Below are 57,671 nucleotides of genomic sequence, written 5' to 3' on the forward strand. Positions count from 1 at the left end.
AACGAACCAGGGAGTCCGACATGACACAGCCCATCACCGTGATTGCTCAAAGTCTCGTGCGTGAACGCACGCGCGCCGGGTTATCGCTGGCCGAAGTGGCCCGCCGCGCGGGGATCGCGAAATCCACGCTGTCCCAGCTCGAAGCCGGGAACGGTAATCCGAGCCTGGAGACGCTCTGGGCGTTATGCGTGGCGCTCGATATTCCTTTCGCCCGCCTGATGGAGCCGCAGGCCAATAAAACGCAGGTGATCCGCCGCGGCGAAGGGCCAAAAGTCGTGGCGGAACTCGCCAATTATCAGGCGATTTTGCTGGCGACCTGTCCGCCTGGCGCGCGTCGCGATATCTACCTGTTACTGACGCAGCCGGAAGGCGAGCGCCTGTCGCAGCCGCATCCAACGGGTTCGGTGGAACATATCATCGTGACGCAGGGACGCGCGCTGGTCGGGCTGGTGGAAGCGCCGGAGGAGTTGCACGCCGGGGATTACATCTGTTACCCGGCCGATCGGGCACATATTTTTCGCGCGCTGGAGCCGGATACTCAGGCAATTCTGGTGGCGGAACAGAATTAAGCCCTACAGAATCTGTGGACGCCTGCGACGCCCCCAGGCGACACTTTTACGCATCATGCAATCAGGCACTTAACTTATGTCGCTTAAAGCAATCGCCGCACAACTTGGCCTCTCCGTCACCACCGTCAGCCGCGCGCTGAACGGTTACGATGACGTTTCTCAGGAGACCCGCGCGCGGGTGGAGGCCGAAGCGGCGCGACGCGGCTACCGGCCTAACACGTTCGCGCGTCGCCTGAAAATGGGCAAAATCGACGCCGTCGGGCTGGTCTTTCCCGTGCATCCCGTGCCGCTCAATAACAGCGTCTTTATGGAGATGGTGGGCGAGATAAGCCGCGAACTGGCCCAACATGAGGTCGATTTGCTGCTGATTGCCGATGACGATCTGGCGGACAGCCACAGCTATATGCGTCTGGTGCAAAGCCGCCGCGTGGACGCGCTGATCGTGGCGCATACGCTCGATAACGACCCACGTTTGCAGCAGCTCCAGACGGTGAATTTTCCTTTCCTGGCGCTCGGGCGCAGCCGGTTGCCGCAACCCTACGCCTGGTTTGATTTCGATAACTACGCCGGTACGCATCAGGCCACCGAGCGGTTAATTCGTCTCGGCCACCGGCGCATCGCGATGCTTGGCGAGCACAACAGCCAGGCGTTTATCACCCAGCGCCGCGAGGGCTGGCGAGACGCGCTGAAAGCGCATCAGCTTGATGACAGCGGCCTGCGGATGCTGCCGCCTACCCGCCGCGCGGGCTACAAAGCGGTGCTGGAACTGATGGCGCTGCCCGCGCCGCCGACGGCCATTGTGACCGACTGCAACTCGCTTGGCGACGGGGCCGCGATGGCGCTGCAAACCCTCAATCGCTTACAGGGCGAAGGGGCCGTTTCGCTGGTGGTCTATGACGGTCTGCCGCCCGACAGCATCGTGGAGATGGACGTGGCGGCGGTCATTCAGTCCACGCGCGAAGGCGTGGGCCGGCAAATCGCCGGCATGGTGCAGCGTCTCATCGCGGGCGAGCCCGCAGAACAGCTCCAGGTGCTGTGGCAGCCCGATTTTCTGGAGGGCGACACGCTGCACCCCGCTGACTAAACCCTTCCCCTTCTCTTAAACAAAATCCTGTGCAGATCACACATCCGAAACGTTTTGGTTGGCATCCGAAACGTTTCGGATCAACAGTAAAAGCATTCCTTATTCCGGAGATGCTTTTATGGAAATCTGCATTCATCGACTCACCAGCCCTGCAACCGATGTTGTTATCAAAACGTACCCCTTCGCCGAAATTGTCTACTGGGGGCCGCATCTTGCGCGCTTTTCGGAGCAGGATTGCGCGAGCCTTTTACGCCCGGTGGCTAATGGCCGTCTGGATACCGACTCACCCGTTACGTTAATGGCGGAGAACGGCCACGGGCTGTTTGGCGCGCCGGGGCTGGAAGGGCACCGCAACGGGCTGGACGCCTCGCCGGTGTTTATCACGCAGGACGTCAACCAGAACGGGCAGACGCTGGTGATCACCAGTGAAGACGCCACTGCCGGGCTGCGGCTCGTGAGCGAGCTTTCGCTCAGCGACAGCGGCGTGCTAAAGGTGCGCCACGGCCTGACCAATCTGCGCGACGGGGCCTGGCAGGTGGATCGTTTCGCGGTCACGCTGCCGGTGGCGGAGCGGGCGTTTGAAGTGATGGCGTTTCATGGTCGCTGGACGCGCGAGTTCCAGCCGCACCGCGTGACGTTAAGCCACGACGGCTTTGTGCTGGAGAACCGCCGCGGGCGCACCTCGCACGAGCATTTTCCGGCGCTTATCGCCGGTACGCCGGGGTTTGGCGAGCAGCACGGCGACGTCTGGGGCGTGCACCTTGGCTGGAGCGGCAACCACCGGCTGAAGTGCGAAGCGAAAACCGACGGGCGGCGCTATCTCCAGGCCGAGGCGCTTTATCTGTCGGGTGAAATGGCGCTGGCGATCGGCGAGACGCTGCACACGCCGTGGCTCTATGCGAGCCACTCCACGCGCGGCCTGAACGGCATGAGCCAGCAGTTCCACCGCTTTCTGCGTGAGGAAATTATTCGTTTTCCCGGCAACAAACCGCGCCCGGTGCACCTCAACACCTGGGAGGGGATCTACTTCGACCACCAGCCGGAGTACATCATGCAGATGGCGACCAGCGCCGCGGCGCTTGGCGTGGAGCGCTTTATCATCGACGACGGCTGGTTCAAGGGCCGCAACGACGACCACGCGGCGCTCGGCGACTGGTATCTCGATGAGCAGAAATACCCGAACGGCCTGATGCCGGTGATTAACCATGTGAAAAATCTCGGCATGGAGTTCGGCATCTGGGTGGAGCCGGAGATGATCAACCCTGATTCCGATCTTTACCGCGCGCACCCGGACTGGGTGCTGGCGCTGCCGGGCTATCCGAAAACCACCGGACGCCACCAGTGGGTGCTTAATCTCAACATTCCTGAGGCCTTCGAGTACCTGCTGGAACGCATGAGCTGGCTTCTGGGCGAGCACCCGGTCGATTACGTGAAGTGGGACATGAACCGCGAACTGGTGCAGCCGGGCCACGCGGGCAAAGCGGCGGCGGACGCCCAGACGCGCCAGTTCTATCGTCTGCTGGATGTGCTGCGCGCGCGCTTCCCGCACGTTGAGTTTGAGTCCTGCGCGTCCGGCGGCGGGCGTATCGATTTCGAAGTGCTGACACGCACGCACCGCTTCTGGGCCTCCGACAACAACGACGCGCTGGAGCGCAACACCATCCAGCGCGGTATGAGCTACTTCTTCCCGCCGGAAGTCATGGGCGCGCATATCGGCAACCCGCGCTGCCACGCGACTTTCCGCCAGCACAGTATTGAATTTCGCGGCCTGACGGCGCTGTTCGGTCATATGGGGCTGGAGCTGGACCCGGTCAGCGCCGGCGAGCAGGAGGCGGCGGGCTATCGGCGCTATGCCGCGCTCTATAAAGAGTGGCGCGAGCTGATCCACACCGGAAACCTGTGGCGCGTGGAGATGCCGGACGCCGCCACGCAGGTGCAGGGCGTCGTCAGTCAGGATAAGTCGCAGGGGCTGTTCCTGATAAGCCAGCTGGCGATGCCGGACTACACGCTGCCGGGCGCGCTGCGCGTGCCGGGGCTCGATCCGCAGGCCCGTTACCAGGTGCGTCTCGTGGATCATCCGAATATTCAGCTGACCGGCGAAGGCGGCCACACCATGCGCAGGCTGCCCGGCTGGATGAACGAGCCTGTCAGCGCCAGCGGCGAATGGCTGGCGCAGGCGGGGCTACAACTGCCGGTGCTCGACCCGGAAACCGCGATGCTTATCGCGTTTGAGCGCGTGTAACAGGCGGGCGCCGCGAAGGCGGCGCCTCAATGGTCTGGTCTTCTAAGGGCGACAATAATGAAAAATACCGTCTGTACCCCAAAACATAACCCGAACTTCTGGATCTTTGGTCTCTTCTTCTTTTTCTACTTCTTCATCATGGCCACCTGCTTTCCGTTTCTGCCTATCTGGCTGTCGGATGTGATTGGCCTGAACAAAACCGATACCGGCATTGTATTCTCCTGTATGTCGTTGTTCGCCATCGCGTTTCAGCCGGTGCTGGGCGTGATTTCCGATAAGCTGGGCTTAAAAAAACATCTGCTGTGGATTATCACCACCTTGCTGGTGCTGTTCGCGCCGTTCTTCCTGTGGGTCTTCGGGCCGCTGCTGAAGGTGAATATCTGGCTCGGCGCGCTGATGGGCGGACTGTATATCGGCTTTTGCTTCTCCTCCGGTGCCGGGGCGATTGAGGCATACATTGAGCGCGTGAGCCGCAGCAGCGGTTTTGAATATGGCAAGGCGCGCATGTTTGGCTGCCTCGGCTGGGGGCTGTGCGCCTCGACGGCGGGGATGCTGTTTAACGTCAACCCGGCCATCGTGTTCTGGATGGGCTCCTGCGCCGCGCTGGTGCTGATGGGGCTGCTGCTGGTGGCGCGCCCTCGCGCGAATCAGACGGCGCAGGTGATGAACGCGCTCGGCGCCAACCAGCCGCAGGTAACGGCGAAAATGGCGCTGGGCCTGTTCCGCCTGCCGAAGCTGTGGATGTTTATTTTGTATGTGGTGGGCGTGGCGTGCGTGTATGACGTGTTTGATCAGCAGTTCGCGACGTTTTTTAAATCGTTCTTCCCGACGCCGCAGGCGGGCACGCAGGCGTTTGGTTTCGCCACCACGGCGGGGGAGTTGTGCAACGCCATCATTATGTTCTGCTCGCCGTGGATCATTAACCGCATCGGCGCGAAAAACACGCTGCTGATTGCGGGCACGATTATGGCCACGCGCATTATCGGCTCGGCGTTCGCCACGAACGTTTATGAAATCGTGGCGCTGAAAATGCTGCACGCGCTGGAAGTGCCGTTCCTGCTGGTGGGCGCGTTTAAATACATTACCGGCGTGTTTGATACGCGTTTGTCGGCGACCATTTATCTGATTGGTTTTCAGTTTGCCAAGCAGATGGCGGCGATTTTTCTCTCCGCCTTCGCCGGTACGATGTATGACCGGATAGGGTTTCAGGATACCTATCTCATCCTCGGCAGTTTTGTGCTGGCGATAACGGTGGTGTCGGCGTTTACGCTCTCAGGCACGCGGCAGGGCGTGGGGTTAAAAGAGACGGTGAAGGCGTAGTAATGGCGGGTGTCTAATCACGGCGGGTGCGCTGCGCTTACCCGCCCTACGGTTAATGGAAGGCTTTGTGTTATCCAGGGCGGGTAAGCGCCAGCGCACCCGCCAGTCCCAGAATTGAACCTCTCGTAGGGCGGGTAAGCGCCAGCGCACCCGCCATTCATCCACTCCCGCGCTCACTCCAGATAAAACACGTTTTTCAACTCCTGGCTCACCGGGCTATTGTCCGGGTTGGACGGCATAATCTCGCGCATATGCTTCCACCAGCGCTGGCATACCTCGGTGCGCGCCACGGCGTTCCAGCGCGCCTCGCTTTCAATCTCAACCGTCGCGAAGAGCAAATGACGCTGCGCATCAAGCCAGATGGCGTAATGGTGCGCGCCATGCTGTTTCAGCACCGCCGCAAGCTCCGGCCAGATGGGAGAGTGGCGGCGCTGATACTCCTCGTGCGCGTCCGGGTTGACCTGCATTACAAACGCTTTGCGGATCATCATGCCTCCTGACAATATTTACGGAGGGCCAATATCGCGTTCATGCGGCTCTCCCTGGTTTTGCGGTAATGGTGGGTGCGCTTCGCTTACCCGCCCTACCAGTCATCTCATCAATGTAGGGTGGGTAAGCGCAGCGCACCCACCGTCTACCTCCACGACGCCCGCCCGCTTACAGCGCGATAGCGCCCGCGTGCGGCGTCACGCCAAAACGCTCGCCGAGCGCAATCAACTCCTCGCGCGTGATGGTCTGCTTCATGCCGCCCATCGACAGCACCTTGACCAGGATCTCGGCGGATTTCTCGGCGGTATCGATAAGCCCGAACGCCTCATCAAGCGTCGGCCCGGTGCCGAAAATACCGTGATGCGGCCACAGCACCAGCGTGTGGGTTTTCATCTGCTCCGACGTGGCGCTGCCGATGCCATCGGTGCCCGGCACCATCCACGGCACAATGCCGATGCCGTCCGGGAACACCACCAGGCATTCGGTGCTGCCTTCCCACAGCAGGCGCGTAAAGCGCGCTTCATCAAGCTCCAGCACAAAACTTAGCGCAATCAGGTTCGTGGCGTGGCAGTGCATGATCACGCGATCCTGGCCGCCGGAGACGGCTTTGCGCACCGCGTGCGACTGAAAATGCGACGCCAGCTCCGACGTCGGCAGGCCGCCGTTACTGAGCCCCCAGTGAATGTGGTACGCCATGCCGTCGTCGGTGATTTGCAGCAGCACCAGCGTGTCTGCCGGATCGAGCTGCACGTTGCGGAAAAACTTCCCGGAGCCGGTCACGAGGAACCAGCAGCCCGCGAGCTCCGTGCGCGGCTGGCTCAGCTCCACGCAGCGCGGCGCGGGGTAAAACTCATCGCGGTAAGGCTCCACGTCGGCCGCGTCAAGGCGCAGGCTTACATTGCCGCCGTTACGTTCGTCCCAGCCTTTCAGCCACATATCGCTGGTGGCTTTAACCATCCCCTGAACAAACCAGGAAGAGAGAATACGTTGCATGAGTGCTCCTTAGCGCGTGCTTAATACGTGTTGTTCATAGTGGCGGACGGCGGAGAGCCACGCGGCGTCGGCTGGCGTGTCGTGGCGCTCGCAATACATCTCCCAGACGGCCTGCCACGGCAGCGATTTCTGCTCTTCGAGCAGCGCCAGACGCGCGGTGTAATCGCCGTCAAGCTCCAGCTGACGCAGTTGCGCGGTCGGCTCCAGCAGCGCGCGCAGCAGCGCTTTTTTCATGTTGCGGGTGCCAATCACCCACGCCGCGATGCGGTTGATGGAGGCGTCGAAGAAATCGAGGCCGATATGCACGCGGTCAAACAGGTCATGACGAATAATTTCGCCGGCGATGGCCTGGGTTTCGTCATCCAGCAGCACGACATGATCGCTGTCCCAGCGCACCGGACGGCTCACATGCAGCAGCAGACGCGGTACATAAAGTATCGCGGCGGAGATTTTGTCGGAGATCACTTCCGTCGGGTGGAAATGGCCGGCGTCGAGGCACAGCGCGGTCTGGCGGCTGGCGGCATAGCCCAGGTAAAACTCGTTCGAGCCGACGGTGTAGCTCTCCGCACCGATGCCGAACAGCTTGCTCTCTACGGCGTCGATGTGGTGCGCCGGATTGAGTTTTTCGCGGATAACGTCATCCAGCGCGGCGAGCAGACGGCGTCGCGGCGCCAGGCGATCCACCGGCGTATCTTTCATGCCGTCCGGGATCCAGATGTTCATCACCGACGGCGTGCCGAGCTGTTCGCCGAACGACGCCGACACGCGGCGGCTCGCCTGGCAGTGCTCAATCCAGAACTGACGAATTTCCGGGTTGGGGTGCGAGAGCGTAAAGCCGTCGGCGCTCAGCGGGTGCGAGAAGCACGACGGGTTGAAATCCAGCCCCAGCCGGCGTTCGCGCGCCCACGCCACCCAGTTCGCGAAGTGTGCCGGTTTGATCTCATTGCGGGCGACCGGCGTGTCGGATTCCAGATAGATGGCGTGCAGGTTCAGGCGTTTGGGGCCGGGGATCAGGCGCAGCGCCTGGTCGAGATCGGCGCGCAGTTCTTCGGCGTTGCGCGCCTTGCCCGGATAGTTGCCGGTCGCCTGAATGCCGCCGGTGAGCTGTCCCTGCGGGTTTTCAAAACCGGCCACGTCGTCGCCCTGCCAGCAGTGCATGGAGACCGGCAGGCGGTCGAGCTGGTTTAGCGCGGCTTCGGCATCGACGCCGACGGCGGCGAAGCGCTGCTTCGCCAGTTCCCAGGCCTGCTGAATGTGAGTGGTCATGCGTAAAGCTCCTTCCTGATTTGACGGGACGGCGATACCCGCGCCGCGTGGCGCGCTATTTCGCTGTCCGTCTGAGGGTGAAAAGGGGTCAGCGTCTGGCTGGCGGTGACAACGCGGCGAAACGCGTCGACATCGGCGATGTCGTCCAGCGCCATCAGCTGACAGCCGATATTGCCGAGCGTGGAGGCTTCCACCGGGCCGGCCTGCACCGGAATACCGCAGGCATCGGCGCAAAGCTGATTCAGCAGCGGGTTCTGGCTGCCGCCGCCGACAATGTGCAGCACTGTGAACGGCCGCCCGCGCAGGGCGGTGAGTTCATCCAGCACGCGGGCGTACAGCAGCGCCAGGCTGTCAAAAACGCAGCGCGCCAGCTCTGCCGCGCTTTGCGGCGCAGGCTCGCCGCGCTCAAGGCAGGCGGCCTGAATTTCGCGGCTCATGCTTTGCGGGTTGATAAAGCGGTCGTCATTGGGGTTCACCACAAAGCGGCAGGGCGCAAGCGCGCGCGCCTCGTCGATAAGGGCGGGCAGGTCGGTAATCTGCTGCTCCTGGCAGACGCGCTGCAACAGCCACAGCCCCATGATGTTTTTCAGCACCCGGTAGCGCCCTTCGGCGCCGCCTTCATTGGTGATATTGGCCGCGAGCGCGCGGTCATCGGTGTACGGCGTTTTGCTCTCAAAACCCATCAGCGACCAGGTGCCGGAAGAGAGATACGCCGCGTCCGGCGTCGCCAGCGGCGCGGCGATCACCGCGCTGGCGGTGTCGTGCGTCGCCACGGAAACCACCGGCACTCCCACGCCCTGCGCGCTGCGCCAGTGGCCGATCACGTTGCCCGGATGCGTCGGCGCGCCGAGCCAGTGGCGCGGCACGCCCGCCCAGTCGAGCAGCGTCTCGTCCCAGTTATCGGTATTGATGTTAATGAGCTGGGTGGTGGTGGCATTGGTGTAATCCCAGTTCAGCGCGCCGGTCAGCCGGTAGCAGAGGTAATCCGGGATGAGCAGCGCATGCGCCACGCGCGCGACCAGCTCCGGCTGCTGCTCCACCAGCGCGCGAAACTGATACAGCGTGTTAAACGGCAGAAACTGAATGCCGGTGCGGCGGTAAATCGCCTCGCGGCCCATTTGCTGCTCGGCGCGGGCCATAATGCCGTCGGTGCGGCTGTCGCGATACGACACCGGCAGGCCGACGCGCTCGCCGCGCGCGTCCAGCAACACATAGTCGACGCCCCAGGTGTCGATGCCGATGCTGTCGATAGCGACGCCGCGCGCGCAGGCTTTCTCCAGACCCGCGCGCACTTCGCGCTCCAGCGCGTCCACATCCCAGGTGTCGAAGCCGTCCACGCGGCGCAGGCCGTTGGCGAAACGGTGTATTTCTTCAAGCGTCAGGCGCTGTCCGTGGCTGTCGTAGCGAGCCAGCATCACGCGGCCGCTGGAGGCGCCCAGATCGACCGCGACGCTATGGCGAATAGTCATGGTTGGGGTCCTTGTTGGAATCTCTGACGCCAGTCTAGGGAGCGGCGCGGCGGCGCACCTTCACTCCACGGACAGCGTGTTAAGCGCGCTGGCAAGGAAGCAAAGATGAACGTGAGGGAGTTCACAAAATGGCGTCTGGCCGCCGGGCCGGCAGCGGTGTGAGCCGCGCCGCATTTCCAGAAATTTCACGGTGTTTCTTAAAAATCCGACGGGCTTTGCGCGTTTTGGCGTCGAAAATTTAAGGTGTAAGTGAGAACCGTTATCTACTATCAGGCAGGTTTCACAGAACGCGGGGGCGATGATGACGGTACTACAGAGCGTTGATTTTTTCCCATCCGGCGCGGCGTCGGTCACCATTGAACCGCGTCTGCCGCAGGCGGCTTTTCCTGAACATCATCATGATTTTTATGAGATTGTTATCGTCGAGCACGGCACCGGCACGCATGTGTTTAATGGTCAGCCGTATACGCTCAGCGGCGGCTCCGTCTGCTTTGTGCGCGACCACGATCGCCATCTCTATGAGCACACCGAAAATCTCTGTCTGACCAATGTGCTGTATCGCTCGCCGCAGGCGTTCAGTTTCCTGTCGGGGCTTGAAAAGCTTTTGCCGCAGGAGCAGGACGGCCACTATCCGTCGCACTGGCGCATCAGCCAGCAGACGCTGCATCAGGCCCGTCCGCTGGTGGAGCGGCTCGAAGCGCTGCGCGAAAGCAGCGACGTGCATGCCATCGCCAGCATGGAGATGCTCTTTATGCAGCTGCTAATTTTACTGCGAAGCGGCGCGCATGCGCAGGGCGGCGGCCACGCCGATGAACGGCTGAATCAGCTTATCGCCTGGCTTGAGGAGCATTACGCGGAAGAGGTCTGCTGGGAGCGGCTGGCCGATAGCCACATGCTGTCGCTGCGCACGCTTCACCGCCAGCTTAAGCAGCGCACCGGCCTGACGCCGCAGCGCTACCTTAATCGTCTGCGCCTGATGAAAGCGCGCTATCTGCTGCGCCACAGCGAAGAGAGCGTTACGGATATCGCCTACCAGTGCGGTTTTGGCGACAGCAATCACTTCTCCACGCTGTTCCGGCGCGAGTTTTCGTGGTCGCCGCGCGATATTCGCCAGGGGCGCGACGGGCAAATCCAGTAACGCGAAGGGAATCACCGTTTTCTGCGGCGAAAAAGCGCATACTTTGCAGCCATTTGCCCCGGAGATACGCTGTGGCCTCTCAGTTAGTGCTCAGGAAAGCGGATTTCTTCGCGACACCCACCCAGCCGGTCGTCGTGGCGGATCGCTACCCGCAAAATGTTTTTGCCGAGCATACCCACGAGTTCTGCGAACTGGTGCTGGTGTGGCGCGGCAACGGGCTGCATGTGCTGAACGACAGGCCTTACCGCATTACCTGCGGCGATCTCTTTTATATCCGCGCCGAAGACCGCCACAGCTACCAGTCGGTTAACGACCTGGTGCTGCATAACATCATCTACTGCCCCGAACGGCTAAAACTTAACGTCAACTGGCGCGATCTGCTGGAAAACCCGCGTGGCGCGAGCGGCGACCCGCGCTGGCGGCTCAGCAGCCAGGGCATGGTGCAGGCGCGCCAGGTCATTGACCAGCTGGAGCATGAAAGCCCGAAGCAAGACGCGCTTTCGCACTGCCTGGCCGAAAGCCTCTTTTTACAGCTGGCGATTACGCTGCGCCGTCATCGTTATCAGCCGTCGGGCGGCGCGGGGCCGGGCGACGGCGAAACGCTCGATCTGCTGATGGCCGCGCTGGGCAACAGCCTGGAAGTGCCGTTCGATTTGCAACATTTTTGCAGCCATTACCAGATTGCCGAACGCCCGCTGCGCCAGCTGTTCCGCCAGCAGACGGGCATGAGCATCAGCCAGTATCTGCGCCAGCTGCGCATCTGCCAGGCGCAGTACCTGCTGCGCCACTCCTCGTTGCTGATTAGCGATATCGCCGCGCGCTGCGGCTTTGAAGACAGTAACTATTTCTCGGTGGTGTTTACCCGTGAAACGGGCGTGACGCCACGGGTGTGGCGTCAGCAGTGGGGCGCTCTGGCCGGTTAGTTGGTCGCCATGCCCAGCCCGACGATATTCGCCGCCACGATAATCACCACGCAGCCCAGACTCAGCACGCTGACCGGACGACGCCCGGCGGCTTTCCACTCGCGCAGCACCAGTCCGACGATCCCGCCGCACAGCACGTAGAAGCTCATGTGCAGCATCCAGCTGATGTAGTCATACTGCGCCGGGATGCGCGCATGGCCCCAGGCGTAGAAAAAGAACTGCAAATACCACATCAGCCCGCCCAGCGCCGAGAGCAGCACGTTGCTGATAAGCAGCGGTTTCGCCAGCGAGAAATCGGCTTTAATCGACAGATTTTTCACCTTCGCGAGGCGAATAAAACAGAAGCCGAGGTTAATCAGCGCGCCGCCGCCCATAATAACGACATAGCTTGGCAGCGCGACGTAGAGCGGATCGACGCCCAGCGCCGCGGCGGCTTCATGCATCGGCTTCGCGGCGTCCATCGCAAACGACATGCCTGCGGAGAACACGCCGCACAGCACCGCCAGCACCAGCCCTTTCTTCAGGTTAAACTCTTCGGCTTTGATGCCCATCTGGCGCTCTTTCAGCTGGCCTGCGCGGGTGACGATGGCGACGCCAATGAGCGCGACGAACACGCCAAGCAGCGTCATCTGCCCACCGGGCGTGCCGATGAGCAGCCCGAATTTACCGTTCAGCAGCGGCGTCATCAGCGTGCCGACAATCAGCGTAATGCCAATCGCGATGCCGATGCCCATCGACATGCCGAGATAGCGCATGGTCAGGCCGTAGTTAATGTTGCCGATGCCCCACATCGCGCCGAATAAAAACACCGGCAGCAGCGTGGCGGCGCTGAACGAGCGGTAATAGGCCCAGAAGTCGGGCAGCAGCAGGGCACTGACTGCCCAGGGTAAAATCAGCCACGACACCACGCCGCCCACCGACCACATGGTTTCCCAGGACCAGTGCCGCACCTTCTTAAACGGCGCATAAAAGCAGGCGGCGCTCGCCGCGCCAATCAAATGCCACAGTATGCCCATGGTTATTGCGTTACTCATGCTGTCGTCCTCGTTTCCGTCACAGAGCCAACGGGAGCGAAAGCCGCCCCCTAACCGAATCGAGTCTATTGAGGCGCTCAAATTTTCACCTTTGGGGCGCTGCCGCGAAGCGTTAACGGGTGGCAAAAAACAGGGGGTAAGCCGAACGGGGATCACACTTTGCAGCTAATTCAGACGATACCTAACGCATGGAAATCTGTGTAAAAATCGGCGCGAGGTGTCCATTTTCAGCCATTATTGCGTTAAGTTATAACCATATAAAAACTGCGGCATTGATAAACATTTTCAATATCATTTAATTAACTATAATGAACCCACTGCTTACGCGGCGTTAACACCTCTGCCGCCCGACAATAATGGAGATGATGAATATGAGTTACACACTGCCATCCCTGCCGTACGCATACGACGCCCTGGAACCGCATTTCGACAAGCAGACGATGGAAATCCATCACACCAAACACCACCAGACCTACGTCAACAACGCTAACGCGGCGCTGGAAAGCCTGCCGGAACTGGCGAATCTGCCGGTTGAAGAACTGATCACCAAACTGGATCAGGTTCCGGCTGATAAAAAAACCGTTCTGCGTAACAACGCGGGCGGCCACGCGAACCACAGCCTGTTCTGGAAAGGCCTGAAAAAAGGCACCACCCTGCAGGGCGACCTGAAAGCGGCTATCGAGCGCGATTTCGGCTCCGTTGAGAAATTCAAAGAAGAGTTCGAGAAAGCGGCTGCGACCCGTTTCGGCTCCGGCTGGGCGTGGCTGGTGCTGAAAGGCGACAAACTGGCTGTCGTTTCCACCGCAAACCAGGATTCCCCGCTGATGGGCGAAGCTATCTCCGGCGCTTCCGGCTACCCGATCCTGGGCCTGGACGTGTGGGAGCACGCGTACTACCTGAAATTCCAGAACCGTCGTCCGGACTACATCAAAGAGTTCTGGAACGTGGTTAACTGGGACGAAGCCGCAGCGCGTTTCGCTTCTCAGAAATAAGGTTGCAACCTGACCTGTAAAAAGCGAGCCTGATGGCTCGCTTTTTTTATATCCGCAAAAGGAGGCGCGTATGTATTTCCCGGTGCAGGTGTATCTCGGCAAAATCCGCGACTATGAAGGCAGCAGGCCCAGCGCCATCGGCAAAGTGCAGGTGGAGGGCGAGTTGTCGCTCACCAGCCGCGGGCTGGTTGGCGATCAGCAGGCGGAGAAGAAAATTCACGGCGGGGCGGACCGCGCGCTGTGCCACTATCCGCGCGAGCATTACGCCGTCTGGGCGCGTGAGTACCCGGAACAGGCGGAGTGGTTCGCGCCGCCCGCGTTTGGCGAGAATCTCTCGACGCTGGGGCTGACGGAAGAGAACGCGTTTATCGGCGATATCTTTCGCTGGGGCGAGGCGCTGATACAGATCACCCAGCCGCGTTCGCCGTGCTTTAAGGTCAATTTTCACTCGGGGATTAGCGAGCTTTCCGGCCGGATGCAGGATACCGCGCGCTGCGGCTGGCTGTACCGGGTGATCGGCGAAGGGAAGGTGTTCAGCGACGCGCCGCTGGAGCTGGTGTCGCGGGTGAGCGCTATTTCCGTGCGCGAGGCCGCCGCCATCGCGTGGCATACGCCGTTCGACGACGAGCAGTATCACCGGCTCCTGAGCGCCGGCGGCCTTTCCGCCAGTTGGGCGAAAACGCTGCAAAACCGGCGTCTTAACGGGAAGATCGAGAGTTTTTCACGCAGATTGTGGGGCCGGGGGTAGCAGGTCACGGTGGGTGCGCTGCGCTTACCCACCCTACGGAAACACGTCTCTATGCGTTGTAGAGCGCGTGGTAGGGCGGGTAAGCGCACCCGCCATCGCCACTTACCCGTCACGACTCTCCCCGCCACCCTCACATCACCAACTTTTACGCCGCGTCATCCTGCTCAGGCTTCGCGCTGGCGGCGGGCAGATCGGCCAGAACCGACGTAAATTCCGGCGACGGCACCAGCGATTCGCGCGTGATCTCCTTAATTGACTTCGCACCGGTCAGCGTCATTGCCACCCGCATCTCCTTCTCAATTAAATTCAGCAGGTTCGCCACGCCTTTCTCGCCGTGGGTCGCGAGCGCGTAAAGGTACGCGCGGCCCAGCAGCACGCTGTCGGCGCCGAGCGCAATCATACGCACCACATCCAGCCCGTTGCGGAGGCCGCTGTCGGCGAGAATGGTGATGTCGCCCTTCACCGCATCGGCGATGGCGGGCAGCGCGCGGGCTGACGAGAGCACGCCGTCAAGCTGGCGGCCGCCGTGGTTGGAGACCACAATCCCGTCGGCGCCGAAGCGCACCGCGTCGCGGGCGTCTTCCGGGTCGAGGATACCTTTGATCACCATCGGGCCGTCCCAGAATTCGCGGATCCACTCCAGGTCTTTCCACGAGATAGACGGGTCGAAATTGTTCGCCAGCCAGCCGATGTAATCCTCAAGCCCGGTCGGCTTGCCAAGGTAGGCGGAAATATTGCCGAGATCGTGCGGGCGGCCATTCAGGCCCACGTCCCACGCCCACTGCGGATGCGTCACCGCCTGCCAGTAGCGGCGCATGGCGGCGTTGGCGCCGCTCATGCCGGAGTGGGCGTCGCGGTAGCGCGCGCCGGGCGTGGGCATATCAACGGTAAACACCAGCGTTGAGCAGCCCGCCGCTTTGGCGCGCTCCAGCGCGTTACGCATAAACCCGCGGTCGCGCAGCACATAGAGCTGGAACCACATCGGACGGTTCATCACTGGCGCGACTTCTTCAATCGGGCAGACGGATACCGTCGAGAGCGTAAACGGAATGCCTTTCGCCGAGGCCGCGCGCGCCGCCTGAACTTCGCCGCGACGCGCGTACATGCCGCACAACCCGACCGGCCCCAGCGCGACCGGCATCGAGAGCGTTTCGTTAAACAGCGTCGTCTCAAGGCTCAAATCCGACATATTTTTCAGCACGCGCTGGCGCAGCGCCACCTGCGAGAGATCGTCCACGTTGCGCTTAAGGGTATATTCCGCGTAGGCCCCGCCGTCGATGTAGTGAAACAGAAACGGCGGCAGGATACGCTGCGCCGCTGCGCGATAGTCGCTGGCTGCGGAAATAATCATTCTTTATTCTCCCTGGAAGGTTGCATTACGTCGTCGGGCAGGCGGGTGACACGCGCCTGGCGGGCGACATCTTCATCAAGCTGTTTAATCGTGGAGTGGACAAAGCCGAGGTGGCGCAGCGTCGCGTTGCGCGCCCGTTCGGCATCGCCGGTTTCTATCGCCTCCAGCATCTCGCGGTGCTGGCCTGTGAGCTGCGCGAAAATCGGCTGCTGCTGATACATCCGCTGGCGGCTCTCCATCACCGACGACTGCAGCAGATCGAAAAAACCGCGCATGGTCTGGAGCAGCACCACGTTATGCGACGCCTCGGCAATCGCCAGGTGAAAGCGCACGTCGGCCTGCGAGGCGAGATCCGGGTCGTCGCGCTCGGTAAACTGCAACATCGCGTCGAAGCAGTAGCGCAGCTTTTCTTTATCCTGCGCGGTGGCGCGCAGCGCCGCATACCACGCGGTGCTGGCCTCAATGGCGTGGCGCGCTTCTAAAATGTCGTAGCGATAACCCGGATCGTCCGCCATCAGGTTACGAATGGGCTGGACGATGCGCTGTTCCGACCACGGCTCCAGCTGATAGCGCACAAAGGTGCCGCCGCCGCGACGGCTTATCAGCAGCCCGTCGCGAATCAAAATCTGCAACGCTTCGCGCAGCGAATTGCGCGAGACGCCAAGCTCCTGCGCGAGCTGTCGCTCCGACGGCAGTCGCATTCCGGCTTCCAGCCCGCGCTCGGTAATGAGCGCACGAATGCGCTCCACCAGATGGTCGGCCAGTCGCCGGGTCATCAATGTCATGGGATCATCCAGGTAAAGTAGTAAGCCTGAAGCAGCGTGATAAGCCCCACCATGCAGGTGAACGCCAGGCTGTGCTTCACGGTAAAGCGGAAAAGATCGGACTCTTTGCCCACCAGCCCCACCGCCGCGCAGGCGATAGCGATAGACTGCGGCGAAATCATCTTGCCGGTCACGCCGCCGGTAGTGTTCGCCGCCACCATCAGAATGTCCGAGACGCCGGTCTGCTGCGCCGCCGTGGCCTGGAGCGCCGCGAACAGCGCGTTCGACGAGGTATCCGAGCCGGTCAGGAACACGCCAAGCCAGCCGAGGAACGGCGAGAAGAACGGAAACGCGCTGCTGGTGTGCGCGAGCGCGAGCGCCAGCGTCGAGGAGAGCCCGGAGTAGTTAGAGATAAACGCGAACGCCAGCACCATGCCGATGGAGTAAATCGGCAGCGCCAGCTCTTTCATCGTCTGACCGAAGGTTTCCACGGCGGCTTTCGGCTTCATGCGCAGCCAGATAATCGAAATGATAGCCGCCACGAAAATCGCGGTGCCGGTGGCGGAGAGCCAGTCGAATTTGTAGACCGCCGCGTAGGAGGTGGCCTTTGCGACGACCGGCGGCATGCGGGCCACCAGGCCATCCAGGAACGGCACAGAGACGTTAAACACCAGATCTGAGAGCGGGCCGCCTTTGGCGAACAGCGCTTTAAACGGCGGAATGCTCCAGAGCGTCACCGTGGCGGTCAGGAACAGGAACGGCGTCCAGGCGCGCACCACCTGGCCTGCGGTGTAGTTCTTGCGCGCCAGCGTCTGATCGACCACCGAGGCGCCCATATCGCCGAAGCGGAAAATACGCACCGGCTGCCAGCGTTTGAGAAACAGCGTCAGGCAGACCAGCGACACCAGCGAGGAGATAATGTCCGGCAGCTCCGGCCCGATAAAGTTCGAGCTTAAATACTGGGCGATGGCGAACGAGCCGCCGGCCACCAGCACCGCGGGCCAGGTCTCTTTAATGCCGCGCAAGCCGTCCATAATCGCCATGATCCAGAACAGTACGATAATGGTCAGGAACGGCAACTGACGGCCCACCATCTGACCAATCTGGAAGCTGTCGAGGCCGGTCACCTGGCCTGCCACCAGAATCGGAATGCCCATCGCGCCAAACGCCACCGGCGCGGTATTCACAATCAGGCACAGCCCGGCGGCGTACAGCGGGTTAAAGCCAAGCCCCACCAGCAACGCGGCGGTGATCGCCACCGGCGCGCCAAAGCCTGCGGCCCCTTCCAGAAACGCCCCGAAGGAGAAACCGACAATCAGCATTTGCAGACGCTGGTCCGGCGTGATGGAGAGAATCGACGAACGGATGATGTCGAACTGCCCGGTTTTCACCGAAATTTTATAAACGAACACCGCAGCGATGATAATCCACGCGATAGGCCACAGGCCGTAGAAGAAGCCGTAAATCACGGACGCGAACGCGCGTTCCGCCGGCATCTTGTAGAAAAAGAGCGCCACCAGCAGCGCGATGACGACGGTAATGGTCGCCGCCAGATAGCCTTTCAGCTTGAGCTTAATCAGCGCGAAAAAGAAAAACAGGATCGGCAAAGCGGCAATCAGGCTTGATAGCCAGATATTCCCTGCCGGGTCGTAATTCTGCTGCCAGAGGTGCATAGCGAATCTCCTGCGGGCCTTCATTCGTGCCGGAAGTCTGTGCTTCTGTTAGCGCGGATTTGTAAAAGTGGCCCAACCAATGTGTTGTTGTAGGGTGAATGACAACAAAAGGTTAACCATTTGTTAGGTGTCGGCAACACGCTGGTTACGCTTTTTTGGGGTTTTGTGAGTGGGCGGTAAGTTTGCGGGGGAATTGGTAGGGCCAATTCAGGGGATGCCTGGCGAGTCAGCGTAACTCCCTCTTCGAAACGAGAAATCGTGGAAGGCATCTCGCAATACCCGCACATAAAACATTTCGCTTTCGTTTACAGCAGTAAAATCATTGCTGATTCCATGGGCAGGAAGCCCGGAAGGTATAACAGAGAATGATGCCGGAGAACGACCCTATGCACGGATGCGCGTCATGTTTGAATTAATTTTTCATCCGGGCGCGGCGGAAGAGCTTTACGCGCTTGATCCTCTCATACAGGCGAAGGTATTGAGAGGGCTGGAAAAGCTTGAACGAGAAGGCTTCCGGCTGCGTTATCCAGACACTCGTGTGCTGACCAGGGGCTTGTACGAACTGCGGGTTGGCGGTAAAGATATCGCACGCACGTTTTTTGCTTTCGCGGTGGGGCAGCGCATTTTTATTTTGCGTACTTTTATAAAAAAGACGCAAAAAACGCCGCAGTGTGAAATCGAAATTGCACTCAAACGATTAGAGGAGCTCAGCCATGTCGGTTAAAGGAGTCACCTTTGCGCAGGTGAAAGCCTGCGCCTTAGGAAACGCGGCGGTTCAGGCAGCTTACGAGCAGCAAATACGGGAAGAGGAACTCAGCGCCCTGCTTATTGCAATGTGTACGCAGGCAGGCCTCACAAAAAACAACGTGGCTGAAAAAAACGGGAGTATCACGGCCAGAAGCCAGCCAACTGGAAAATAATGCCCTGGGCGCCAGCGCCGACAAGCTTCAAAGCTATGCGCAGGCCTGCGGCGTTACGTTAAAACTCTCTCTCGGTTAAATACGGCCGCCAGACGACGGCCCGCCACGCTTAAAACTCGCTTTTTGCAAAGCCTGTCATCTCTTTCAGGCCCATTTCACGACCCAGCGCGGTCATCGGGTGAACGACCACCAGCCCGCGCACGCTTTTCTTCAGCTTGCCCATATCGGCCTGCTCTTTTTTGGTGATAGGGCGTTTAAACGGCATCGCCATCAGCTTCTGCGCTTCTTTGCTGAGCTTATCGGTACGCACATCTTTCAGGCGCGCGATTTCCGCTTCCAGCGTGGCGATCTCCTGCTCCAGCTCCGCGTATTTATCGGCAGCTTCCGTCAGGGAAACGGCGGCCTGCTGGTGACGTACGGCATCAAGGCGGTCGCTCAGGCGTTTAATTTCAGCTTTTTCGATCTCTTTCATTCACACAAACCATCAGAAAAGGGGGGTATTGCTGCAAAGGATACACTAATTGCGGGGGACGAATGAAAAAAGCGGGAAAAGTCTCCCGCCCGAAGGCGGGAGAAAAGGGGGGATACCAATGAGGTTAACGCTTACTCTTTGTCGTGCTCTTCCCAGGCCATGGCGCGTTTGACCGCCTTGCGCCAGCCTTCGTAGCGGTAGTTACGCTCGGTGGTTTCAATACCCGGGCGGAATTCACGCTCAATCACCGCTTTTTCCTGGAGTTCATCCAGGTTCTGCCAGTAACCCACCGCAAGGCCAGCCAGATAGGCCGCGCCCAGCGCGGTGACTTCACGCACTTCCGGGCGCTCCACGCGAGTGCCGAGAATGTCAGACTGGAACTGCATCAGGAAGTTGTTCGCCACGGCGCCGCCGTCCACGCGCAGCGCGTGCAGACGAATACCGGAATCCGCCTGCATCGCTTCCAGCACGTCGCGGGTCTGGTAGGCGATGGATTCCAGCGTCGCGCGAATAATATGGTTCGAGTTCACGCCGCGGGTGAGGCCGAAAATCGCGCCGCGGGCATACGGGTCCCAGTAGGGCGCGCCGAGGCCGGTAAACGCCGGTACCACATAGACGCCGTTGGTGTCTTTCACTTTGGTCGCGAAATATTCGGAGTCAAACGCGTCGCTGATAAGCTTCATCTCGTCGCGCAGCCACTGGATTGACGCGCCCGCCATAAACACCGCGCCTTCCAGCGCATAGTTCACTTCACCGCGCGGGCCGCAGGCGATGGTGGTCAGCAGGCCGTGGGTGGAGGCCACCGCTTTTTCGCCGGTGTTCATCAGCATAAAGCAGCCGGTGCCGTAGGTGTTTTTCGCCATCCCTTCTTTCACGCAGAGCTGGCCAAACAGCGCCGCCTGCTGGTCGCCTGCGATGCCGGCGATAGGAATACGGGTACCGCCTTTACCGCCGATGTTGGTCTGGCCGTACACTTCAGACGACTTACGCACCTGTGGCAGCATGGCGCGCGGAATATCCAGCGCCTCCAGCATTCTGTCATCCCAGTCAAGCTCGTGGATGTTGAACAGCATGGTGCGCGAGGCGTTGGTGTAGTCGGTGACATGCACGCGGCCCTGGGTCATTTTCCAGATAAGCCAGGTATCGACGGTGCCGAACAGCAGTTCGCCGCGCTTCGCGCGCTCGCGGGCGCCGTCGACGTGGTCGAGGATCCACTTCACTTTGGTGCCGGAGAAGTACGGATCGATTACGAGGCCCGTCGCCTGGCGTACGTAATCTTCCATGCCGTCGCGTTTCAGCTTCTCGCAAATCTCGGAGGTACGGCGGCACTGCCAGACAATCGCGTTATGAATCGGTTTGCCGGTTTCGCGCTCCCAGACCACCGCGGTTTCGCGCTGGTTGGTAATGCCGATAGCGGCAATTTGATCCGAACTGATATCCGCTTTCGCGAGGGCTTCCACCAGCGTGGAGCTCTGGGAGGCCCAGATTTCCATCGGGTCGTGTTCTACCCAGCCTGGACGGGGATAGATCTGTTCAAATTCACGCTGGGAGACGCTGACGATGTTGGCGTCATGATCCAGCACGACGGCGCGGGAACTGGTTGTACCCTGGTCGAGCGCAACGATATATTTTTTTTCTGTAGTCATCATTTTTATCCCGTAAATCGGTTACAGCGAAGCTTTCTGTTGTGCGCTGGTGGCAGAAGGTTTATCCGCTTCTGGCTCGCAGGCATCGCACGGTAAATGGCGGCCAATCAGTTTGCGGTAGCCAAACGCGCCAAGCGCCGCGCCGACGACCGGGCCCAGGGCCGGCACCAGGAAGTAAGGAATATCACGCCCGCCGGTAAAGGCCACGTTACCCCAGCCTGCGAGCCACGCGAACGCCTTCGGTCCTAAATCGCGCGCCGGGTTCATGGCGAAGCCGGTCAGCGGGCCCATTGACGCGCCGATAACCGCAATCAGCAGGCCAATCAGCAGCGGCGCCAGAGGGCCGCGCGGAATGCCGTTGCCGTCGTCGGTCAGCGCCAGGATAACGCCCATCAGAATGGCGGTAATGATCATTTCAACCGCAAACGCCTGAACCAGGTTGATGTGCGGGTTTGGATAGGTGGAGAAAATACCGGCCAGATCGAGACTTTCGACGCTGCCGCGAACCATGTGGTGAGTCTGTTCGTAATCGAGGAAAAGATTGTAGTAAAGCCCGTAAACTAACGCCGCTGCGCAAAAGGCGCCGGCAAACTGAGAAATAATAAAAGGTACCACTTTGCGCCCGTCGAAACAGGCAAACAGCCACAACGCGATGGTTACCGCCGGGTTAAGATGCGCGCCGGAAACGCCTGCGGTCAGGTAGATGGCCATCGCCACGCCCAGACCCCAGATGATGCTGATTTCCCACTGACCGAAACTGGCTCCTGCCACTTTCAGCGCCGCCACGCAGCCCACGCCAAAGAAAATCAACAACCCGGTACCGAGGAATTCGGCGATGCACTCGCCTTTTAAGGTTGATGTTTGACTCATAATCGGGTCCTGAAGGCTAATTGATGATTATTGTAAGCGTGATGTCGAAGACGACCACGATGTCATGTAGACATGGTGTTAACTTATCGTTAACGAACAAAAACGAGAAATATCGAAATTAAAATGTGTGTGTCACGTCAAGAAAATGAGCGTTTTCGCGCTCATTGGCGTGTTTTTCGGACAAGGTGAAGTGAGAGCTGAATCATTTCATTAACGCATATGTTAACAATTTACCCTGGCGTGTCGCGAATACACTCGGTTTAGACTGAAAAAGCGCGCAAACCGCAATCCGTGCGGGTTGTCGCTGGACAGGGGCACAAGGGCTTCATACAATCGGGACTAGTGTTGTGCGCACAGATTAATTTAAGGCGTCGCCGGGCACCGGGACGAGGATAGTTATCCATCAACGCCTTGCAATTCAGGAGAGGTAGGACGATGTCATTTGAAGTGTTTGAGAAACTGGAAGCCAAAGTACAGCAGGCTGTTGATACTATCACCCTGCTGCAGATGGAAATCGAAGAGCTGAAAGACAAGAACAATCAACTTGCTCAGGAAGTTCAGAACGCCCAGGGCAGCCGCGAAGCGCTGGAGCACGAAAACCACCAGCTGCGCGAACAGCAGCATGTCTGGCAGGAACGCCTGCAGGCGCTGCTGGGAAAAATGGAAGAAGTGTGATTACCGCACTTTGAACCAAAAAGAACGGGCGCTCAGGGCGCCCGTTTTTGTTACTCGATATCCAGCGGATCTTCAGAAAGGATAATACCGGTATTGTCGGCGTAGAGATGGTCGCCGGAGAAGAAGGTCACGCCGCCGAAGTTAACGCGCACGTCGCTTTCGCCGATGCCTTCGCCCGCAGCGCCCACCGGGATCGCCGCCAGCGCCTGGATGCCGACATCCAGCTCCGCCAGATCGTCCACCTGACGCACCGCGCCGTAGACGACAACTCCTTCCCATTCATTCTGCACCGCAAGGCGCGCCAGTTCCGCATCGATCAGGGCGCGGCGTACCGAACCGCCGCCATCTACCAGTAAAACGCGTCCGCGGCCATTTTCTTCGAGCAGCTCATACAGCAACCCGTTGTCCTCGAAACATTTCACCGTGATGATTTGCCCGCCAAAAGAAGAGCGACCGCCGAAGTTGGAGAACAGAGGCTCCACAACGTTGACCTCTTCCTGGTAGATGTCACAAAGCTCAGAAGTATCGTATTTCATAGGTTTAACGTTCAGTTGCTGCAAGAGCTGTCAGTATATCGCTTAACGCGCGCTGTTGGCAAAATCATCAATTGTTAATTGATGCGGGTCAGTTAACGCAGAGGCTGGCTGACGATAAGCCCGATGATAAACAGCAGATTCACCAGCAGCGCCGCTTTGACCGTGCGCTCAAGCATCGGGCGCATCGCCGCAGGCTCGGTTTCGCGCAGCACAAAACGCGCCTGGCGCGCCAGCAGCGGCGTGGCGAGCAGAAACAGCCAGCCCCAGGGACTGTGCAGCCACAGCAGATTAAACGCCGCGAGGCAGCCCAGCGCGCCGACTAACAGCCCCACATGGTAACGGCGGGCGACGACGGGGCCGAGGCGCACCGCCAGCGTGTTCTTGCCGTTGCGGCGATCGCTGTCGATATCGCGCAGGTTATTGATATTGAGCACTGCCGCGGCCAGTAATCCGCAGGCGGTCGCGGGCAGCCAGACCGGCGCGATCAGCGTATGGGCCTGGAGATACCAGCTGCCGAGCACGCTCAGCCAGCCGAAGAAAACCAGCACGGAGATATCGCCAAGGCCCATATAACCGTAAGGGCGCGTGCCGACGGTGTAGGTAATGGCGGCGAGGATAGAGAGCGCGCCGAGCGCCAGGAACCCGAGCACATCCGCCATGCTGCGGCAGGCGACATACACCAGCGCCAGCCCGGAGATACAAATCAGCGCCACGGTGAGCTGAATGGCGTGCTTCATCTGCGGCGCGGTGATGGCCCCTTTTTGCATACCGCGCAGCGGGCCGAGGCGGTCCGGCTGATCGCTGCCTTTGACGGCGTCGCCATAATCGTTGGCAAGGTTGGACAGAATTTGCAGCAGCCCGGCGGTCAGCAGCGCCAGCAGCGTAATCACGGGATCGAAATAGCCCTGCCAGGCTGCGAGCGCGCTGCCGACGAGAATAGCGGAAAACGCCAGCGGCAGCGTGCGCGGACGCAGGCTTTCAAGCCAGGCCTGGGTACGGCTTAACGATGGTGTGGATGTATTCATAAACGGATCTGAGCCAATAAAAATGAGGGCTCGCCTGCCGGATGAAGCTGCGGATGGCTGGCGTCGCCTGAATCACCCGGCGCGCGAACGCCGGGAACAGACTTGCCGCCTTACCGCACCTCACCCCGGCAGAGCAAAAGCCCTCACCAAAAGTGATGAAAATGCGTTGAGCGCGATTATAAGATAAAACGGCTCAGATCTTCATCTGCGACCAGCGCATCCAGGTGTTTGCTCACATAATCCGCGTCGATAGTAATCGTCTGACCGCCCAGATCGCTCGCGTCATAGGAGATATCTTCCATCAGGCGCTCCAGCACCGTGTGCAGACGGCGCGCGCCGATGTTTTCCGTGGTTTCGTTCACCTGCCACGCCGCCTGGGCGATACGCTTGATGCCGTCGTCGGTGAACTCGATATTCACGCCTTCGGTTTCCATCAGCGCTTTGTACTGGACGGTGACAGAGGCGTTCGGCTCGGTCAGGATGCGCTCGAAATCGTCAGCGGTGAGCGCCTGCAGCTCAACGCGGATCGGCAGACGACCCTGAAGTTCCGGGATCAGATCGGACGGGCTCGCCACCTGGAACGCGCCGGAGGCGATAAACAGAATGTGGTCGGTTTTCACCATGCCGTGTTTGGTGGAGACGGTGCAGCCTTCCACCAGCGGCAGCAGGTCGCGCTGTACGCCTTCACGGGAGACATCCGGGCCGGAAACGTTGCCGCCGCGCTTACAGATTTTATCGATTTCGTCGATGAACACGATGCCGTGTTGCTCAACGGCTTCGATAGCCTGTTCTTTCAGCTCTTCCGGATTCACCAGCTTGGCGGCTTCTTCTTCCACCAGCAGTTTCATCGCGTCTTTGATTTTCAGCTTGCGCGGTTTTTGCTTCTGGCCGCCCAGGTTCTGGAACATGGACTGCAGCTGGCTGGTCATCTCTTCCATGCCCGGAGGCGCCATGATTTCGACGCCCATCGGCGCCGCGGCCAGATTGATTTCAATCTCTTTGTCGTCGAGCTCGCCTTCGCGCAGTTTTTTGCGGAACGCCTGACGCGCGGCGGACGGCTCCTGCTGCTGTTCCGGCTGGCCCCAGTTGTTTTTGGCCGGCGGGATCAGCACGTCGAGAATGCGCTCTTCGGCCATCTCTTCGGCGCGGTAGCGGTTTTTCTCAATTGACTGCATACGCACCATTTTAATGGCGGAATCGGTCAGATCGCGGATGATGGAATCCACTTCTTTACCGACATAACCCACTTCAGTGAATTTGGTCGCTTCCACTTTGATGAACGGCGCGTTGGCGAGCTTCGCCAGACGACGGGCAATTTCGGTTTTACCGACGCCGGTCGGGCCGATCATCAGGATGTTTTTCGGGGTCACTTCATGGCGCAGCTCTTCGTTAAGCTGCATACGGCGCCAGCGGTTACGCAGCGCGATAGCGACAGAACGCTTCGCCGCGTCCTGACCGATAATGTGTTTGTCGAGTTCGCTGACAATCTCGCGTGGGGTCATTTCAGACATGTAGGGTCCTTACGCTTTGGAGTTCAATTCTTCGATGGTGAGGAAGTGGTTGGTGTAGATGCAGATATCGCCCGCAATCCCCAGCGACTTCTCGACGATGTCACGAGCGCCAAGCTCGGTATTTTCCAGCAGCGCGCGTGCCGCAGCCTGCGCGTAAGGCCCGCCGGAACCAATGGCGATCAGATCGTTTTCCGGCTGCACGACGTCGCCGTTGCCGGTAATAATCAGCGAGGCGTTTTCGTCGGCAACCGCCAGCAGGGCTTCAAGACGGCGCAGCATACGGTCGGTACGCCAGTCTTTCGCCAGTTCCACGGCGGCTTTCACCAGATGGCCCTGGTGCATTTCCAGTTTGCGTTCAAAGAGTTCAAAGAGGGTAAAGGCGTCGGCGGTGCCGCCGGCAAAGCCCGCGATAACTTTATCGTTATACAGACGGCGGACTTTTTTCACGTTGCCTTTCATTACGGTGTTGCCCAGGGTGGCCTGGCCGTCGCCACCGATCACTACATGGCCGTTGCGGCGCACACTTACTATTGTTGTCACGAGCAAACCCCTTATTGCATAAGCTGAAGACAGCGCCCTGCGGGTGATGCAGGGCAGAATGCAATTATAGATGGGGGATGTTTTGGGGGTTTCAACCCCCGGAGGCGAGACGAATGCAGTTTGAGTGACCCGCCATCTTCAGGCGGTTGAGCGTACCGTCGGCATTGTCTTTGCCTTTAATCGGGCCAATCACCACGCGGTTCCAGCCATTGTTGGACGTAATGCGTGAGTCAAACCCTTCAAACGCCAGCTGGGCGCGCACGGTTTCCGCCTGCTCGGTGCCTTTAAACGAACCGCACTGCACCATCCAGCGGCGATCGTCTTTCTTCTCGGCCGGTTTCGCGGCTTCCGTCTCACGCGTCACCGGCGCGGTTTGCGCAGGCTTGCTCTGGGCGGTTTCACGCTGCGTAGTGGTATGCGGCGGCGTCTGGAGCAGATCCTGATACGGCGCGCTGTTCGCCTGCGGCTGACGCGGCGGTTGCGCAGGCGTCGTGGTGCGCGCGGGCTGCTGCGTCTGCACGGTGCGGGTCTGCGGCTGCTGATAACGCGTTTCTGCGCGCGGGGCTTCCGTGCGCGGCGCGGTGCGTACCGGCTGTTGCGCCGTGTTATTCCACTGCTGCATCTGCTGTTGCTGCTGAAGCTGCTTCTGGCGTTGCAGCGTCTGCTGGCGCTGCGCCGGGGTCTGTTCGTTCCACGGCACTTCATTAAGCTGCGTCGGCTGCTGGCGCATATCCGCCTGCATCTGATCGAGCAACTGACGCTGTTCGTTGGTCAGTTGATCCTGATTCATGATTTCGCCGCCGGCGGAAGGCTCGGTCGGCTTCAGCACGCCAGGCTGGCGGCTCTCCAGCTCTTTAATATAGCGCCAGCGCTCTTCAGGCTTAGGCGGCAGACCATTGCCCGTGACTTTATGGCCCGGCAGGGTTTCCGACTCTTCTTTCTTGTGATGCGTAATAAAGTACAGACCGCCAATAAAGGCGACCAGCGCCGCCGCTGCGATAGCGACCATCGCCGGTGAAACAGCAGGCAGGTTACGTTGCTTTTTGCGGGGACTGGTTTTCTTGCGCCGCGCGGGCGTCGGCTGTCCGCGGCGTACATAATCTCGTTGTGCCACTATCGTTTCGCTGTATCCATTCGTTATCAGCCCGCCATGTTACTTAAGGGACGGGCCTTTGACCAGATAAGGAGTCTTAAAGGCGGTTAATTTCGCGGCTTCGGCGCGCGCGTGGTGCCGCGCAGCACCAGCTCGCAGTCCAGCAGACGCGAGCCGCTGCTGACGGTATGTCCATTGAGCTGGCTGAGCAGTAACAGCATGGCTTCGCGGCCGATATCAAAACGCGGCTGGGCCACGGTGGTGAGCGGCGGATCGCAAAACTCCGCTAACGCAATGTTATCAAAGCCGATGATGGAGAGATCGTCCGGCACGCGGAAGCCGCGGCGTTTCGCCATCGACAGCGCGCCGAGCGCCATCACGTCGCTGTGGCAGAAAATCGCCGTCGGCGGCTGCGGCAGGCTTAACAGCTGTTCCAGCGCCTGCGCGCCCGCTTCATAGGTGAAATCGCCGCGGGCGATATAATGCGGGTCTACCGTCATGCCGCTGCGGCGCAGCGCCTGAACATAGCCCTGCAGGCGGTAGTGGCACAGCGGCATCTCTTCCGGCCCGGCGATACAGGCGATACGCTGATGGCCCAGCTCGTGGAGATAGTTCACGGCGTTGAAGGCGGCGGTAAGGTTGTCGATATGCACCGTCGGCAACTCCAGCTCCGGCGCGAATTCGTTCGCCATTACCATCGGCGGCAGATTGCGCTGCTCTTCTTTGCTGGCGTCGAACGGCAGACGCGAGCCCAGCAGCAGCATGCCGTCTATCTGTTTGGTGATGATGAGATCGATGAAGGTTTTTTCCTGCTGGTTCTGGTGCGCGCAGTCGCCAATCAGCACCAGATACCCCTGGTCCGCCGCGGTAACTTCAATACCACGAATGATTTCGCTGAAAAACGGATCGCAGATGTCCGGGACAATCACCAGAATGGTGCGCGATTCGTTGCGCTTCAGGTTACGGTTGAGCGATCCGGGCAGATAACCCACGTCAATGGCGGCCTGCTCCACGCGGTTGCGGGTGGCCTGTGAGACTTTCTCGGGGTTCATTAACGCACGGGATACCGTCGCGGTAGAGACCCTGGCGCGAACGGCGACATCTTTCATGGTTGCGGCGGCAACCTGCTTTTTGGACTTCACTTCATCTCCTCGTAGCGGTCCGCGGGCGCAGACTCGTCCTGTAATCTGACACGCCTCACATTCTTAGCAGATATTGGGCGCGCCAGTTACAAAAATTACATCGGAGATGTGACGGATATTAAATTTTACGATCCGTTTCGCAGAAGCGGGGCGCGGTTCAGCCTTCGGTCGGGTCGACGTCGAGCGTCCATTTCACTTTACGGGCGGCGGGAAGCGTGCCCACCAGCGGCAGGCTGCCCGCGACAATTCGTTGCAACTGTAAGCGCGACGGGTGTTGCAGCAGCAACTGCCAGCGATAGCGTCCGCCGCGTTTGGGCTGCAGCGCAGGCACCGGGCCGAGCAGCCAGAGTTTTTGATCGGCAAGCGGGCTGGCCTGAAGCAGATTGCGCAGCTGCTGGAGAAACGCTGGCGCGTCCTGGTTATGGTGATCTTCCGCGCGAATCAAAATATGGCTGCTGTAGGGCGGAAGCGAGACGCTGCCGCGCTCGGCGAGCGCCTGATCGGCAAATGCGTCATAACCCTGATGCAGCAGCGTCTGTAACAGCGGATGTTCCGGGTGGTGCGTCTGGAGCACCACTTCGCCCTGTTTACCTGCGCGTCCGGCGCGACCCGCCACCTGCGTGTAGAGCTGGGCGAAACGCTCCGCCGAGCGGAAATCGGCGCAGAACAGCGCGCCGTCGACATCCAGCAGTGCCACCAGCGTGACATCGGGGAAGTGATGGCCTTTGGCCAGCATCTGGGTGCCGATAAGAATGCGCGCGCCGCCGCGGTGAACTTCCGCCAGTTGCTCTTCGAGCGCGCCCTTACGGCTGGTCGTGTCGCGGTCGATACGCGACAGCGGCACGCCGGGGAATAACGGCGCCAGGCTCTGTTCCAGCTGTTCGGTGCCAAGCCCCACCGGCACCAGATGCGTGGAGCCGCACTGCGGGCACTGGCGCGGCACGGGTCGCTGACTGTCGCAATGGTGGCAGCGCAGCTGATGCTGTGACTGATGCAGCGTGTAGTAGTGATCGCAGCGCGGGCATTCGGCTATCCAGCCGCAGTCGTGGCAGAGCAGCGCGGGCGCGAAGCCGCGGCGGTTAAGAAACAGAATCACCTGGTTATCCGCCTGCAAATGCTGACGCATCCGGGCGACCAGCGCAGGCGCGAGGCCCGCCTGGAGCGGCTGGCCTTTCAGATCCAGTACATGCTGCTGCGCCGGGCGCGCGTTGCCCGCGCGGTGCGTCAGCTTCAGCACGCGGTATTTACGCTGGCGCACGTTGTGCAGCGTCTCCAGCGCCGGCGTCGCGGAGCCTAAAATAATCGGGATCTGCTCGCTGTGCGCCCGGTAGACCGCCAGATCGCGCGCGTGATAGCGCCAGCCTTCCTGCTGTTTATAAGAGCTGTCGTGCTCTTCATCGATAACGATCACCCCGAGGTTTTTAAAGGGCGTGAACAGCGCCGAGCGCGTGCCGATGACAATCGCCGCCTCGCCGCTTTTGGCTTTCAGCCAGGCCGCCAGCCGCTCGCTGTCGTTCAGCGCCGAGTGCAGCACCTCGACGGGCGCGTTGAAACGCTCGCGAAAGCGGGCGATGGTCTGGGGTGTGAGGCCGATTTCCGGCACCAGCACCAGCGCCTGTTTGCCCTGCGCGAGCGTGTTTTCGAGCACGCTTAAATAGACTTCGGTTTTCCCGGAGCCGGTCACGCCCGCCAGCAGCCAGGCGCAGAAGTTATCGGCTTCGCCGCGAATGGCGCCCACCGCCGTCGCCTGCTCGGTATTGAGCCGCAGCCTGTCGCCGGATACCGAAAACTGACCGCGCCAGTCGGCGACCGGCGGCAGCTCGCTGCCAAGCTCGCACAGCCCTTTGGCGCGCAGCGCCTGAAGCGCGGCGTCGTTAAACGCCATCTGCGCCACTTCATGCCGCCAGAGCCTGCCCTGGCGCAGCGCCGCCAGCGCCTGCTGCTGCTTTGGCGAACGCTTGAGGCTGTTGAGATCGACCGCCTGGCCCTCTTCGGTGGCGAACCAGTACCAGAGCGGCGCATGGCTGGCGGGTTTGCCCTGGCGCAACAGCACCGGCAGCGCGTGGAAGAGTACTTCGCCAATCGGGTGATGATAATAATCGGCCGCCCACAGCAGCATACGCCAGAGCACAGGCGGGTAGAGCGATTCGCTGTCCAGCACCTCCACCACGCTTTTTAGCTCATCAAGCGGCAGCTCGCTCTCATCGCCAACTGCCACGACCACGCCGACGCGCTGCTGGCGGCCGAACGGCACGCGCACGCGACAGCCCGCCGCCGCCGTCATGGCATCGGGCAGCAGATAGTCAAAGGTGCGGGCAAGCGGAACGGGCAGAGCGACGCGGGCGACAGGCATGAAGGCATCCGGGCTGAGAAAAGGAGCGTGATAGTGTACACTGTGTGTTCATCAATTTGCGGATCAGTTTGCATGGGGCGGTTATTTTCTGTATGATTCTCCGCCTTTGATGCCCTTTAAAAGTATCAAACCGACTTTATCAACATCGCGTGGTGTCTGGCGTAAGGGCTGGAAGAGCGACGCGGCCTTAACTGAGGTTTCCCATGAAAAAAGATATTCACCCGAAATATGTTGAAATCACCGCTACCTGCTCCTGCGGTAACGTGATCAAAACTCGCTCCACCGTTGGCCACGACCTGAACCTGGACGTGTGCGGCAACTGCCACCCGTTCTTCACTGGTAAACAGCGTGTTGTTGATACCGGTGGTCGTGTTGAGCGTTTCAACAAACGCTTCAGCATCCCGGGCAGCAAATAAGTTTCCCGAAAAAAGGCGCCAGACGGCGCCTTTTTTGTTGCTCTCGAGCATAAAACAAAGGCGCCGGTGGGCGCCTTTGTCGTTGATGCGAATCAGTATTCCCAGGTATCCGGGTCGATACCCATTTCACGCATGATTACCTTGGCCTCTTCCGGGATCTCATCGCTGCGCTCTTTACGCAGGTCATCGTCGTCCGGCAAGGGCTGGCCGGTAAAGGCGTGAAGGAAAGCCTCGCACAGCAGCTCGCTGTTGGTGGCATGGCGCAGGTTATTCACCTGACGACGGGTGCGTTCATCGGTGAGGATTTTTAACACCTTCAGAGGAATGGAAACCGTAATTTTTTTGACCTGTTCACTCTTCTTGCCGTGCTCAGCGTAGGGGCTGATATATTCGCCGTTCCATTCAGCCATGAGATACCTTTAATCCTCTCAGTCATTAGAAAAAGATTAAAACCGGATAGGTCTCACGGTCTTAACCCGATAGTCTGTTGTTCAGCAGCGTAGAATAATACCGTGACTTCCGTACCGATGCTGCATCACTACCCTATAAAACACATAATTTTAACGGCTAATCCTGTTTTGCTCAATCTATACGCAAAGAAGTTTAGATGTCCAGATGTATTGACGTCTATATTGGCAATGTTTACTCTGTCACCTGACTTTTCTCCGATAATGCCAGGAAACGACTCATCATGACGCGTAAACAGGCCACCATCGCAGTGCGCAGCGGGCTCAATGACGACGAGCAGTACGGCTGCGTTGTCCCGCCGATTCACCTCTCCAGCACCTATAACTTCACCGGTTTTAATGAACCGCGCGCGCATGACTATTCCCGCCGCGGCAACCCGACGCGCGACGTGGTACAGCGTGCCCTGGCGGAGCTGGAAGGCGGCGCGGGCGCCGTGCTGACCAACACCGGCATGTCGGCGATCCATCTGGTCACCACCGTTTACCTGAAGCCCGGGGATCTGCTGGTGGCGCCGCATGACTGCTACGGCGGCAGCTATCGCCTGTTCGACAGCCTCGCGAAACGCGGCTGTTATCGCGTGAAATTCGTCGATCAGGGCGATGAGGCGGCGCTGAAAGCGGCGCTTGCCGAACAACCGAAACTGGTGCTGGTGGAAAGCCCGAGCAATCCCTTGTTGCGCGTGGTGGATATTGCGAAAATTTGCGAACTTTCGCGCGCGGCCGGAGCCATAAGTGTGGTGGATAATACGTTCATGAGCCCGGCATTGCAGAACCCGCTGGCGCTGGGCGCCGATCTGGTTCTGCACTCCTGCACCAAATACCTCAACGGGCACTCCGATGTGGTCGCAGGCGTGGTGATTGCGAAAGATCCTGAGCAGGTGACCGAGCTTGCCTGGTGGGCGAATAACATCGGCGTGACCGGCGGCGCGTTCGACAGCTACCTGCTGCTGCGCGGCCTGCGTACATTGAGCCCGCGTATGGAAGTGGCGCAGCGTAACGCCAGCGCGATTGTCGATTTCCTGAAGCAACAGCCGCGGGTGAAAAAGTTGTATCATCCGTCGCTGCCGGAGAATGCGGGGCATGAGATAGCCGCCCGCCAGCAGAAAGGCTTCGGCGCGATGCTGAGTTTTGAACTGGATGGCGATGAAGAGACGCTGCGCCGTTTTCTCGGCGCGCTGGAGCTGTTCACGCTGGCGGAATCGTTAGGGGGCGTGGAGAGCCTGATTTCCCACGCCGCGACGATGACCCACGCCGGCATGGCGCCACAAGCGCGCGCCGCCGCGGGCATTTCCGAGACGCTGTTACGTATTTCGACCGGTATTGAAGATAGCGAAGATTTAATTGCCGACCTGGAAAAAGCATTCCAGGCGGCGGGCTAAGGGGTAAGCATGAGTGTTACAGCGCCTGCAGGGACGAACGGTCGTCAGCTGCACAAATTTGGCGGCAGCAGTCTCGCCGACGTGAAATGTTACCTGCGCGTGGCGGGTATCATGGCCGACTATTCCCGCGCCGGGGATATGATGGTGGTGTCCGCGGCGGGCAGTACGACCAACCAGCTGATAAGCTGGCTGAAGTTAAGCCAGAACGATCGTCTCTCCGCGCATCAGGTGCAACAGGCGCTGCGCCGTTATCAGAGCGAGCTTATCTCCGGGCTGCTGCCCGCCTCGGTCGCCGACGGCCTGGTCAGCGAATTTATCCGCGACCTTGAGCGTCTCGCGGCGCTGCTGGACGGCACTATCACCGACGCGGTTTACGCGGAAGTGGTCGGCCACGGCGAGATCTGGTCCGCGCGCCTGATGGCCGCGGTGCTCAATCAGCAGGGGATCGACGCCGCCTGGCTCGACGCGCGCGATTTCCTGCGTGCGGAGCGCGCCGCGCAGCCGCAGGTGAACGAAGGCCTCTCCTTCCCGCTGTTGCAGCAGTTGCTGGTGCAGCACCCGAATAAACGTTTAGTCGTCACCGGGTTTATCTGCCGCAACGACGCGGGCGAAACCGTGCTGCTCGGCCGTAACGGCTCCGACTACTCGGCAACGCAAATCGGCGCGCTGGCGGGTGTCTCGCGCGTCACCATCTGGAGCGACGTGGCGGGCGTTTACAGCGCCGACCCGCGCAAAGTTAAAGACGCCTGCTTACTGCCGCTGCTGCGCCTCGACGAAGCGAGCGAGCTGGCGCGTCTGGCCGCGCCCGTGCTGCACGCCCGCACGTTGCAGCCGGTTTCCGGCAGCGATATCGATCTACAGCTGCGTTGCAGCTACAGCCCGGAGCAGGGCTCCACGCGCATTGAGCGCGTGCTGGCCTCCGGCACCGGCGCGCGTATCGTCACCAGTCATGATGATGTCTGCCTTATCGAATTTGAAGTGCCGTCGCACCAGGATTTCAAACTGGCGCATAAAGAGGTTGATGCGCTCTTAAGACGCGCCCAGCTGCGTCCGCTATCGGTCGGCGTGCATCCCGATCGCCGCCTGCTGCAACTCTGCTATACCTCGGAAGTCGTCGGCAGCGCGCTCAAATTGCTGGAAGACGCCGCGCTGCCGGGCGAGCTGCGCCTGCGTGAAGGGCTGGCGCTGGTGGCGCTGGTGGGGGCGGGCGTCTGCCGCAACCCGCTGCACAGCCATCGTTTCTGGCAGCAGCTGAAAGATCAGCCGGTAGAGTTTATCTGGCAGTCGGAAGAGGCCATCAGCCTGGTGGCGGTGCTGCGTACCGGCCCGACGGAGAGCCTGATCCAGGGGCTGCACCAGTCGCTGTTCCGCGCGGAAAAACGTATCGGATTAGTGCTGTTCGGCAAGGGAAATATCGGCTCGCGCTGGCTGGAGCTGTTCGCGCGCGAGCAGGAGACGCTCTCTGCCCGCACCGGCCTTGAGTTTGTACTGGCGGGCGTGGTGGACAGCCGCCGCAGCCTGCTGAATTACGACGGCCTGGACGCGAGCCGCGCGCTGGCGTTCTTTAATGATGAAGCGGTGGAGCAGGATGAAGAGTCGCTGTTCCTGTGGATGCGCGCGCACCCGTACGACGATTTAGTGGTGCTGGACGTCACCGCAAGCCAGGATCTGGCGGATCAGTATCTCGATTTCGCAAGCCACGGTTTTCACGTGATCAGCGCCAATAAACTGGCGGGCGCGAGCAACAGCCAGAAATACCGTCAAATCCGCGACGCCTTTGCGAAAACGGGACGCCACTGGCTCTATAACGCGACCGTCGGCGCCGGACTGCCGGTGAACCATACGGTGCGCGATCTGCGCGACAGCGGCGATTCGATTCTCTCCATCAGCGGGATTTTCTCCGGCACGCTGTCGTGGCTGTTTTTACAGTTCGACGGTACGGTGCCGTTTACCGAGCTGGTGGACCAGGCGTGGCAGCAGGGGTTGACGGAGCCGGACCCGCGCGTGGATCTCTCCGGTAAAGATGTGATGCGCAAGTTAGTTATCCTGGCGCGCGAGGCGGGCTACGATATCGAACCCGATCAGGTGCGCGTGGAGTCGCTGGTGCCGGCCGGGTGCGAAGAGGGATCGGTGGATCACTTCTTTGAATATGGCGACGCGCTGAACGAGCAGATGGTGCAGCGTCTTGAAGCGGCGCGCGAGCTGGGCCTGGTGCTGCGCTATGTGGCGCGCTTTGACGCCAACGGCAAGGCGCGCGTCGGCGTCGAGGCGGTGCGTCCTGAGCATCCGCTGGCGTCGCTGCTGCCTTGCGATAACGTGTTCGCTATTGAAAGCCGCTGGTATCGCGATAACCCGTTAGTTATCCGCGGGCCAGGCGCCGGGCGCGACGTGACCGCCGGGGCGATTCAGTCGGATCTTAACCGTCTGGCGCAGTTGCTCTGATTTCACCGTGGTGGGTGCGCTGCGCTTACCCACCCTACGTAATGCCTGCGTTTTATTTTGTAGGGCGGGTAAGCGTTAGCGCACCCGCCGTGCCAGATAATATCCCAACGCCACATCCCTTGTAGGGCGGGTAAGCGTCAGCGCACCCGCCGTACCAGATAATATCCAACGCCACATCCCCTGTAGGGCGGGTAAGCGTCAGCGCACCCGCCGGTCAGAAACATCCAACGCCACATCCCTTGTAGGGCGGGTAAGCGCCAGCGCACCCGCCATGCCAGATAACACCCCACGCCTTTCTTCCGCTGTACAACCTTTGCGCACTTCCCCGTCATGAACCTTTTTCATCTTCGCTGAAAAATACTCACATCAAGTGATGATTTACCTGTTGACGCCATCCGGCTTTTCCGTCATTTTTACATCTGGACGTCTAAACGTATAGAAGTCAACACACGCGACCACGACACAGCGATTGATGAGGTAAGGTATGAGCTTTTTTCACGCCAACCAGCGGGAGGCCCTGAATCAGAGCCTCGCAGAAGTGCAGGGACAGATTAACGTCTCCTTTGAGTTTTTCCCGCCGCGCACCAGTGAAATGGAGCAGACCCTGTGGTCCTCTATCGATCGCTTAAGCAGCCTGAAGCCGAAATTTGTGTCGGTCACCTACGGCGCCAACTCCGGCGAGCGCGACCGCACCCACAGCATCATCAAAGGCATCAAAGACCGCACGGGCCTTGAAGCGGCGCCGCACCTCACCTGCATCGATGCGACGCCTGATGAGCTGCGCACCATTGCGCGCGACTACTGGAACAACGGCATTCGCCATATCGTCGCGCTGCGCGGCGACCTGCCTGCTGGCAGCGGCAAGCCGGAAATGTACGCCAGCGATCTGGTGGCGCTGTTAAAAGAGGTCGCTGATTTCGATATCTCCGTCGCGGCGTATCCGGAAGTACACCCGGAGGCGAAAAGTGCGCAGGCGGATCTGCTGAATCTGCGCCGTAAAATCGACGCGGGCGCTAACCGCGCCATCACCCAGTTCTTCTTTGACGTCGAAAGTTATCTGCGCTTTCGCGACCGCTGCGCCGCGACGGGCATTGATGTGGAAATCATTCCCGGTATTCTGCCGGTCTCTAACTTTAAGCAGGCGAAAAAGTTTGCCGACATGACCAACGTGCGCATTCCGTCCTGGATGTCGCAGATGTTTGCCGGGCTTGATGACGACGCCGAAACCCGCAAGCTGGTCGGCGCTAACATCGCGATGGACATGGTGAAGATTTTAAGCCGCGAAGGCGTAAAAGATTTCCACTTCTATACGCTTAACCGCGCGGAAATGAGTTACGCCATCTGCCATACGCTGGGTGTAAGACCGGCGGTGGAACTGAAAACGGCTTAACCCTTTCGGGTTAATAAAGGGGAGGCGCAAGCCTCCTTTTTTGTGGCGGGCGCTAACGCGATTGTTACAAAACATATCTTTCAGCACGCCACGCAACTTGTACAAGATTATCATAGGCTGTACAGGTTGTTTTTCCTTAAGTTAAATCTCAGCGTGTTTTCGCTTTCTGTAGAGATGATTACGCATCGCCGATGCTATTTCTGACTGTTAGCACACATATTATTGCGACTGTTTTGATATTAATAAACAAACCAGGCGTAACAGCTATCGGAGCGATATAAAAATACACGTTATGTCTTAATCATTATTGCCGATATGCTGTGTAAGAAACCTTCCTGGATAGCAATAATGATTAGCACGATAACCAATATTTTAAAAAATCACGCGGCGTTTGCTGCGATAAAAGAACATATGGCGGTTATTCTTTTCCGCCCTGATGGCACTATTGTGGAGGCGAATCCGCCTTTCCAGAATGCCATGGGATATTCGCTTAGCGAACTGGTGGGGAAGCACCACCGCATGTTCTGCTCGCCGGAATATGCGGCGAGCCCGGAATATAAACAGTTCTGGCACCGTCTCGGACGCGGCGAAACCTTCAGCGATAAATTCCAGCGTTATAAAAAAGACGGCAGCGAAATGTGGCTGGAGGCGAACTATATTCCGGTCATCGGCAAAAACAATAACGTTGAGTATGTTCTTAAACTGGCGCGTGATATCTCAGGAAGGATCCATGACGCGCTGAACAAAGACGCTATCCTCAAGGCGGCGCACCGCTCTATGGCGATTATTGAATTTACGCCGGACGGGCATATCGTCTCTGCCAACGAGAACTTCTGTAAGGCTTCCGGGTACACGCTGAACGAAATTATCGGCAAGCATCATCGTATTTTCTGCGAGCGCGAGTACGCGATGAGCGCGGAGTACGCGGATTTCTGGCGCAAGCTGAACCACGGCGAATTCGCCTCCGGCGATTTCCGCCGCGTGACCAAACATCGTCATGAACTCTGGCTGCGCGCCAGCTACAGCCCGGTGTTTGACGATAAAGGCCGTCTCTATCGCGTGGTGAAATTCGCCTATGACGTAACGGCTGAAGTACAGAAGAGTCGCGATGAGCGCCAGGCGACGGAAAGAGCGGAAGCCGTCTCCCGCGAGACGCTCACCAAAACGGTTGAGATCAGAAAGACCTTAGACGACTGCGTTACCGCGATGGAGAATATCCAAAGCAATATGGAGCAGGTTATCGCTATCGTGACCAACCTGAAAAATGACTCTGAAAGTATTATGGATCTGTCGTCCGTCATCGCGCAGATAGCGACCCAGACCAAACTGCTGTCGCTTAACGCCTCGGTGGAAGCGGCGCGGGCGGGCGATGCGGGTAAAGGCTTTTCTGTCGTCGCCACCGAGGTGAAATCGCTGGCTGACCGTATCGATGACGCGACCGGAAAAATAACGCGCATCACCGAGAAAAACGATCACCTGACGAAAAGCGCGCTCGACTCTATCTGTCGCAGCGGTGACGCGGTGGCGTCCACGACAGCTATTTCCCGCGAGGCGTTAACGCTGACCAAAGAGATTGAAGGCTACGCCAAAAATATTCTCGAAGCCGTCAACGCGATCGGCAAAGTCATTAATGCCTGACGGTCCGCGGCGACGTCATGAATAATCGCAACGTCTGTAGTGTTTTAATGCGTAATATTTGTGGCGGCGCCCGGCATACAGCCGTTTCCGGCGATAACCGGAACTGGCTGATTATTTTAGTGAAATGCGGTGGCGCTATTTACGCGCATGGCATGCGAAACGTCTGATATAACCGCACGCTTCTTACGGTTGTTAATTTTTTGTTTTAATAATTTTAAAAAGTTAATTGATGCGTTAAAATAATCAGCTAAATTTTCAATGATAGTTGATTGTGATGTCTAAAATGATCCTCAGCGGAAAACGCGCGCCTGCTTTCTCGCTTATTGCTTTACTTGTCAGTTCAGCCGCTTATGCGGAAAACACCACGGAAAAAACCGATGTTCTGCTGATTGGCGGCGGCATCATGAGCGCGTCGCTCGGTACCGTCCTTCAGGAGATCCAGCCGGACTGGAAACAGCTGATGGTGGAAAAACTCGACGGCGTGGCGCTCGAATCCTCTAACGGCTGGAACAACGCCGGGACCGGCCACTCGGCGAACATGGAGCTGAACTACACGCCGGAGCGTGAAGACGGTTCGATCGACGTGACCAAAGCGCTGGAAATCAACGAAGCGTTTATGATTTCGCGCCAGTTCTGGTCTTCTCAGGTGAAGCGCGGCGTGCTCAACGATCCGCACTCCTTTATTAACTCCACGCCGCACATGAGCTTTGTCTGGGGCGATAAAAATGTGGAGTACCTGACCAAACGTTATCAGGCGCTGCAGCAGACCACGCTGTTCCAGGGCATGCAGTTCTCCACCGATCAGCAGCAAATCAAAAAATGGGCGCCGCTGATTATCGAAGGCCGCGATCCGAAGCAGAAAGTCGCCGCCACCTGGACGCCGGTCGGCACCGACGTGAACTACGGCGAAATTACCCGCCAGCTGGTGGGCAGCCTGAAAAAAACCAGCAACTTCAAACTGGAAACCTCCTCTGAAGTTACCGATTTCAAACGCAACGCCGATAACTCCTGGCACGTCACCATCACCGATGTGAACAGCGGGAAAGAGCACGCCGTGGACGCGAAGTATGTGTTCATCGGCGCGGGCGGCGGCGCGCTGAAGCTGCTGCAAAAAACCGGCATTCCGGAAGCGGACAACTACGCAGGTTTCCCGGTTGGCGGCTCGTTCCTGGTGTCTGAAAACCCGGAAATCGCCCGTCAGCACGGCGAGAAAGTCTATGGCCAGGCGTCCGTCGGCGCGCCGCCGATGTCCGTACCGCACCTTGACGCCCGCTTCCTGGACGGCAAACGCGTGGTGCTGTTCGGGCCGTTCGCGACCTTCTCCACCAAATTCCTGAAAAATGGTTCGTTCTTCGATCTGCTGAGCACTACCACCACCAGCAACTTTATGCCGATGACCGATGTGGGCCTCGATAACTTTGATCTGGTGAAATACCTGATTGGTCAGGTCATGCTGAGCGATGAAGACCGTTTTGAAGCGCTGAAAGAGTACTACCCGACGGCGCGTAAAGAGGACTGGAAGCTTATCCAGGCCGGCCAGCGTGTCCAGATCATCAAGAAAGACCCGGAGAAGGGCGGCGTGCTGAAGCTGGGCACCGAAATCGTCACCGACCAGCAGAAAACCCTGGCGGCGCTGCTTGGCGCATCGCCTGGCGCTTCCACCGCGGCCCCGATCTCCATCAACGTCATCAAGCAACTGTTCCCGGAGCAGTACAAATCGGAAGCCTGGCAGAGCAAGCTGCGTGAGATCGTGCCGAGCTACGGTCAGAAGCTGAACGGCAACGTGGCGCTGACCCAGCAGGTATGGGATGAGACGGCGGCGACGCTGCAGCTCACCAAACCGCCGGTGATCCAGATGAAAGACGCGAAACCCGCCACGCCGGAAGCCAAACCGGCACAAGCAGCCAGCCCGCAGCACGATATGGCGCTGTAAGCACGATTGCGCAATGCAAGAAAGGAGGCCGCTGGCCTCCTTTCTTTTTTGTACGGCGCTGGCGCTGTTAATGGTCACTGTAAGATAAACGCTTAACGACTCACCCCCCTCACGTCCGTCACACCAGGGTTTGCTCTTTACTTTCCATTCAAATAAATAATCAATAATAAAGATAATGCCCTGCGATAATTATTGCCCATTGGGGTTTTCTTATTGCCAGGGTAATAGCGCTTTCCTTTTTTATTTCTTACTGAAATTGCGTCTTCCTGATATTTAGGAAATCGGCCCGGTATTTTCCAGATGATTATTTTTAAAGGTGTTTTCAGAGTGAATCGGCTTATTCATAGAGGCTGTTAGAGGTCCGTCTATTGTTACGTGACGGATGCTTTTTATAATGCACACATCATTGTGGCGCTGTTAATAACCACTCTCGTTAAAACAGGTACGATCGCTACCCATAACGATTAATAACAGCGTAACGTTCAGCGCTGGCGGTAAATAAGCGCGCCATAGTCACCCTTAGCGCGATGTTTAACGATGGTGGCGCACCTGTTTTATCCTGATACGCAAGGCGCACTCGGGATGAAAAGTATATTCACAGGCTGTGAATATATTCCGGCTATTTTAATAAATAGCTTAACTTTTAATGTAACCAGGATGATATATGAAAAAGTTAGCACTTGGCCTTTCTTTAGCTGCGGCAATGGGATTGGCTGCTACCGCGCAGGCGGCTTCCACCGGCACAATTACCTTTGAAGGGGAACTGACGGCAACATCATGTGACGTAACCGTAGACGGTCAGGGCGCAGACGCGACCATTACGCTGCCGACGCTGGGTATCAATCAGCTCGAAGCCGCCGGTAAAACGGCGGGTCGCACCAATTTTGTGATGGAGCTTGCCAACTGTGAAGGCACGCTGACCACGGTGGCCGCTTACTTTGAAGCGGGCGCCTCGGTCGATCCGGTGACCGGCCGCCTGAAAAACGCCACGGGTACGGATAATGCCAAAAACGTCAGCCTCCAGCTGCGCGATGGTTCCAGCTCTTCCTATGCCGTGATTAAAGCAGGTAGCGCAAGCCAGGCGACCGATACCACCTATATCGCCTATGACACTACCGACGGCAGCGCCACGCTGCCTTACGCCGTGGAATATTACGCAGAAGATGCGACCACTGCCGGTAAGGTTAACAGCAGCGTCGTTTACTCGCTGATGTATAAGTAAAAACGCGACAGGAGGGGCCGCCCCTCCTGTATTTCCTTAAGGGAGTAAATAGCATGGCGCATACCCTTTCCTGGAAAGGCGCGTTTTTTGCGCTGGCGACGTGGTTCGCCTGCCCGGCGGCCATCGCCAGTATCGTGATTACCGGCACCCGCGTGATTTACCCGAGCGATGCGCCGGAGGTCAGCGTAAAGCTCGATAATAAAGGCGCCTCGCCGGTATTAATTCAAAGCTGGATCGATAACGGCAACGCAGACGCCGCGCCGGAAACCATCCAGGTGCCCTTTATTTTAACGCCGCCCATTAACCGGGTAGAGCCGGATAAAGGCCAGACGCTGCGTATTACCTTTACCGGTAAATTACTGCCGGCGGATCGTGAATCGGTTTACTGGCTTAACGTGCTGGAAATCCCCGCCAAAAAAGCGACGCTCAGCGATAACTATCTACAGGTCGCGTTTCGCTCGCGCATTAAATTATTTCTCCGGCCCACAGGGCTTGAAGGCAATGCGAATGAAGCGGTCTCACATGTGACCTGGCGCGCCAGTGGTCAGACTATCGAGGCGATAAACCCCACGCCCTATTTTATTTCTCTGGTCAGGCTGAAGGTGAACGGGAAAACCGTTGATGCCGACATGATCGCGCCAAAATCCACCATGACGGTAAAACTGCCCGGCAGTCCGGGAAATAAACTCGCAGGCGTCTTTGTCAATGATTATGGCGCGCTGAATGAATTCGAGGCGACGCTGAAATAAGCCGTCGCTCTGTTTATTCAACTATCACCCTAAAAGAGAAGCGTGATGAAAAATAGGTTGCGCCAGGGAAATGCAGCGACGCTCGCGCCCGGCATCATGGCTGTGATGACTTTTTTGCTGGCAGCGCCGGGAAAGGCGGAAAATCTGCCGGGAAAGCCCGCTGAGAAGCCGGTCGATATCGCCGAGCGCGTCGAATTCGATAATATTTTCCTGAATCTGGAAAATAAAAACGCGGTGGATTTAAGCCGTTTCGCCAATGGCGCGACGGCGCTGCCGGGCCGCTATCGCGCGCTGGTATACATTAATGGTCAGGCGACGCTCACCAGCGACATTGACGTGGTGGCGCAACCGGATAAAACCAGCCGCGTCTGTCTGACGGCGGATCTGATTAAAACTATCCCGTTTAATTATGAAAAATTGCCGAAGGATTTCCTGACCCCTTTTCAGCAGGGCGAGCCGTGTCTCGATCTGGAAAAGAAGCTCCCGCATTCGGAAATCGCGTTTGATACCAGCGAACAGCGGCTCGATATTTCGGTGCCGCAAATTTATCTGCTGCATAACGCGCGCGGCAGCGTAAACCCTGAGCTCTGGGATAGCGGCATTCCGGCGCTGATGCTCGGGTATAACATGAATGGCTACTCCAGCCATGCCAACGGTAAAACGCTCGACTCCTTTTACTCAAGCCTTGATGGTGGGCTTAACGTCGGCGCCTGGTATCTTCGCCATAACGGCTACTACAGCTATATGGAAGAGGGCGAGCGGCAATACAACAGCATCAGCACCTATCTGCAACGCGACATTCCCGCTATTAAAGGACGCGCGCTGGTCGGGGAGACGAATACCCAGGGCCAGGTCTTCGATACGCTGCCTTTTAAAGGCGTTCAGGTCGCGAGCGACGAGCGGATGCTGCCGGAATCGCAGCGCGGCTACGCGCCGGATATCCGCGGCGTGGCACGCACCAACGCGCGCGTCACGGTGCGCCAGAGCGGGCAGACCATCTATGAAACCACCGTCGCGCCCGGCGAATTCGCGATTAACGATCTCTACCCGACCGGCTATGGCGGCAATCTTGACGTCACCGTCTATGAGGCGGACGGCAGCGAACAGCATTTCCAGGTGCCTTACGCCTCGGTGGCGCAACAGTTGCGCCCCGGCGCGCTGCGCTACTCCGCCGTGGCCGGGGAGTATCACAACGATTCGCTACGCAGCAAACCGGCGCTGTATCAGGCGACTTACCAGTACGGGATTTCTAACCGTCTGACGAGCTACGGCGGCGTCCAGGTGAGCCAGGGCTACTACGCGCTGCTGTTCGGGATGGCCTTCGGCACGCCCATTGGCTCGCTGGCGCTGGATATCACGCAGGCGCGCACGCATCTGGATAACGGTACTTACGTGAATGGCCAGCGTCAGGCCGACAGCCTCAGCGGGCAGAGCTATAAACTCAGCTTCAGCAAAGATATCACGGAGACGCGCAGCAATATTTCACTGGCGGCGTATCGCTTCGCCACCAGCCAGTACATGGACTTTCAGACGGCGATGCTGACGCGCGACGCGGTCGATCGCGGCGATTCGCCGGACAGTATTCTGCGCATGAAAAATCAGTTTGTGGCGACGGTCAGCCAGGGGCTGGACGACGGCTGGGGGCAGTTCTACCTCAGCGGTTCGTTACAGGATTACTGGAATAAAGCGGGCTCCGATAAGCAGTTTCAGGTCGGCTATAACAACACCTATAAAAGCCTGACGTACGGCCTGACGGTGAGCCGCACCTACAGCAAAGAGAACGAAGGGCAGACCAACTATTTGCTGACGATGAGCTTCCCGCTGGGCCAGGACTTTGAACAGCACACGCCCCATGCGCATATCGATTTAACGCGCGACAGCAACGGCCATGACGGACAACAGGTGGGCGTCTCAGGCTCGCTTGGCGAGTATAACCAGATGAACTACAGCGTGACCGCGATGAACGGCGATCAGGGAGAAGGCACCAGCGGCTCCTTTAACGCCGATTACCGCAGCCAGGTCACGATGCTGAGCGGTGGCTACAGCGTGGGCGATAACTACAGCAGCGTGTCGCTCGGCGCGACCGGCACCATTATTGGCCATTCCGGCGGGCTGACGTTTACGCCGTATACCTCGGACACCTTCGCGCTGGTCGAGGCGAAAGGCGCGCGCGGCGCGGCGGTGTCGTCCTATCCCGGCGTGTTCGTCGACGGACGCGGCTATGCGGCGGTGCCGTACCTCGACCCGTATCAGTTTAATGACATCACGGTCGATCCGAAAACCGCGCCGGTGAATGTGGAACTGGAAAACACCTCGCAGAAAGTGGCGCCTTATCTGGGGGCGGTGGTGAAGCTCACCTACAAAGCCAATACCGGCACGCCGGTACTTATCGCCTCGCGTTATCAGGGCGATCCGGTGCCGTTCGGCGCGGTGGTGTTCGATGCCGAAGGCAATCAGGTGGGTTCGGCGGGGCAGGGTGGGCTGGTCTATGCGCGCGTTGGCAATAACCAGGGCCAGCTGACGGTCAAGTGGGGCGAGAGCGTGGGGATGCAGTGTCTGATTAGCTACTTGCTCATGCCGCAGGCGGAGGGACAGCGTCAGTCGATCCAGCGCTTCGATACACCGTGTCTGCCGCCTGCGGGAGCCGCGTCGCCCTCGCTACAGCTCTCCACCGACCGGCGCCGCCAGGCCTCGTTTACGGCGGGTTAACGCCAGCCTGAGTGGCCGGGCAATAACACTTTTCCTGTGACAGGAACGATGCACAGTAAAGAGGGAATTATGTCTGTAAGGAAAACGGTTTTATCTCTCCAGGCCGGAATGCTTTTGCTGCTGGCGTTCGGCGGGCACGCGCTGGCTTCTACCTCGTGTTCTTATCACACCGGGTCGCATGCGGTGAACGTGACGCTGCCGATTAACGGGACGATTTCCGTGGGCTCTGACGCCTCTGACGGGCGCACGCTCTACCGGCTGCATTACATGCCCAGCGCGCCGGTCAAAATTGACTGTCTCTCGACCGACAGCGTGCCTTATGACGTCTCGTATGACTATCACTGGACCAGCACGCCGCACGGGCTTTCACCGTGGAACGGACCGCCGTTCCCCGGCAAAGTCTGGGATACCAATCTGCCAGGCGTCGGGGTCGCGGTATGGGCGCAGGGTGACAAAAGCGTCGCCATTCCGGGAACGTATTACATCGACACCATTCATCCGCAGCCCAATCAGAACGTTAACCATACGGTGAATAGTGAGTTCTGGCTCTATCTCATTAAAACCGGCCCTGTACAGCCGGGATATGTGAACGGCCAGGATCTGCCGTCGATGGCGATCGATTTCATCGCGTCAGGCGCCTCGGGCAGCCCGCTTAACGCGCTGAAAATCAACTTTACCGGATCGGTCAATGTCGCCGCGCTCTCCTGTACCACGCCGGATGTTAACGTGAAGCTCGGCACCTGGAGCGCGGAGAACGATTTCAGCGGCGTAGGGAGCGGGACGGAGTGGCGCGATGCGTCGATTACCCTGACCAACTGCCCGCGCGCCTGGGGTATCCGCACCAATATCAACGCGAATGACAGCGGCATCACCTCAATGGGTAACGCCTCGCCGAACCCGGTGTGGATCACGATGAAACCCTCCACCACGGTGATTGACGCCAGTACGGGTATTTTCTCCGTCACGCCGGGTAGCGACAGCGCCAGCGGGATCGGCATTCAGATAGCCAAAGGCAATGTGTCAGATGCGACGCATGAGCCGATGGCGCTGAACACCTACAACAATAACTACTGGGATCTCAGCACCGACGATGTCTCCACGCACCGCATTCCGTTTGTGGCGCGCTATGTCCAGACGGAAGATCGGATGCGCCCCGGCAAGGCAAACGGCGCGATTACGTTTACGGTGCTCTACTACTGACGCTTACCGTGCTGCCCATAAAAAAGCCCCGGCGCGCCGGGGCTTTTTATCTTCTGAGGCGTGACATCAGCCGGTGTTGCGCATCCCTGCCGCGACGCCTGCGATGGTGACCATCAGCGCCTGCTCAACGCACGGGTCGGCGGGTTTGCCTTCTTCCTCGGCCTGGCGCGAGCGGTGCAACAACTCCGCCTGGAGCACGTTCAGCGGGTCGGTGTAGATATTGCGCAACTGGATAGACTCGGCAATCCACGGCAGATCCGCCATCAGATGCGAGTCGTTGGCGATATCCAGCACCACTTTGATATCCGCTTCCAGCAGCTGGCGCAGCTCCTGGCCGAGCGGCCAGAGCTCCTTTTTCACCAGACGCTGATCGTAGTAGTCCGCCAGCCACAGATCCGCTTTGGCAAAGACCATCTCCAGCATGCCGAGGCGCGTGGAGAAGAACGGCCAGTCGCGACACATGGTTTCCAGCTCGTCCTGCTTGCCGTCTTCCACCACTTTTTGCAGCGCGGCGCCCGCGCCCAGCCAGGCGGGCAGCATCAGCCGGTTTTGCGTCCAGGCGAAAATCCACGGAATGGCGCGCAGCGATTCGACGCCGCCGGTCGGGCGACGCTTGGCCGGGCGTGAACCGAGCGGCAGTTTGCCGAGCTCCTGCTCCGGCGTGGCCGAGCGGAAATACGGCACGAAATCCTTGTTTTCGCGCACGTAGCCGCGGTACATGGTGCAGGAGATGTCGGACAGTTCATCCATGATGTGACGCCAGCCGGCTTTCGGCTCCGGCGGCGGCAGCAGGTTAGCTTCCAGAATGGCGCTGGTGTAGAGCGACAGGCTGCTGATGGTGACTTCCGGCAGGCCGTATTTAAAGCGGATCATCTCGCCCTGCTCGGTGACGCGCAGGCCGCCCTTCAGGCTGCCCGGCGGCTGGGAGAGCAGCGCCGCGTGCGCCGGCGCGCCGCCGCGGCCAATGGAGCCGCCGCGACCGTGGAACAGCGTCAGCGCGATACCCGCTTTCTCGCAGGTTTTGATCAGCGCGTCCTGCGCCTGGTACTGCGCCCAGGAGGCGGCCATCACGCCCGCGTCTTTCGCGGAGTCGGAATAGCCAATCATCACCATCTGTTTGCCCTGAATAAAGCCGCGATACCAGTCGATATTCAGCAACTGGGTCATCACGTCGTTGGCGTTATTCAGGTCGTCGAGCGTTTCAAACAGCGGGGCCACCGGCAACGCGAAGCCAATACCCGCTTCTTTCAGCAGCAGGTGTACGGCCAGCACGTCGGACGGCGTTTTCGCCATCGAGATAACGTAAGCGGCGATCGAGCCTTTCGGCGCTTCGGCGATCACTTTGCAGGTATCCAGCACTTCGCGGGTGTTGTCGCTCGGCTCCCACTGGCGCGGCAGCAGCGGACGCTTGGAGTTGAGTTCGCGGATCAGGAACGCCTGTTTGTCGGCTTCCGACCAGCTTTCGTAGTCGCCGATGCCGAGATAGCGGGTCAGTTCGCCCAGCGCTTCGGTGTGGCGGGTGCTCTCCTGACGGATGTCGATACGCACCAGCGGCACGCCGAAAGCTTTCACGCGGCGCAGGGTGTCGAGCAGTTCGCCGTTGGCGATGATCCCAAGCCCACAGGCGACGAGAGATTCATAACAGGCGTAGAGCGGCTCCCAGAGCTGTTCGTTCTGGGTCAGCAGGCCCTGCGGCTTCGGCAGCTTCTGGCCTTTCAGGCGCGCTTCAAGCCAGGCCTGGGTCGCGAGCAGCTGCGCGCGCAGCCCTTTCAGCAGGTAGCGGTAAGGCTCCTGGGCGCCCTCGGTGCCGACGTAATCACGCAGCGCGTCGCTGCACTCGACCATCGAAAGCTCGGAAATCAGCACCTGAATATCTTTCAGGAACAGATCGGTCGCTTTCCAGCGGCTCAGCAGCAGGACGTGACGGGTGATATCCGCGGTGACGTTCGGGTTGCCGTCGCGGTCGCCGCCCATCCAGGAGGTGAAACGCACCGGCACGAAATCCACCGGCAGTTTGTAATCGAGATGCGCTTCGAGCTGTTCATTCAGCTCGCGCAGATAATTCGGCACGCCTTCCCAGAGGCTGTTTTCCACTACGGCGAAGCCCCATTTGGCTTCGTCCACCGGGCTCGGGCGGTTTTTGCGAATTTCATCGGTGTGCCAGGACTGCGCAATCAGCTGGCGCAGGCGGCGCATGATCTGGTTGCGCTCGTAATCAGCGATATCTTTGTGGTCGAGCTGTTTTAAGCAGTTATTCACTTCGACCATTTTGTGGATAAGCGTGCGGCGGGTGATCTCGGTCGGGTGCGCGGTCAGCACCAGTTCCAGCGACAACGCCTCCACGGCCTGACGAATCGCGGTTTCGTTGATGTCAGGCTGGTCTTTGAGCTTGCGCAGGGTGCGGGCGATAATTTCCGGGTTGCTGGCTGCTTCGCCTTTCGGCGAAATGCTGTGGTATTGCTCGGCGGTGTTGGCCAGATTCAGGAACTGGCTGAACGCGCGGGCCACCGGCAGCAGTTCATCGTTGGAAAGGTTTTGCAGCGTGGTTAACAGCGCCTGGCGGTCTGCTTCATTGCCAGCACGGGACGACTTCGACAACTTGCGGATTGTTTCTACGCGGTCAAGGATGTTTTCTCCCAGCGCATCCTTGATGGTATCCCCGAGCAACTTGCCGAGCATACTGACATTGCTTCGCAAAGCGGAATATTGTTCGTTCATATAACCCCAGACACCCCATCTCAATTATGTTTAATACCCGTCGTCTTTCGCGCCGCAGGCGCGTTGGCCGCGCCTGGCGACCCCGGTCACTTACCGATGTAAGCTCCCGGGGCTCACCAGGCTTGCCGCCTTCCTGCAACACGAAATCCTTGGGTATAGGTTCTGCAAAAAATCAGGACACCGAAAAGCGATAGCTTTTACTTACGTCCGAAAGTTCAGGCTTGAATGACTTCTTACTTTATAAAGCCACGCGAAATCCCGTTCGTCAATTGCTGCGAAATCGCTTCAGCAGGGGAATAAACCGCGGCAATTTATGAAAGTTAATTCACGTTATTGCAGATAAGTAACGCTTATGAAAATAGCGTGCAGGCGTCAGCGGCAATATGCAGTCGCACGCGCTGCGAGAGAGTGTAAACGCAGTGGAATGGGCTGAGTTTGCCAGGGGAACTGGCGGGTGCGCGTGGCTTACCCGCCCTACGGTGAAATCGGCGGCGCTATTTGGGTTTTATCGTTTGTAGGGTGATAAGCGTAGCGCATCCACCGTTGGTCTGATGGCGGGTGCGCGAGCTTACCCGCCCTACGATAAAATTACTTGTAGAGGGAGATAAGCGCAGCGCATCCACCATCACATTCAGGACATCAGTGCCAGCAGAAGTGATGCACCACCTGCGAAATCAATTCGCGGGTCGGCTTGATAAACCGCGTTTCCAGATATTCATCCGGCTGGTGAGCCTGATTAATCGAGCCGGGGCCGAGTACCAGCGTCGGGCAAATCGTCTGAATAAACGGCGCTTCGGTGCAGTAGTTCACCACATCGGTTTGCGCGCCGAGAAGATTTTCCACCACCTGCACCAGCTTGTGATCCGGCGGACATTCGTAGCCAGGGATCGGCGGATGCAGATCGTAGACCGTCAGACGGCCCGGCCAGCGCAGGCTCACCGGCTCCAGCGCCTCGTTCAGCAGCCCGCTTAAATCGTCAAGCGTCATGCCCGGCAGCGGACGAATATCCATATGCAGCTCGCAGCAGGCGCAAATGCGGTTCGACGCGTCGCCGCCGTGAATATGGCCGAGGTTAAGCGTCGGGTAAGGCACCGTAAACGCGTCATAGTGATAGCGTTCTTTGAGCGAATCGCGCAGTTGCATAATGCGCCCGATGGCGTCATGCATCAGTTCAATAGCATTTACGCCGCGCTCCGGGTCGCTGGAGTGGCCGGATTGCCCCTGCACGCGGATAGCGCTGGAGATATGGCCTTTATGGGCGCGGATCGGCTGAAGCGACGTCGGCTCGCCGATGATGGCGCAGTCTGGTCGCAACGCGGTCGTTTCAGCGAAATAGCGCGCGCCTGCCATGCTCGTCTCTTCATCGGCAGTCGCCAGGATGTAGAGCGGTTTTTTCAGCTGCGTCACATCCACGTCACGCAGCGCATCAAGAATAAACGCGAAAAAGCCTTTCATATCGGCGGTGCCGAGCCCGAACAGTTTGTTGTCATGCTCGGTCAGCGTGAAAGGGTCGCGCGTCCAGCGCCCGTCGTCGAAAGGCACGGTATCGGTATGCCCGGCCAGCAACAGGCCGCCCGCGCCGCTGCCGGTGCTCGCCAGCATATTGAATTTATTGCGCGTACCGGGGACCGGCTGCACTTCGACCTGGAAGCCGAGACTGCCAAACCAGCCCGCCAGCAAATTGATTAAAGTCGCATTGCTCTGATCGAGCGCGCTGTCGGTGGCGCTGATGGAAGGCGTGGCGATAAGCGTGCGGTAAATCTCGATAAAAGGCGGTAATTTCATTTTCACTGTTGACAGACCTCAGGTCGTGATAGTATCAATATTCATGCAGTATTTGTGAATAAAAATACATTAACGTTGAGCGTAAGGGAACCGCCGGATTCCGGTGAAGACGATACGCTCGCGGACGCGGCAACGGCCCGGAGGCCCGCGCCTGAAATACATGACGGTAGAAGGTATCCAGCCCCGATGTTGAACACGCTGATTGTTGGCGCCAGTGGTTATGCCGGCGCAGAGCTTGCGACCTACGTGAATCGCCATCCGCATATGAACATAACCGCATTGACGGTCTCAGCGCAAAGCAATGATGCGGGAAAGTTAATCTCCGATCTGCATCCGCAGCTGAAAGGCGTGCTTGACCTGCCGCTGCAGCCGATGAGCGACATTCGCGAGTTCACCGACGGCGTGGATGTGGTGTTTCTCGCCACCGCCCATGAAGTCAGCCACGATCTCGCGCCGCAGTTTCTCGATGCGGGCTGCGTGGTATTCGACCTCTCCGGCGCCTTTCGTGTTAACGACGCCGCGTTCTACGACAAATTTTACGGATTCACGCACCAGCACCCGGAGCTGCTGGCGCAGGCGGTGTATGGCCTGGCGGAGTGGAACCGCGACGCGCTGAAGGAAGCGACGCTGGTGGCGGTGCCGGGATGCTACCCGACCGCGGCGCAGCTTTCGCTGAAACCGCTGATTGACGCCGGTTTGCTGGATCTCAATCAGTGGCCGGTGATTAACGCCACCAGCGGCGTGAGCGGCGCGGGGCGTAAAGCAGCTATCTCCAACAGTTTTTGCGAAGTGAGCCTTCAGCCTTACGGCATTTTTACGCATCGCCATCAGCCGGAAATCACGAGCCATCTGGGCGCGGAGGTAATCTTCACGCCGCACCTCGGCAGCTTCCCGCGCGGCATTCTGGAAACCATCACCTGCCGCCTGAAGCCGGGAGTGAGCGCGCAGCAAGTCGCTGCCACCTTCCAGGACGCTTACGGCGACAAACCGCTGGTGCGGCTGTATGACAAAGGCGTGCCCGCGCTGAAAAACGTGGTGGGCCTGCCGTTTTGCGATATCGGCTTCGCCGTGCAGGGCGAGCATCTGATCGTGGTCGCCACGGAAGATAACCTGCTGAAAGGCGCCGCCGCGCAGGCAGTGCAGTGTATGAATATTCGTTTTGGCTTCGCCGAAACGCAGTCTCTTATTTAACCGAGTCAGGTGTGATGATGAACCCGTTAATCATTAAGTTAGGCGGTGTGTTGCTCGACAGCGAAGAGGCGCTGGAGCGTCTTTTTACCGCCCTCGTTAACTACCGCAAGGAGCATCAGCGTCCGCTGGTTATCGTTCACGGCGGCGGCTGCCTCGTTGACGACCTGATGAAGCAGCTTAACCTGCCGGTGAAAAAGAAAGACGGCCTGCGCGTCACGCCTGCCGATCAAATCGACATCATTACCGGGGCGCTGGCGGGCACCGCCAACAAGACGCTGCTCGCCTGGGCGAAAAAACACGGTATTGCCTCCGTCGGCCTGTTCCTGGGCGACGGCGACAGCGTCAGCGTGACGCCGCTTGATGAAGAGCTGGGCCATGTGGGCCAGGCGCATCCGGGGTCGCCGAAGCTGATTACGACGCTGCTGGAAAACGGCTTTATGCCGGTGATTAGCTCCATTGGCGTGACGGACAACGGCGATCTGATGAACGTGAACGCCGACCAGGCGGCCACGGCGCTCGCGGCCACACTGGGCGCGGATCTGATTCTGCTCTCCGACGTGAGCGGCATCCTGGATGGCAAAGGCCAGCGCATCGCCGAGATGACCTCTGCGAAAGCCGAGCAGCTTATCGCGCAGGGCATTATCACCGACGGGATGATCGTTAAAGTGCACGCGGCGCTGGACGCCGCCCGCACGCTGGGCCGCCCGGTGGACATCGCCTCCTGGCGCCACGCGGAGCAGTTGCCCGCTCTCTTTAATGGCGTGTCCATCGGCACGCGCATTTTGGCCTGATTACAAATTTTTAAAGGAAAAAGACAATGCAAAATCACGGCATCAAAAAAGTGGTTCTCGCTTACTCCGGCGGCCTCGACACCTCTGCCATCATTCCGTGGCTGAAAGAAAACTATGAAGGGTGCGACGTGGTCGCCTGCGTGGTCGATATCGGCCAGGATCGTGACGATCTGAAAGGCGTTGAGCAGAAAGCGCTGCGCTCCGGCGCGTCTGAGTGCTATGTGGTCGATGCGCGTGAAGAGTTCATCAAAGATTACGTGTATCCGGTGCTGCAAACCGGCGCGCTGTATGAAGGCAGCTATCTGCTGGGCACCTCGATGGCGCGTCCGCTGATCGCCAAAGCGCTGGTGGACGTGGCGAAGAAAGTCGGCGCCGACGCGCTGTGCCACGGCGCGACCGGTAAAGGCAACGACCAGGTGCGTTTCGAATCCGCCTGGGCGGCGCTGGCTCCGCACCTGAAAGTTATCGCCCCGTGGCGTGAGTGGAACCTGCGTTCCCGTGAAGCGCTGCTGGATTACCTGAAAGCGCGCGATATCCCGACCACCGCGTCGCTTGAGAAAATTTACAGCCGCGACGAGAACGCCTGGCATATCTCCACCGAAGGCGGCGTGCTGGAAAGCCCGTGGAATGCCCCGAACCAGGATTGCTGGGTCTGGACCGTCGATCCTAAAGACGCGCCGGATGAGGCGGAGCAGGTGACCGTGACCGTTGAGAAAGGCAACGTGGTTGCGGTTAACGGCGAGCACCTGACCCCGTTTGGCTGCCTGGAAGTGCTGAATAAAATCGGCGCGAAGCATGGCGTGGGCCGTATCGATATCGTGGAAAACCGTCTGGTGGGTATTAAATCCCGCGGCTGCTACGAAACCCCGGGGGGCACCATTATGATGGCGGCGCTGCGCGGCGTTGAGCAGCTGGTGCTGGATCGCGATAGCTTTAAATGGCGTGAGCAGGTGGGCCTTGAGATGTCTTATGTCGTGTACGACGGCCGCTGGTTCGCCCCGCTGCGTCAGTCCCTGCAGGCGGCAGCGCAGTCGCTGGCTGAACAGGTGAGCGGCGAAGTGGTGCTGGAGCTCTATAAAGGCCGTGTCACCGCGATTCAGAAGAAATCGACCAACAGCCTGTATAACGAAGAGTTCGCGACCTTCGGCGAAGACGAAGTGTACGATCACAGCCACGCGGGCGGCTTTATCCGTCTGTTCTCCCTCTCTTCACGCATCCGTGCGCTGAATGAGCTGAAGAAGTAATCTGCCGTTGCGTGGATGGCGGGTGCGCTGACGCTTACCCGCCCTACGCGCGGCAAGTGGGCCACGGGGCAGAAAAGCAGCACACTATTTTGTAGGGCGGGTAAGCGAAGCGCACCCGCATTTAAGAGATAACCAGAACAGTCGTAGTGCGGGTAAGCAAAGCGCACCCGCCATTGCAAGACAGATAACGGAGCGGATTATGGCACTTTGGGGCGGACGTTTTACTCAGGCGGCAGACGGGCGGTTTAAACAATTTAATGACTCTCTGCGCTTTGATTACCGACTCGCCGAGCAGGACATTATCGGCTCCGTGGCCTGGTCTAAAGCGCTGGTCACCGTCGGCGTACTGACCGCGCAGGAGCAAAGCCAGCTTGAAGGCGCGCTCAATACGCTGCTGGAAGAGGTGCTGGAAAACCCGCACGCGATTCTGGAAAGCGACGCGGAAGATATTCACAGCTGGGTGGAAGGCAAGCTTATCGACAAAGTCGGCCCGCTCGGCAAAAAACTGCATACCGGACGTAGCCGTAACGACCAGGTCGCCACTGACCTGAAACTCTGGTGCAAAACCCAGGTGCATGCGCTGCTGAGCGCCACGCGTCAGCTCCAGCAGGCGCTGGTGGTGACCGCCGAGGAAAACCAGGATGCGGTGATGCCGGGTTACACCCACCTGCAACGCGCCCAGCCGGTGACGTTCGCGCACTGGTGCCTGGCGTATGTCGAAATGCTGGCGCGCGACGAAAGCCGCCTGAAAGATACGCTGAAACGTCTCGATGTCAGCCCGCTTGGCAGCGGCGCGCTCGCCGGTACGGCGTATGAGATCGACCGTGAACAACTGGCAGGCTGGCTTGGTTTCGCCAGCGCCACCCGCAACAGCCTGGACAGCGTTTCCGATCGCGACCATGTGCTGGAGCTGCTGTCGGACGCCGCCATCAGCATGGTGCATCTGTCGCGCTTCGCGGAAGATCTGATTTTCTTTAACTCCGGCGAAGCGGGGTTTGTCGAGCTGTCCGATCGCGTGACGTCCGGCTCCTCATTAATGCCGCAGAAGAAAAACCCGGACGCGCTGGAGCTTATTCGCGGCAAGTGCGGCCGCGTGCAGGGCGCGCTTACCGGCATGATGATGACGCTCAAAGGTCTGCCGCTCGCGTACAACAAAGATATGCAGGAAGATAAAGAAGGGCTGTTCGACGCGCTCGACACCTGGCTTGATTGCCTGCATATGGCGGCGCTGGTGCTGGACGGCATTCAGGTGAAACGCCCGCGCTGTCAGGAAGCGGCGCAGCAGGGCTACGCTAACGCCACGGAACTGGCGGATTACCTGGTCGCTAAAGGCGTGCCGTTCCGCGAAGCGCACCACATTGTGGGCGAGGCGGTGGTAGAGGCGATTCGCCAGGGCAAACCGCTGGAAGATCTGGCGCTCGCCGACCTGCAAAAATTCAGCCCGGTAATCAGTGACGATGTGTACCCGGTGCTGTCGCTGCAGTCGTGTCTTGATAAGCGCGCGGCGCAGGGCGGCGTCTCGCCGGTGCAGGTGGCGCAGGCCATTAGCGCGGCGAAAGCGCGACTGGCATAATAGCGAATGGCAGAAGAAAGCCCGGCGGATGTCGGGCTTTTTTTATGCGTCCCGAAACGCAGGCAAAAAAAAAGCGGACTTACTGTCCGCTAAATAGTTCACGTTGGCTTTAGTTATACGGCTAACAGAGAGACTCTGTGTGCGGGTTATCACTCGGTGAGGGTAACGAGTGATGTTCTCCGCGGCTGAGGCTATTATTCACTTTCGTGCTTGATAGGGATAATCGTTGGTTGCTATGCTATCTATCGCCATGAACTATCATGGCGGCGGAGGATGAAGAATGAATATTCGTGATCTTGAATACCTGGTGGCCCTTGCCGAACATCGCCATTTCCGGCGTGCGGCGGACGCCTGCCACGTGAGTCAGCCAACCCTGAGCGGTCAAATCCGTAAGCTTGAAGATGAACTCGGCGTGATGCTGCTGGAACGCACCAGCCGCAAAGTGCTGTTCACACAGGCGGGGCTGCTGCTGGTAGACCAGGCGCGTACCGTTTTACGTGAAGTAAAAGTGCTGAAGGAGATGGCGAGCCAGCAGGGCGAAACCATGTCCGGCCCGCTGCATATCGGCCTTATCCCGACCATCAGTCCTTATCTGCTGCCGCAAATCATCCCGATGCTGCATCAGACGTTCCCCAAACTCGAAATGTATCTGCACGAAGCGCAGACGCATCAGCTGCTGGCCCAGCTCGACAGCGGCAAGCTTGACTGCGCTATTCTGGCGCTGGTGAAAGAGAGCGAAGCCTTTATCGAAGTGCCGCTGTTTGATGAGCCGATGCTGCTGGCGGTCTATGAAGATCACCCGTGGGCCGGACGCGACCGCGTGCCGATGGGCGAACTGGCGGGCGAAAAACTGCTGATGCTGGAAGACGGCCACTGCCTGCGCGATCAGGCGATGGGCTTTTGCTTCGAAGCGGGCGCGGATGAAGACACGCATTTCCGCGCGACCAGCCTTGAAACGCTGCGCAATATGGTGGCGGCGGGCAGCGGCATTACGCTTTTGCCTGCGCTCGCCGTGCCGCCGGAGCGCCATCGCGACGGCGTCGTTTATCTGCCCTGCGTGAAGCCGGAGCCGCGACGCACTATCGGTCTGGTGTATCGTCCTGGCTCGCCACTGCGCAGCCGCTATGAACAGCTCGCAGAGGCCATCCGCAAACAGATGGATGGCCGCTTCGACAGCGCGTTAAAACAGGCGGTTTAAGCCGTTCAGCGCGGCGACCCGATAGGCTTCCGCCATCGTCGGGTAGTTAAAGGTGGTGTTAACGAAGTATTCAATGGTGTTACCGCCACCTTTCTGCTCCATAATCGCCTGGCCGATATGAATAATCTCGGCCGCGCGCTCCCCAAAGCAATGAATTCCCAGAATCTCTTTGGTTTCGCGGTGGAACAAAATCTTCAGCGTGCCCACGTTCATGCCCACAATTTGCGCGCGCGCCAGATGTTTAAACTGCGCGCGACCCACTTCGTAAGGCACTTTCATGGCGGTGAGCTGCTGTTCGGTTTTGCCGACGGAGCTGATTTCCGGAATGGTGTAGATGCCAGTCGGAATATCTTCCACCAGATGCGCCGACGCCACGCCTTTCACCAGCGCCTGGGCGGCGATGCGGCCCTGATCGTAGGCGGCGGACGCCAGGCTCGGATAACCGATGACATCGCCCACGGCGTAGATATGCGGCAGCGCGGTCTGGTACATGCTGTTCACTTTCAGCAGCCCGCGGCTGTCGGCCTCAAGGCCGATATTTTCCAGCGCCAGCGAATCGGTGTTGCCGGTGCGTCCGTTCGCATAGAGCAGGCAGTCAGCTTTCACTTTCTTGCCTGATTTCAGGTGCACAATCACGCCGTCATCCACGCCTTCGATACGCTCATACTCTTCGTTGTGGCGAATCACCACGCCGCTGTTCCAGAAGTGGTATGAGAGCGAATCGGACATCTCCTGATCGAGAAACGCCAGCAGGCGGTCGCGGGTGTTGATGAGATCCACCTTGACGT

The 57,671-nt window shown here is 59.2% G+C and carries 48 protein-coding genes (1 of these 48 cut by a window edge); 26 read left to right on the top strand and 22 right to left on the bottom strand.

Annotated elements, in window-relative coordinates; all coding sequences use genetic code 11:
- Window positions 1–20 precede the first annotated feature (20 nt).
- The 4 genes from AFK65_RS00530 to AFK65_RS00545 all read left to right on the top strand — a co-directional run bounded on the left by AFK65_RS00530 (window position 21) and on the right by AFK65_RS00545 (window position 5,215).
- Entirely contained in the window at window positions 21–569 is a 549-nt protein-coding gene (locus AFK65_RS00530) for a helix-turn-helix domain-containing protein (protein WP_038858415.1), read from the top strand.
- A 76-nt stretch (window positions 570–645) separates the two neighbouring features.
- Window positions 646–1,653: a LacI family DNA-binding transcriptional regulator gene (locus AFK65_RS00535; protein WP_038858413.1), complete on the top strand. Its 1,008-nt coding sequence runs from the start codon at window positions 646–648 to the stop codon at window positions 1,651–1,653.
- Window positions 1,654–1,771: 118 nt separating this feature from the next.
- Window positions 1,772–3,895, top strand: coding sequence for an alpha-galactosidase (locus tag AFK65_RS00540; RefSeq protein WP_038858411.1), 2,124 nt, complete (start codon window positions 1,772–1,774; stop codon window positions 3,893–3,895).
- A gap of 57 nt (window positions 3,896–3,952) precedes the next feature.
- Window positions 3,953–5,215, top strand: a complete 1,263-nt coding sequence (locus AFK65_RS00545) for an MFS transporter (RefSeq protein ID WP_007704123.1) — start codon at window positions 3,953–3,955, stop codon at window positions 5,213–5,215.
- 173 nt (window positions 5,216–5,388) lie between these two features.
- Here AFK65_RS00545 and rhaM read toward each other — a convergent pair whose 3' ends face one another.
- From rhaM to rhaB, 4 genes are all read right to left on the bottom strand, one after another.
- Window positions 5,389–5,703: an L-rhamnose mutarotase gene (gene rhaM / locus AFK65_RS00550; protein ID WP_007704129.1), complete on the bottom strand. Its 315-nt coding sequence runs from the start codon at window positions 5,701–5,703 to the stop codon at window positions 5,389–5,391.
- A 169-nt stretch (window positions 5,704–5,872) separates the two neighbouring features.
- Window positions 5,873–6,697, bottom strand: coding sequence for a rhamnulose-1-phosphate aldolase (gene rhaD, locus AFK65_RS00555; protein ID WP_038858409.1), 825 nt, complete (start codon window positions 6,695–6,697; stop codon window positions 5,873–5,875).
- A gap of 9 nt (window positions 6,698–6,706) precedes the next feature.
- Window positions 6,707–7,963: an L-rhamnose isomerase gene (locus AFK65_RS00560; RefSeq protein WP_038858407.1), complete on the bottom strand. Its 1,257-nt coding sequence runs from the start codon at window positions 7,961–7,963 to the stop codon at window positions 6,707–6,709.
- Window positions 7,960–9,432, bottom strand: coding sequence for a rhamnulokinase (gene rhaB / locus AFK65_RS00565; RefSeq protein ID WP_038858405.1), 1,473 nt, complete (start codon window positions 9,430–9,432; stop codon window positions 7,960–7,962). Before rhaB ends, AFK65_RS00560 begins: the two co-directional genes overlap by 4 nt.
- Before the next feature lie 301 nt (window positions 9,433–9,733).
- Here rhaB and rhaS point away from each other — a divergent pair, with 301 nt between their 5' ends.
- Both rhaS and rhaR read left to right on the top strand, forming a co-directional pair.
- Window positions 9,734–10,570, top strand: coding sequence for an HTH-type transcriptional activator RhaS (rhaS, locus tag AFK65_RS00570; RefSeq protein WP_032805789.1), 837 nt, complete (start codon window positions 9,734–9,736; stop codon window positions 10,568–10,570).
- A gap of 71 nt (window positions 10,571–10,641) precedes the next feature.
- Entirely contained in the window at window positions 10,642–11,493 is an 852-nt protein-coding gene (rhaR, locus tag AFK65_RS00575) for an HTH-type transcriptional activator RhaR (RefSeq protein WP_038858403.1), read from the top strand.
- Here the strand turns inward: rhaR and rhaT are convergent.
- The gene (gene rhaT, locus AFK65_RS00580; protein WP_032805101.1) at window positions 11,490–12,527 is read right to left on the bottom strand and encodes an L-rhamnose/proton symporter RhaT; all 1,038 of its coding nucleotides are present in this window, start codon (window positions 12,525–12,527) and stop codon (window positions 11,490–11,492) included. The two genes, rhaR and rhaT, sit on opposite strands and share 4 nt — an antisense overlap.
- Window positions 12,528–12,898: 371 nt before the next feature.
- On the opposite strand from rhaT, the gene sodA reads away from it, so the two are divergent.
- Window positions 12,899–13,519, top strand: coding sequence for a superoxide dismutase [Mn] (gene sodA / locus AFK65_RS00585; RefSeq protein WP_015387089.1), 621 nt, complete (start codon window positions 12,899–12,901; stop codon window positions 13,517–13,519).
- Between the two features lie 70 nt (window positions 13,520–13,589).
- Window positions 13,590–14,267, top strand: a complete 678-nt coding sequence (gene yiiM / locus AFK65_RS00590; protein WP_007704160.1) for a 6-hydroxyaminopurine reductase — start codon at window positions 13,590–13,592, stop codon at window positions 14,265–14,267.
- Window positions 14,268–14,412: 145 nt separating this feature from the next.
- On the opposite strand, the gene lldD is transcribed toward yiiM, so the two are convergent.
- Genes lldD through lldP form a run of 3 tightly spaced genes read right to left on the bottom strand, consistent with a single transcriptional unit; the run spans window position 14,413 to window position 18,055 of the window.
- The gene (gene lldD, locus AFK65_RS00595) at window positions 14,413–15,618 is read right to left on the bottom strand and encodes an FMN-dependent L-lactate dehydrogenase LldD (RefSeq protein ID WP_038858401.1); all 1,206 of its coding nucleotides are present in this window, start codon (window positions 15,616–15,618) and stop codon (window positions 14,413–14,415) included.
- Window positions 15,615–16,403: a transcriptional regulator LldR gene (gene lldR, locus AFK65_RS00600; RefSeq protein ID WP_007704167.1), complete on the bottom strand. Its 789-nt coding sequence runs from the start codon at window positions 16,401–16,403 to the stop codon at window positions 15,615–15,617. The genes lldD and lldR overlap by 4 nt, the downstream gene beginning before the upstream one ends.
- Entirely contained in the window at window positions 16,400–18,055 is a 1,656-nt protein-coding gene (lldP, locus tag AFK65_RS00605; protein WP_007704170.1) for an L-lactate permease, read from the bottom strand. The genes lldR and lldP overlap by 4 nt, the downstream gene beginning before the upstream one ends.
- Window positions 18,056–18,458: 403 nt before the next feature.
- On the opposite strand from lldP, the gene AFK65_RS00610 reads away from it, so the two are divergent.
- Both AFK65_RS00610 and AFK65_RS00615 read left to right on the top strand, forming a co-directional pair.
- Entirely contained in the window at window positions 18,459–18,779 is a 321-nt protein-coding gene (locus tag AFK65_RS00610; RefSeq protein WP_007704173.1) for a type II toxin-antitoxin system RelE/ParE family toxin, read from the top strand.
- A complete protein-coding gene (locus AFK65_RS00615) occupies window positions 18,769–18,975 on the top strand; it encodes a hypothetical protein (protein WP_007704175.1) in 207 nt (68 codons plus the stop codon). The genes AFK65_RS00610 and AFK65_RS00615 overlap by 11 nt, the downstream gene beginning before the upstream one ends.
- A gap of 109 nt (window positions 18,976–19,084) precedes the next feature.
- Here the strand turns inward: AFK65_RS00615 and AFK65_RS00620 are convergent, their stop codons facing one another.
- From AFK65_RS00620 to AFK65_RS00630, 3 genes are all read right to left on the bottom strand, one after another.
- Window positions 19,085–19,447: a YibL family ribosome-associated protein gene (locus tag AFK65_RS00620; protein WP_007704180.1), complete on the bottom strand. Its 363-nt coding sequence runs from the start codon at window positions 19,445–19,447 to the stop codon at window positions 19,085–19,087.
- A gap of 131 nt (window positions 19,448–19,578) precedes the next feature.
- Window positions 19,579–21,096, bottom strand: a complete 1,518-nt coding sequence (glpK, locus tag AFK65_RS00625) for a glycerol kinase GlpK (RefSeq protein WP_007798050.1) — start codon at window positions 21,094–21,096, stop codon at window positions 19,579–19,581.
- A gap of 18 nt (window positions 21,097–21,114) precedes the next feature.
- Complete coding sequence (locus tag AFK65_RS00630) at window positions 21,115–21,963, bottom strand: MIP/aquaporin family protein (RefSeq protein WP_007704192.1); 849 nt, start codon at window positions 21,961–21,963, stop codon at window positions 21,115–21,117.
- A 435-nt stretch (window positions 21,964–22,398) separates the two neighbouring features.
- Between AFK65_RS00630 and zapB the strand changes: the two genes are divergently transcribed.
- Window positions 22,399–22,638 carry a septal ring assembly protein ZapB gene (gene zapB / locus AFK65_RS00635; protein WP_007779254.1) on the top strand — a complete coding sequence of 80 codons (240 nt, stop codon included), beginning with the start codon at window positions 22,399–22,401 and terminating at the stop codon, window positions 22,636–22,638.
- 50 nt (window positions 22,639–22,688) lie between these two features.
- On the opposite strand, the gene rraA is transcribed toward zapB, so the two are convergent.
- The 7 genes from rraA to priA all read right to left on the bottom strand — a co-directional run bounded on the left by rraA (window position 22,689) and on the right by priA (window position 30,838).
- Complete coding sequence (gene rraA, locus AFK65_RS00640) at window positions 22,689–23,174, bottom strand: ribonuclease E activity regulator RraA (protein WP_007704196.1); 486 nt, start codon at window positions 23,172–23,174, stop codon at window positions 22,689–22,691.
- 92 nt (window positions 23,175–23,266) lie between these two features.
- Window positions 23,267–24,199 carry a 1,4-dihydroxy-2-naphthoate polyprenyltransferase gene (menA, locus tag AFK65_RS00645; RefSeq protein WP_038858399.1) on the bottom strand — a complete coding sequence of 311 codons (933 nt, stop codon included), beginning with the start codon at window positions 24,197–24,199 and terminating at the stop codon, window positions 23,267–23,269.
- A 176-nt stretch (window positions 24,200–24,375) separates the two neighbouring features.
- Window positions 24,376–25,710 (bottom strand): HslU--HslV peptidase ATPase subunit, encoded by a 1,335-nt coding sequence (gene hslU / locus AFK65_RS00650; RefSeq protein WP_007704204.1) that lies wholly within the window; start codon window positions 25,708–25,710, stop codon window positions 24,376–24,378.
- 9 nt (window positions 25,711–25,719) lie between these two features.
- The gene (hslV, locus tag AFK65_RS00655) at window positions 25,720–26,250 is read right to left on the bottom strand and encodes an ATP-dependent protease subunit HslV (protein ID WP_007704206.1); all 531 of its coding nucleotides are present in this window, start codon (window positions 26,248–26,250) and stop codon (window positions 25,720–25,722) included.
- Window positions 26,251–26,341: 91 nt separating this feature from the next.
- Complete coding sequence (gene ftsN, locus AFK65_RS00660) at window positions 26,342–27,364, bottom strand: cell division protein FtsN (RefSeq protein ID WP_007704207.1); 1,023 nt, start codon at window positions 27,362–27,364, stop codon at window positions 26,342–26,344.
- A gap of 86 nt (window positions 27,365–27,450) precedes the next feature.
- Window positions 27,451–28,485, bottom strand: coding sequence for a DNA-binding transcriptional regulator CytR (gene cytR / locus AFK65_RS00665; RefSeq protein WP_007704209.1), 1,035 nt, complete (start codon window positions 28,483–28,485; stop codon window positions 27,451–27,453).
- 157 nt (window positions 28,486–28,642) lie between these two features.
- The gene (gene priA, locus AFK65_RS00670) at window positions 28,643–30,838 is read right to left on the bottom strand and encodes a primosomal protein N' (RefSeq protein ID WP_007704211.1); all 2,196 of its coding nucleotides are present in this window, start codon (window positions 30,836–30,838) and stop codon (window positions 28,643–28,645) included.
- 203 nt (window positions 30,839–31,041) lie between these two features.
- Here priA and rpmE point away from each other — a divergent pair, with 203 nt between their 5' ends.
- Window positions 31,042–31,254 (top strand): 50S ribosomal protein L31, encoded by a 213-nt coding sequence (rpmE, locus tag AFK65_RS00675; protein ID WP_004385728.1) that lies wholly within the window; start codon window positions 31,042–31,044, stop codon window positions 31,252–31,254.
- A gap of 92 nt (window positions 31,255–31,346) precedes the next feature.
- On the opposite strand, the gene metJ is transcribed toward rpmE, so the two are convergent.
- Window positions 31,347–31,664, bottom strand: coding sequence for a met regulon transcriptional regulator MetJ (gene metJ, locus AFK65_RS00680; protein WP_004385727.1), 318 nt, complete (start codon window positions 31,662–31,664; stop codon window positions 31,347–31,349).
- Between the two features lie 281 nt (window positions 31,665–31,945).
- Between metJ and metB the strand changes: the two genes are divergently transcribed.
- The 9 genes from metB to AFK65_RS00725 all read left to right on the top strand — a co-directional run bounded on the left by metB (window position 31,946) and on the right by AFK65_RS00725 (window position 46,383).
- On the top strand, window positions 31,946–33,100 hold the full coding sequence (gene metB / locus AFK65_RS00685; RefSeq protein ID WP_007704214.1) for a cystathionine gamma-synthase: 1,155 nt from the start codon (window positions 31,946–31,948) through the stop codon (window positions 33,098–33,100).
- A 9-nt stretch (window positions 33,101–33,109) separates the two neighbouring features.
- Complete coding sequence (locus tag AFK65_RS00690; RefSeq protein ID WP_038858397.1) at window positions 33,110–35,542, top strand: bifunctional aspartate kinase/homoserine dehydrogenase II; 2,433 nt, start codon at window positions 33,110–33,112, stop codon at window positions 35,540–35,542.
- A 484-nt stretch (window positions 35,543–36,026) separates the two neighbouring features.
- Window positions 36,027–36,932 carry a methylenetetrahydrofolate reductase gene (gene metF, locus AFK65_RS00695; RefSeq protein ID WP_038858394.1) on the top strand — a complete coding sequence of 302 codons (906 nt, stop codon included), beginning with the start codon at window positions 36,027–36,029 and terminating at the stop codon, window positions 36,930–36,932.
- Between the two features lie 348 nt (window positions 36,933–37,280).
- Entirely contained in the window at window positions 37,281–38,570 is a 1,290-nt protein-coding gene (locus tag AFK65_RS00700; RefSeq protein WP_007704225.1) for a methyl-accepting chemotaxis protein, read from the top strand.
- Window positions 38,571–38,844: 274 nt separating this feature from the next.
- Entirely contained in the window at window positions 38,845–40,503 is a 1,659-nt protein-coding gene (gene mqo, locus AFK65_RS00705; protein ID WP_038858393.1) for a malate dehydrogenase (quinone), read from the top strand.
- Between the two features lie 664 nt (window positions 40,504–41,167).
- Window positions 41,168–41,725 (top strand): fimbrial protein, encoded by a 558-nt coding sequence (locus tag AFK65_RS00710; protein ID WP_007704233.1) that lies wholly within the window; start codon window positions 41,168–41,170, stop codon window positions 41,723–41,725.
- Between the two features lie 53 nt (window positions 41,726–41,778).
- Window positions 41,779–42,474 (top strand): fimbrial biogenesis chaperone, encoded by a 696-nt coding sequence (locus AFK65_RS00715; RefSeq protein ID WP_038858390.1) that lies wholly within the window; start codon window positions 41,779–41,781, stop codon window positions 42,472–42,474.
- Window positions 42,475–42,519: 45 nt separating this feature from the next.
- Window positions 42,520–45,183 (top strand): fimbria/pilus outer membrane usher protein, encoded by a 2,664-nt coding sequence (locus AFK65_RS00720; protein ID WP_038858388.1) that lies wholly within the window; start codon window positions 42,520–42,522, stop codon window positions 45,181–45,183.
- 108 nt (window positions 45,184–45,291) lie between these two features.
- Entirely contained in the window at window positions 45,292–46,383 is a 1,092-nt protein-coding gene (locus AFK65_RS00725) for a fimbrial protein (RefSeq protein ID WP_038858385.1), read from the top strand.
- Between the two features lie 66 nt (window positions 46,384–46,449).
- Here AFK65_RS00725 and ppc read toward each other — a convergent pair whose 3' ends face one another.
- Entirely contained in the window at window positions 46,450–49,101 is a 2,652-nt protein-coding gene (gene ppc / locus AFK65_RS00730; protein ID WP_038858384.1) for a phosphoenolpyruvate carboxylase, read from the bottom strand.
- A 639-nt stretch (window positions 49,102–49,740) separates the two neighbouring features.
- Entirely contained in the window at window positions 49,741–50,892 is a 1,152-nt protein-coding gene (gene argE / locus AFK65_RS00735; RefSeq protein ID WP_007704262.1) for an acetylornithine deacetylase, read from the bottom strand.
- Between the two features lie 180 nt (window positions 50,893–51,072).
- Here argE and argC point away from each other — a divergent pair, with 180 nt between their 5' ends.
- The 5 genes from argC to oxyR all read left to right on the top strand — a co-directional run bounded on the left by argC (window position 51,073) and on the right by oxyR (window position 56,883).
- Window positions 51,073–52,077 (top strand): N-acetyl-gamma-glutamyl-phosphate reductase, encoded by a 1,005-nt coding sequence (argC, locus tag AFK65_RS00740; RefSeq protein ID WP_007704265.1) that lies wholly within the window; start codon window positions 51,073–51,075, stop codon window positions 52,075–52,077.
- 14 nt (window positions 52,078–52,091) lie between these two features.
- Entirely contained in the window at window positions 52,092–52,868 is a 777-nt protein-coding gene (gene argB, locus AFK65_RS00745; protein WP_085959938.1) for an acetylglutamate kinase, read from the top strand.
- Window positions 52,869–52,894: 26 nt separating this feature from the next.
- Window positions 52,895–54,112, top strand: a complete 1,218-nt coding sequence (locus tag AFK65_RS00750) for an argininosuccinate synthase (protein ID WP_004386940.1) — start codon at window positions 52,895–52,897, stop codon at window positions 54,110–54,112.
- A 199-nt stretch (window positions 54,113–54,311) separates the two neighbouring features.
- Window positions 54,312–55,685, top strand: coding sequence for an argininosuccinate lyase (gene argH / locus AFK65_RS00755; protein ID WP_007704273.1), 1,374 nt, complete (start codon window positions 54,312–54,314; stop codon window positions 55,683–55,685).
- Window positions 55,686–55,965: 280 nt separating this feature from the next.
- Window positions 55,966–56,883 carry a DNA-binding transcriptional regulator OxyR gene (gene oxyR, locus AFK65_RS00760; protein WP_004386937.1) on the top strand — a complete coding sequence of 306 codons (918 nt, stop codon included), beginning with the start codon at window positions 55,966–55,968 and terminating at the stop codon, window positions 56,881–56,883.
- On the opposite strand, the gene sthA is transcribed toward oxyR, so the two are convergent.
- A protein-coding gene (sthA, locus tag AFK65_RS00765; RefSeq protein WP_038858383.1) for a Si-specific NAD(P)(+) transhydrogenase crosses the window boundary here: on the bottom strand, window positions 56,866–57,671 show its 3' portion. The gene runs 595 nt beyond the window's last position; the window shows 806 of its 1,401 coding nt (coding positions 596–1,401); its start codon lies off the right edge, out of view; it ends in the stop codon at window positions 56,866–56,868. The two genes, oxyR and sthA, sit on opposite strands and share 18 nt — an antisense overlap.

The sequence above is a fragment of the Cronobacter universalis NCTC 9529 genome, from assembly GCF_001277175.1.
GTDB lineage: Bacteria > Pseudomonadota > Gammaproteobacteria > Enterobacterales > Enterobacteriaceae > Cronobacter > Cronobacter universalis.

What these genes read in the sequence shown, in the direction of transcription:
- rpmE (WP_004385728.1), top strand. Translation starts at nt 31,042, where the DNA reads ATGAAAAAAGATATTCACCCGAAATATGTTGAAATCACCGCTACCTGC.
- zapB (WP_007779254.1), top strand. Translation starts at nt 22,399, where the DNA reads ATGTCATTTGAAGTGTTTGAGAAACTGGAAGCCAAAGTACAGCAGGCT.
- AFK65_RS00560 (WP_038858407.1), bottom strand. Translation starts at nt 7,963, where the DNA reads ATGACCACTCACATTCAGCAGGCCTGGGAACTGGCGAAGCAGCGCTTC.
- lldD (WP_038858401.1), bottom strand. Translation starts at nt 15,618, where the DNA reads ATGATTATTTCCGCAGCCAGCGACTATCGCGCAGCGGCGCAGCGTATC.
- AFK65_RS00530 (WP_038858415.1), top strand. Translation starts at nt 21, where the DNA reads ATGACACAGCCCATCACCGTGATTGCTCAAAGTCTCGTGCGTGAACGC.
- rraA (WP_007704196.1), bottom strand. Translation starts at nt 23,174, where the DNA reads ATGAAATACGATACTTCTGAGCTTTGTGACATCTACCAGGAAGAGGTC.
- metB (WP_007704214.1), top strand. Translation starts at nt 31,946, where the DNA reads ATGACGCGTAAACAGGCCACCATCGCAGTGCGCAGCGGGCTCAATGAC.
- AFK65_RS00545 (WP_007704123.1), top strand. Translation starts at nt 3,953, where the DNA reads ATGAAAAATACCGTCTGTACCCCAAAACATAACCCGAACTTCTGGATC.
- lldR (WP_007704167.1), bottom strand. Translation starts at nt 16,403, where the DNA reads ATGACATTGATGACCCGGCGACTGGCCGACCATCTGGTGGAGCGCATT.
- AFK65_RS00710 (WP_007704233.1), top strand. Translation starts at nt 41,168, where the DNA reads ATGAAAAAGTTAGCACTTGGCCTTTCTTTAGCTGCGGCAATGGGATTG.
- AFK65_RS00690 (WP_038858397.1), top strand. Translation starts at nt 33,110, where the DNA reads ATGAGTGTTACAGCGCCTGCAGGGACGAACGGTCGTCAGCTGCACAAA.
- rhaS (WP_032805789.1), top strand. Translation starts at nt 9,734, where the DNA reads ATGACGGTACTACAGAGCGTTGATTTTTTCCCATCCGGCGCGGCGTCG.
- AFK65_RS00535 (WP_038858413.1), top strand. Translation starts at nt 646, where the DNA reads ATGTCGCTTAAAGCAATCGCCGCACAACTTGGCCTCTCCGTCACCACC.
- AFK65_RS00610 (WP_007704173.1), top strand. Translation starts at nt 18,459, where the DNA reads ATGTTTGAATTAATTTTTCATCCGGGCGCGGCGGAAGAGCTTTACGCG.
- sodA (WP_015387089.1), top strand. Translation starts at nt 12,899, where the DNA reads ATGAGTTACACACTGCCATCCCTGCCGTACGCATACGACGCCCTGGAA.
- AFK65_RS00540 (WP_038858411.1), top strand. Translation starts at nt 1,772, where the DNA reads ATGGAAATCTGCATTCATCGACTCACCAGCCCTGCAACCGATGTTGTT.
- rhaM (WP_007704129.1), bottom strand. Translation starts at nt 5,703, where the DNA reads ATGATCCGCAAAGCGTTTGTAATGCAGGTCAACCCGGACGCGCACGAG.
- AFK65_RS00725 (WP_038858385.1), top strand. Translation starts at nt 45,292, where the DNA reads ATGCTTTTGCTGCTGGCGTTCGGCGGGCACGCGCTGGCTTCTACCTCG.
- menA (WP_038858399.1), bottom strand. Translation starts at nt 24,199, where the DNA reads ATGAATACATCCACACCATCGTTAAGCCGTACCCAGGCCTGGCTTGAA.
- AFK65_RS00620 (WP_007704180.1), bottom strand. Translation starts at nt 19,447, where the DNA reads ATGAAAGAGATCGAAAAAGCTGAAATTAAACGCCTGAGCGACCGCCTT.
- rhaD (WP_038858409.1), bottom strand. Translation starts at nt 6,697, where the DNA reads ATGCAACGTATTCTCTCTTCCTGGTTTGTTCAGGGGATGGTTAAAGCC.
- AFK65_RS00720 (WP_038858388.1), top strand. Translation starts at nt 42,520, where the DNA reads ATGAAAAATAGGTTGCGCCAGGGAAATGCAGCGACGCTCGCGCCCGGC.
- ppc (WP_038858384.1), bottom strand. Translation starts at nt 49,101, where the DNA reads ATGAACGAACAATATTCCGCTTTGCGAAGCAATGTCAGTATGCTCGGC.
- oxyR (WP_004386937.1), top strand. Translation starts at nt 55,966, where the DNA reads ATGAATATTCGTGATCTTGAATACCTGGTGGCCCTTGCCGAACATCGC.
- mqo (WP_038858393.1), top strand. Translation starts at nt 38,845, where the DNA reads ATGTCTAAAATGATCCTCAGCGGAAAACGCGCGCCTGCTTTCTCGCTT.
- argB (WP_085959938.1), top strand. Translation starts at nt 52,092, where the DNA reads ATGATGAACCCGTTAATCATTAAGTTAGGCGGTGTGTTGCTCGACAGC.
- argC (WP_007704265.1), top strand. Translation starts at nt 51,073, where the DNA reads ATGTTGAACACGCTGATTGTTGGCGCCAGTGGTTATGCCGGCGCAGAG.
- AFK65_RS00615 (WP_007704175.1), top strand. Translation starts at nt 18,769, where the DNA reads ATGTCGGTTAAAGGAGTCACCTTTGCGCAGGTGAAAGCCTGCGCCTTA.
- rhaB (WP_038858405.1), bottom strand. Translation starts at nt 9,432, where the DNA reads ATGACTATTCGCCATAGCGTCGCGGTCGATCTGGGCGCCTCCAGCGGC.
- argH (WP_007704273.1), top strand. Translation starts at nt 54,312, where the DNA reads ATGGCACTTTGGGGCGGACGTTTTACTCAGGCGGCAGACGGGCGGTTT.
- glpK (WP_007798050.1), bottom strand. Translation starts at nt 21,096, where the DNA reads ATGATGACTACAGAAAAAAAATATATCGTTGCGCTCGACCAGGGTACA.
- rhaT (WP_032805101.1), bottom strand. Translation starts at nt 12,527, where the DNA reads ATGAGTAACGCAATAACCATGGGCATACTGTGGCATTTGATTGGCGCG.
- lldP (WP_007704170.1), bottom strand. Translation starts at nt 18,055, where the DNA reads ATGCACCTCTGGCAGCAGAATTACGACCCGGCAGGGAATATCTGGCTA.
- AFK65_RS00715 (WP_038858390.1), top strand. Translation starts at nt 41,779, where the DNA reads ATGGCGCATACCCTTTCCTGGAAAGGCGCGTTTTTTGCGCTGGCGACG.
- AFK65_RS00630 (WP_007704192.1), bottom strand. Translation starts at nt 21,963, where the DNA reads ATGAGTCAAACATCAACCTTAAAAGGCGAGTGCATCGCCGAATTCCTC.
- AFK65_RS00700 (WP_007704225.1), top strand. Translation starts at nt 37,281, where the DNA reads ATGATTAGCACGATAACCAATATTTTAAAAAATCACGCGGCGTTTGCT.
- yiiM (WP_007704160.1), top strand. Translation starts at nt 13,590, where the DNA reads ATGTATTTCCCGGTGCAGGTGTATCTCGGCAAAATCCGCGACTATGAA.
- hslU (WP_007704204.1), bottom strand. Translation starts at nt 25,710, where the DNA reads ATGTCTGAAATGACCCCACGCGAGATTGTCAGCGAACTCGACAAACAC.
- AFK65_RS00750 (WP_004386940.1), top strand. Translation starts at nt 52,895, where the DNA reads ATGCAAAATCACGGCATCAAAAAAGTGGTTCTCGCTTACTCCGGCGGC.
- metF (WP_038858394.1), top strand. Translation starts at nt 36,027, where the DNA reads ATGAGCTTTTTTCACGCCAACCAGCGGGAGGCCCTGAATCAGAGCCTC.
- priA (WP_007704211.1), bottom strand. Translation starts at nt 30,838, where the DNA reads ATGCCTGTCGCCCGCGTCGCTCTGCCCGTTCCGCTTGCCCGCACCTTT.
- metJ (WP_004385727.1), bottom strand. Translation starts at nt 31,664, where the DNA reads ATGGCTGAATGGAACGGCGAATATATCAGCCCCTACGCTGAGCACGGC.